Origin of the sequence: Streptomyces sp. YPW6 (genome assembly GCF_018866325.1) — a bacterium.
Lineage (GTDB): Bacteria > Actinomycetota > Actinomycetes > Streptomycetales > Streptomycetaceae > Streptomyces.
Genome location: NZ_CP076457.1, coordinates 5653483 through 5711032, shown reverse-complemented (window position 1 = coordinate 5711032; position 57550 = coordinate 5653483). Strand labels below are relative to the sequence as shown.

General features: G+C 72.4%; 48 protein-coding genes, 1 tRNA gene and 4 pseudogenes (2 of these 53 running past the window's edge). 28 read left to right on the top strand and 25 right to left on the bottom strand.

What is annotated here, in order from left to right:
• The 6 genes and pseudogenes from KME66_RS25145 to KME66_RS25120 form a co-directional block, all read left to right on the top strand.
• Positions 1–832 carry the 3' portion of an MBL fold metallo-hydrolase gene (locus KME66_RS25145; protein ID WP_216326167.1) on the top strand. Its footprint begins 224 nt before the window's first position, so 832 of the gene's 1056 nt are visible here — the last part of the coding sequence; its start codon lies beyond the left edge, outside the window; the stop codon is at positions 830–832.
• A 370-nt stretch (positions 833–1202) separates the two neighbouring features.
• Positions 1203–2453, top strand: a complete 1251-nt coding sequence (locus tag KME66_RS25140) for a prenyltransferase/squalene oxidase repeat-containing protein (RefSeq protein WP_216326164.1) — start codon at positions 1203–1205, stop codon at positions 2451–2453.
• A gap of 26 nt (positions 2454–2479) precedes the next feature.
• Entirely contained in the window at positions 2480–3202 is a 723-nt protein-coding gene (locus KME66_RS34595; protein WP_216329615.1) for an SCO2322 family protein, read from the top strand.
• Complete coding sequence (locus KME66_RS25130; RefSeq protein WP_216326161.1) at positions 3199–4359, top strand: energy-coupling factor transporter transmembrane protein EcfT; 1161 nt, start codon at positions 3199–3201, stop codon at positions 4357–4359. The genes KME66_RS34595 and KME66_RS25130 overlap by 4 nt, the downstream gene beginning before the upstream one ends.
• Positions 4356–6195, top strand: a pseudogene (locus KME66_RS25125) (ATP-binding cassette domain-containing protein); the annotation flags it as partial. The gene KME66_RS25130 and the pseudogene KME66_RS25125, both read left to right, overlap by 4 nt.
• 122 nt (positions 6196–6317) lie before the next feature.
• Positions 6318–7172 (top strand): ECF transporter S component, encoded by an 855-nt coding sequence (locus tag KME66_RS25120; RefSeq protein ID WP_216329612.1) that lies wholly within the window; start codon positions 6318–6320, stop codon positions 7170–7172.
• Between the two features lie 50 nt (positions 7173–7222).
• Here the strand turns inward: KME66_RS25120 and KME66_RS25115 are convergent, their stop codons facing one another.
• The gene (locus KME66_RS25115; protein WP_216326158.1) at positions 7223–8401 is read right to left on the bottom strand and encodes a steroid 3-ketoacyl-CoA thiolase; all 1179 of its coding nucleotides are present in this window, start codon (positions 8399–8401) and stop codon (positions 7223–7225) included.
• Positions 8402–8722: 321 nt separating this feature from the next.
• On the opposite strand from KME66_RS25115, the gene KME66_RS25110 reads away from it, so the two are divergent.
• Positions 8723–9985: a cytochrome P450 gene (locus tag KME66_RS25110; RefSeq protein ID WP_216326154.1), complete on the top strand. Its 1263-nt coding sequence runs from the start codon at positions 8723–8725 to the stop codon at positions 9983–9985.
• 133 nt (positions 9986–10118) lie between these two features.
• Here KME66_RS25110 and KME66_RS25105 read toward each other — a convergent pair whose 3' ends face one another.
• Positions 10119–12161 (bottom strand): phosphatase PAP2 family protein, encoded by a 2043-nt coding sequence (locus KME66_RS25105; RefSeq protein WP_178378944.1) that lies wholly within the window; start codon positions 12159–12161, stop codon positions 10119–10121.
• A gap of 274 nt (positions 12162–12435) precedes the next feature.
• Positions 12436–13578 (bottom strand): serpin family protein, encoded by a 1143-nt coding sequence (locus KME66_RS25100; protein ID WP_216329610.1) that lies wholly within the window; start codon positions 13576–13578, stop codon positions 12436–12438.
• 151 nt (positions 13579–13729) lie between these two features.
• Between KME66_RS25100 and KME66_RS25095 the strand changes: the two genes are divergently transcribed.
• The gene (locus tag KME66_RS25095; RefSeq protein ID WP_073218511.1) at positions 13730–14218 is read left to right on the top strand and encodes a GNAT family N-acetyltransferase; all 489 of its coding nucleotides are present in this window, start codon (positions 13730–13732) and stop codon (positions 14216–14218) included.
• A gap of 93 nt (positions 14219–14311) precedes the next feature.
• On the opposite strand, the gene KME66_RS25090 is transcribed toward KME66_RS25095, so the two are convergent.
• Positions 14312–16441, bottom strand: coding sequence for an MFS transporter (locus KME66_RS25090; RefSeq protein ID WP_216326150.1), 2130 nt, complete (start codon positions 16439–16441; stop codon positions 14312–14314).
• A 230-nt stretch (positions 16442–16671) separates the two neighbouring features.
• Between KME66_RS25090 and KME66_RS25085 the strand changes: the two genes are divergently transcribed.
• From KME66_RS25085 to KME66_RS25065, 5 genes are all read left to right on the top strand, one after another.
• Complete coding sequence (locus KME66_RS25085) at positions 16672–17832, top strand: peptidoglycan-binding protein (RefSeq protein WP_253208618.1); 1161 nt, start codon at positions 16672–16674, stop codon at positions 17830–17832.
• Between the two features lie 281 nt (positions 17833–18113).
• Entirely contained in the window at positions 18114–18776 is a 663-nt protein-coding gene (locus KME66_RS25080) for an HAD-IA family hydrolase (protein ID WP_216326144.1), read from the top strand.
• A gap of 650 nt (positions 18777–19426) precedes the next feature.
• The gene (locus tag KME66_RS25075) at positions 19427–20071 is read left to right on the top strand and encodes an HNH endonuclease family protein (RefSeq protein ID WP_073218521.1); all 645 of its coding nucleotides are present in this window, start codon (positions 19427–19429) and stop codon (positions 20069–20071) included.
• Between the two features lie 105 nt (positions 20072–20176).
• Positions 20177–21940 carry an alkaline phosphatase D family protein gene (locus KME66_RS25070; RefSeq protein WP_216326141.1) on the top strand — a complete coding sequence of 588 codons (1764 nt, stop codon included), beginning with the start codon at positions 20177–20179 and terminating at the stop codon, positions 21938–21940.
• A gap of 114 nt (positions 21941–22054) precedes the next feature.
• Positions 22055–22504: a DoxX family protein gene (locus KME66_RS25065; RefSeq protein WP_073218527.1), complete on the top strand. Its 450-nt coding sequence runs from the start codon at positions 22055–22057 to the stop codon at positions 22502–22504.
• Positions 22505–22587: 83 nt separating this feature from the next.
• Here the strand turns inward: KME66_RS25065 and KME66_RS25060 are convergent, their stop codons facing one another.
• On the bottom strand, positions 22588–23247 hold the full coding sequence (locus tag KME66_RS25060; RefSeq protein WP_253208475.1) for a superoxide dismutase family protein: 660 nt from the start codon (positions 23245–23247) through the stop codon (positions 22588–22590).
• A 321-nt stretch (positions 23248–23568) separates the two neighbouring features.
• Between KME66_RS25060 and KME66_RS25055 the strand changes: the two are divergent.
• Positions 23569–24183: pseudogene (locus tag KME66_RS25055) on the top strand (DedA family protein); the annotation flags it as partial.
• Here the strand turns inward: KME66_RS25055 and KME66_RS25050 are convergent.
• The 4 genes from KME66_RS25050 to KME66_RS25035 form a co-directional block, all read right to left on the bottom strand.
• Positions 24170–24394 (bottom strand): DUF2277 domain-containing protein, encoded by a 225-nt coding sequence (locus KME66_RS25050; RefSeq protein ID WP_073218539.1) that lies wholly within the window; start codon positions 24392–24394, stop codon positions 24170–24172. The pseudogene KME66_RS25055 and the gene KME66_RS25050 sit on opposite strands and share 14 nt — an antisense overlap.
• A 172-nt stretch (positions 24395–24566) precedes the next feature.
• A complete protein-coding gene (locus tag KME66_RS25045) occupies positions 24567–25037 on the bottom strand; it encodes a hypothetical protein (protein WP_216326135.1) in 471 nt (156 codons plus the stop codon).
• A 175-nt stretch (positions 25038–25212) separates the two neighbouring features.
• Positions 25213–25566, bottom strand: coding sequence for a hypothetical protein (locus KME66_RS25040; protein ID WP_216326133.1), 354 nt, complete (start codon positions 25564–25566; stop codon positions 25213–25215).
• 4 nt (positions 25567–25570) lie between these two features.
• Positions 25571–25789 carry a hypothetical protein gene (locus KME66_RS25035; protein ID WP_216326130.1) on the bottom strand — a complete coding sequence of 73 codons (219 nt, stop codon included), beginning with the start codon at positions 25787–25789 and terminating at the stop codon, positions 25571–25573.
• Positions 25790–25973: 184 nt separating this feature from the next.
• On the opposite strand from KME66_RS25035, the gene KME66_RS25030 reads away from it, so the two are divergent.
• The gene (locus tag KME66_RS25030) at positions 25974–26597 is read left to right on the top strand and encodes a histidine phosphatase family protein (protein ID WP_216326127.1); all 624 of its coding nucleotides are present in this window, start codon (positions 25974–25976) and stop codon (positions 26595–26597) included.
• Positions 26598–26602: 5 nt separating this feature from the next.
• Here KME66_RS25030 and KME66_RS25025 read toward each other — a convergent pair whose 3' ends face one another.
• Positions 26603–27418, bottom strand: a complete 816-nt coding sequence (locus KME66_RS25025) for an inositol monophosphatase family protein (protein WP_216326124.1) — start codon at positions 27416–27418, stop codon at positions 26603–26605.
• Entirely contained in the window at positions 27415–28071 is a 657-nt protein-coding gene (locus tag KME66_RS25020) for a GNAT family N-acetyltransferase (RefSeq protein ID WP_216326121.1), read from the bottom strand. The genes KME66_RS25025 and KME66_RS25020 overlap by 4 nt, the downstream gene beginning before the upstream one ends.
• A 218-nt stretch (positions 28072–28289) precedes the next feature.
• Here KME66_RS25020 and KME66_RS25015 point away from each other — a divergent pair, with 218 nt between their 5' ends.
• A complete protein-coding gene (locus KME66_RS25015) occupies positions 28290–28808 on the top strand; it encodes a hypothetical protein (protein ID WP_216326119.1) in 519 nt (172 codons plus the stop codon).
• Positions 28809–29936: 1128 nt separating this feature from the next.
• Here KME66_RS25015 and KME66_RS25010 read toward each other — a convergent pair.
• The gene (locus tag KME66_RS25010) at positions 29937–30278 is read right to left on the bottom strand and encodes a hypothetical protein (RefSeq protein WP_216326116.1); all 342 of its coding nucleotides are present in this window, start codon (positions 30276–30278) and stop codon (positions 29937–29939) included.
• 510 nt (positions 30279–30788) lie between these two features.
• Here KME66_RS25010 and KME66_RS25005 point away from each other — a divergent pair.
• A pseudogene (locus KME66_RS25005) lies at positions 30789–31259 on the top strand (tyrosine-type recombinase/integrase); the annotation flags it as partial.
• A 69-nt stretch (positions 31260–31328) separates the two neighbouring features.
• Here the strand turns inward: KME66_RS25005 and KME66_RS25000 are convergent.
• Positions 31329–31403, bottom strand: a tRNA-Val gene (locus KME66_RS25000).
• Between the two features lie 185 nt (positions 31404–31588).
• Here KME66_RS25000 and KME66_RS24995 point away from each other — a divergent pair.
• From KME66_RS24995 to KME66_RS24985, 3 genes are all read left to right on the top strand, one after another.
• Positions 31589–32401, top strand: coding sequence for a DUF4097 family beta strand repeat-containing protein (locus KME66_RS24995; RefSeq protein WP_073218571.1), 813 nt, complete (start codon positions 31589–31591; stop codon positions 32399–32401).
• Between the two features lie 71 nt (positions 32402–32472).
• Positions 32473–33855: a hypothetical protein gene (locus KME66_RS24990; RefSeq protein ID WP_216326113.1), complete on the top strand. Its 1383-nt coding sequence runs from the start codon at positions 32473–32475 to the stop codon at positions 33853–33855.
• A 362-nt stretch (positions 33856–34217) separates the two neighbouring features.
• The gene (locus KME66_RS24985) at positions 34218–34436 is read left to right on the top strand and encodes a zinc ribbon domain-containing protein (protein ID WP_073218577.1); all 219 of its coding nucleotides are present in this window, start codon (positions 34218–34220) and stop codon (positions 34434–34436) included.
• A gap of 143 nt (positions 34437–34579) precedes the next feature.
• Here KME66_RS24985 and KME66_RS24980 read toward each other — a convergent pair whose 3' ends face one another.
• From KME66_RS24980 to KME66_RS24965, 4 genes are read right to left on the bottom strand one after another with little or no spacing between them, the layout of a single operon-like run.
• Positions 34580–35239, bottom strand: coding sequence for an O-methyltransferase (locus KME66_RS24980; protein WP_073218580.1), 660 nt, complete (start codon positions 35237–35239; stop codon positions 34580–34582).
• A 41-nt stretch (positions 35240–35280) separates the two neighbouring features.
• Positions 35281–36102 (bottom strand): HAD family hydrolase, encoded by an 822-nt coding sequence (locus KME66_RS24975; protein ID WP_216326109.1) that lies wholly within the window; start codon positions 36100–36102, stop codon positions 35281–35283.
• Complete coding sequence (locus KME66_RS24970) at positions 36099–38627, bottom strand: phosphoribosyltransferase (RefSeq protein ID WP_216326106.1); 2529 nt, start codon at positions 38625–38627, stop codon at positions 36099–36101. Before KME66_RS24970 ends, KME66_RS24975 begins: the two co-directional genes overlap by 4 nt.
• Before the next feature lie 10 nt (positions 38628–38637).
• Positions 38638–39855, bottom strand: a complete 1218-nt coding sequence (locus tag KME66_RS24965) for an HpcH/HpaI aldolase/citrate lyase family protein (protein ID WP_216326103.1) — start codon at positions 39853–39855, stop codon at positions 38638–38640.
• 221 nt (positions 39856–40076) lie between these two features.
• On the opposite strand from KME66_RS24965, the pseudogene KME66_RS24960 reads away from it, so the two are divergent.
• A pseudogene (locus tag KME66_RS24960) lies at positions 40077–40969 on the top strand (TerD family protein).
• 25 nt (positions 40970–40994) lie between these two features.
• Here the strand turns inward: KME66_RS24960 and KME66_RS24955 are convergent.
• From KME66_RS24955 to KME66_RS24930, 6 genes are all read right to left on the bottom strand, one after another.
• Positions 40995–41729, bottom strand: coding sequence for a Tellurium resistance (locus KME66_RS24955; RefSeq protein ID WP_073218596.1), 735 nt, complete (start codon positions 41727–41729; stop codon positions 40995–40997).
• Between the two features lie 153 nt (positions 41730–41882).
• Positions 41883–43034, bottom strand: a complete 1152-nt coding sequence (locus tag KME66_RS24950) for a DUF475 domain-containing protein (RefSeq protein ID WP_073218599.1) — start codon at positions 43032–43034, stop codon at positions 41883–41885.
• Between the two features lie 67 nt (positions 43035–43101).
• Positions 43102–43677: a TerD family protein gene (locus tag KME66_RS24945; RefSeq protein WP_073218602.1), complete on the bottom strand. Its 576-nt coding sequence runs from the start codon at positions 43675–43677 to the stop codon at positions 43102–43104.
• A gap of 129 nt (positions 43678–43806) precedes the next feature.
• A complete protein-coding gene (locus tag KME66_RS24940) occupies positions 43807–44382 on the bottom strand; it encodes a TerD family protein (protein ID WP_073218606.1) in 576 nt (191 codons plus the stop codon).
• 138 nt (positions 44383–44520) lie between these two features.
• The gene (locus tag KME66_RS24935) at positions 44521–44979 is read right to left on the bottom strand and encodes a peroxiredoxin (RefSeq protein ID WP_073218609.1); all 459 of its coding nucleotides are present in this window, start codon (positions 44977–44979) and stop codon (positions 44521–44523) included.
• Positions 44980–45119: 140 nt separating this feature from the next.
• Positions 45120–45557 carry a DUF3052 domain-containing protein gene (locus KME66_RS24930; protein WP_010070596.1) on the bottom strand — a complete coding sequence of 146 codons (438 nt, stop codon included), beginning with the start codon at positions 45555–45557 and terminating at the stop codon, positions 45120–45122.
• A gap of 512 nt (positions 45558–46069) precedes the next feature.
• Between KME66_RS24930 and aceE the strand changes: the two genes are divergently transcribed.
• Positions 46070–48802 carry a pyruvate dehydrogenase (acetyl-transferring), homodimeric type gene (gene aceE / locus KME66_RS24925; RefSeq protein ID WP_216326101.1) on the top strand — a complete coding sequence of 911 codons (2733 nt, stop codon included), beginning with the start codon at positions 46070–46072 and terminating at the stop codon, positions 48800–48802.
• A gap of 110 nt (positions 48803–48912) precedes the next feature.
• Here the strand turns inward: aceE and KME66_RS24920 are convergent, their stop codons facing one another.
• On the bottom strand, positions 48913–49437 hold the full coding sequence (locus KME66_RS24920; RefSeq protein WP_216326098.1) for a peptidase inhibitor family I36 protein: 525 nt from the start codon (positions 49435–49437) through the stop codon (positions 48913–48915).
• A gap of 182 nt (positions 49438–49619) precedes the next feature.
• Positions 49620–51239 (bottom strand): MFS transporter, encoded by a 1620-nt coding sequence (locus KME66_RS24915; RefSeq protein WP_216326095.1) that lies wholly within the window; start codon positions 51237–51239, stop codon positions 49620–49622.
• 126 nt (positions 51240–51365) lie between these two features.
• On the opposite strand from KME66_RS24915, the gene KME66_RS24910 reads away from it, so the two are divergent.
• From KME66_RS24910 to KME66_RS24885, 6 genes are all read left to right on the top strand, one after another.
• Positions 51366–52070, top strand: coding sequence for a TetR/AcrR family transcriptional regulator (locus tag KME66_RS24910; protein WP_216326092.1), 705 nt, complete (start codon positions 51366–51368; stop codon positions 52068–52070).
• An 86-nt stretch (positions 52071–52156) separates the two neighbouring features.
• Positions 52157–53365, top strand: a complete 1209-nt coding sequence (locus tag KME66_RS24905) for an alpha/beta hydrolase (RefSeq protein ID WP_216326089.1) — start codon at positions 52157–52159, stop codon at positions 53363–53365.
• Positions 53366–53451: 86 nt separating this feature from the next.
• The gene (locus KME66_RS24900) at positions 53452–54420 is read left to right on the top strand and encodes a DUF4429 domain-containing protein (RefSeq protein ID WP_216326086.1); all 969 of its coding nucleotides are present in this window, start codon (positions 53452–53454) and stop codon (positions 54418–54420) included.
• Positions 54421–54820: 400 nt separating this feature from the next.
• Positions 54821–56194 carry a sensor histidine kinase gene (locus KME66_RS24895; RefSeq protein WP_216326083.1) on the top strand — a complete coding sequence of 458 codons (1374 nt, stop codon included), beginning with the start codon at positions 54821–54823 and terminating at the stop codon, positions 56192–56194.
• A complete protein-coding gene (locus KME66_RS24890) occupies positions 56191–56880 on the top strand; it encodes a response regulator transcription factor (protein ID WP_216326080.1) in 690 nt (229 codons plus the stop codon). The genes KME66_RS24895 and KME66_RS24890 overlap by 4 nt, the downstream gene beginning before the upstream one ends.
• A gap of 175 nt (positions 56881–57055) precedes the next feature.
• Positions 57056–57550, top strand: the 5' portion of a protein-coding gene (locus KME66_RS24885; protein ID WP_253208474.1) for an alpha/beta hydrolase. The gene runs 729 nt beyond the window's last position; only the first 495 of its 1224 coding nucleotides appear in the window; the start codon lies at positions 57056–57058; its stop codon lies off the right edge, out of view.

Below are 57550 nucleotides of genomic sequence, written 5' to 3'. Positions count from 1 at the left end.
TGTCGTCATCACCCACCACCACCCCGACCACCACGGCCTCTCCGCTCAGGTCCGCGAGGCCTCCGGGGCCTGGATCGCGATGCACGAGGCCGACACCGCGATCGTCCGGCGCACCCGCGACACCGAGCCCGGCACCTGGCTCGACTACCTCACCCGCAAGCTCGCCGCCGCCGGCGCGCCGGACGGCCACCTCGCCCCGCTGCACGCCGCCCGCGACGGAGGACGGCTGCGGACCCTGCCGGGACTGCGCGCCGCCCTGCCCGACCGCGAGATCGTCCCCGGCGAGCTGCTCGACCTGGCCGGGCGGCGACTGCGGGCCGTCTGGACCCCCGGGCACACCCCGGGACACGTCTGCCTCCATCTGGAGGAGCGGCACCCCGCCGGGCTGGCGGGGAACGGGCGGCTCTTCTCCGGCGATCACCTGCTGCCGGGGATCAGTCCGCACATCGGGCTGTACGAGGACCCGGACGACACCGCCGTCACCGATCCGCTGGGCGACTACCTCGCCTCGCTGGAGCGGATCGGCCGGCTCGGGGCGGCCGAGGTGCTGCCCGCGCACCAGCACGCCTTCACCGACGCGGGCGGGCGCGTGCGGGAGCTGCTGGACCACCACGAGGAGCGGCTGACCGGGCTCCTCGCACTGCTCGCCACGCCCCTCACCCCGTGGCAGCTCGCGGAGCGGATGGAGTGGAACCGGCCCTGGGAGCAGATCCCGCACGGCTCGCGGTCCATCGCCGTGTCGGAGGCCGAGTCCCATCTGCGGCGGCTCGTGAAGCTCGGCCGCGCGGAGGCCGTCCCGGGCGGGCCCCCGGTGACGTACAGAGCCGTGTGACGTACAGAGCCGTGTGACGTCCCGCCCCTCGTGGCCCGCGCCCCGGGGGCGTACATCGCCGTGTCCGCCCCCACCAGGGACGACGCCGGTGACGTACATCGCGACGTGCGGCCCCCGGCCGCTCCCCTACGGACCGGTAGAGTGGGCAGGTCGTCATCATGCCCGTACAGGGGGAAGCCGGTGCGAATCCGGCGCAGCGCCCCAGCCGTGACCCGTCCGCCCGACGGCAGCCGGACCGCCCTCCGCGGAGCGTGACCGGCTCGGGCCACCGGAACCCCGGTGGCCGGCACCGTCGAGGCATACGGGGCCGGAGCCCGGTGCCCTCGTGCGCCCGGGGAGTCCGGCCCTCGCAGGAGAGGCCCAGCCAGTCATGACCGTACGCCGCAGCGCAGCCGCGCTCGCGACCACCGCCGTGCTCCTGGGCGTCGCCGCCCCCGTGGCCGTGGCCGCGCCGAGTCCCTCTCCGTCGGCGGATCTGCCGGCCGGGCTCTACGGCACCACGGACCCCACCTACGACGGGGTGTGGCGGCAGTCGGTCGCCTTCCTCGCGCAGAAGATCGAGTACGTCACGCCGTCGACGCAGGCCGTGGACTGGCTGGTGGGCCAGCAGTGCGACAGCGGGGCGTTCACCTCGTACCGGGACGCCTCCAAGCCCTGCGACGCGTCGACCGTGATGGACACCAACGCCACCGCCGTCGCCGTCCAGGCCCTCGTCGAGATCAACCAGCACCGCGAGGACGCCAACAACGGTGCCGACTGGCTGAAGTCCGTGCAGAACGAGGACGGCGGCTGGGGCTACAACCCCGGCAGCCCGTCCGACGCGAACTCCACCTCGATCGTCATCGGCGCCCTCGCCCGCACCGGCGTCCCGGTCAGCGAGCTCACGACCGCCGACGGCAGCACCCCGTACACCGCGCTCCAGTCCCTGGCCATCGCCTGCGGCGAGAAGGACGGCGGCGCGTTCGCCTACCAGCCGGGCGAGAAGGGCGAGCTGACCGCCAACCTGGACGCCACCGCGGCCTCCGTGCTCGGCCTGATGGGCAAGGGGATCGCCTCCGGCACCTCCAACGCGGTCAAGGACCCCTCCTGCACGAAGGGCGAGGAGCTCAGCCCGGAGCAGAGCGCCCAGAACGGCGCTTCCTTCCTCGCGGACACGCTGGAGAAGCAGCCGTACCTGGAGCAGCCCCCGATGCCCGGCACCGAGGACTCCGCCCCGCAGCCCGACTACGGCAACACCGCGGACGCCGTCGTCGCCCTCGCCGCCTCCGGGCACAAGGACAAGGCCTCGTCGTCGGTGGCCTGGCTGCAGAAGAACGGCACCGACTGGGGCAAGCGGGGCGGCCCCGCCGCCACCGCGCAGCTGATCCTCGCCGCGCACGCCACCGGCGCCGACGCGCGCAGCTTCGGCGGCGTCGACCTCGTCAAGCAGCTCAACGGCATGGGGCCCTCCCCGGCCGCCACCGCCCTCCCCTCGCCGACGCCGACCGGTCCGCAGCCCTCCAGCGGCACCGACAGCGACGACGGCGGGCTGAGCCTGGGGTGGCTGATCGGGATCGGGCTGCTCGCCGGCACCGGCATCGGCTTCCTGCTCAGCATGCGCCGGAAGAAGCAGCAGCCGTGAGCCCTGCCCCGCTGGAGCAAGCGGCCGTGAGGCGCACTCCGGGTGCACCGCGCAGGCCGGTACCCGCCCGGCTGCGCGTGCCCCTCGTCTCGCTGCTGGCCGCCCTCGTCGCCGCCTCCGGCCTCCTGCTCGGCGCGGGCAACGCCCAGGCCGCCGGGTACCGCTACTGGTCCTTCTGGGAGGGCAATGGCAAGAACTGGGAGTACGCCACCCAGGGGCCGTCCCTCCTGCGCCCGGACGACGGTACGGTCCAGGGCTTCCGGTTCGCCGTGAGCGAGGACTCCGGCGACGCCGACCAGCCGCGCCGCGCCCCCGACTTCGGGGCGATCTGCGCGGACACCCCGGCCGAGGACGGCAAGAAGCGGGTGGCGCTGGTGATCGACCCGGGGACGTCCACGGACGCCCCGGACGGGGAGAAGCCGCCCGCCCTGCGGACGGCCTGCGCCCGGGTCGCGCCGGACGCCAGCAGCGCGGAGGCGCTCGCCGCGGTGGCGAAGCCGCTGCGGTACGACGACAGCGCCTTGCTCTGCGCGATCTCCGGCTACCCGAAGTCCGGCTGCGGCGAGCAGGTGTCCGGCGACGGCGGCAGCGCGAAGCCGTCCGCCCCCGCCGAGACCGCGGACGACCAGGAGACGGGCGCAGAGGGCGACGGGGACGGCGGCGGTCCGTCCGTCGGGCTCCTCGTCGGCATCGGCGCCGTCCTGCTGCTCGGCATCGCCGCCGTCGTCCAGGCCCGCCGCCGCCGGTGACCGCATCCCCGGCCCCGGCCCGGCTGCTGCGCCGCGCCCTGCGCGCGCCGGCGGCGGACCGCGCCAACGCGCTGCCCGCCGGGGCGTGGTGGCTGTGGGCGCTGGGGCTCGCCACCGCTGCGTCCCGGACGACCAACCCACTGCTGCTCGGGCTGCTGGTCGGCGTGGCCGGGTATGTGGTGGCGGCACGGCGCACGGACGCGCCGTGGGCGCGCAGTTACGGCGCGTTCGTGAAGCTCGGGCTGTTCGTGGTGGCGCTGCGGCTGCTGTTCTCCGTCTTCCTCGGCTCGTCGATCCCCGGTTCGCACACCGTGCTGACCCTGCCCGAGCTGCCGCTGCCCGACTGGGCGCAGGGGGTGCGGATCGGCGGCCGGGTCACCGCCGAGCAGCTCGTCTTCTCCCTCTACGAGGGGATGAAGCTGGCCACCCTGCTGATCTGCGTCGGCGCGGCGAACGCGCTGGCCAACCCGGCGCGGCTGCTGAAGTCGCTGCCCGGTGCGCTGTACGAGGCGGGGGTCGCCGTCGTGGTCGCGATGACGTTCGCGCCGAACATGGTGGCCGACGTGCTCCGGCTGCGCACCGCGCGCCGGCTGCGGGGGCGGCCGACCGGCGGGGTGCGGGCGGTGGCGCAGATCGGGCTGCCGGTGCTGGAGCGGTCGGTGGCGGTGGCCGCGTCGATGGACGCGCGGGGGTACGGGCGTACCGCCCGGGTCCCGGCGGCCGTCCGGCACACCACCAACGTCCTGACCCTGGGCGGGCTGCTCGGGGTGTGCGCCGGTACGTACGGTCTGCTGGCCGCGCAGGGGGCGGTGTACGGGCTGCCGTTGCTGCTGGCCGGCCTGGTGACCGCGATGGCCGGGCTGCGGCTCGGCGGGCGGCGCTCGGTGCGTACCCGCTATCGCCCGGACCGGTGGGGTGTGCGGGCCTGGCTGGTGGCGTGCTCGGGTGCGGCAGTCGCGGTGGCGATGATCTGGGCGGGCGGGGTGGATCCGGAGGCGCTGCGCCCCGGGGTCGTACCGCTGACCGCGCCGGTGCTGCCGCTGTGGCCGGCGACGGCGGCGCTGATCGGGCTGCTGCCCGCGCTGGTCGCCCCCGTACCGCCGTCGAACCGGGCGGCGGCCGACAGACCCGCGCGACGCGGCAAGGAGCAGGTGTGATCAGGTTCGAGCGGGTCTCCGTGCGGTACGAGGGCCGGGAGCGTCCCACCCTGTCCGGGGTCGACCTCACGGTCCCCGAGGGCGAGCTCGTGCTGCTCGTCGGACCCTCCGGTGTCGGCAAGTCGACCTTGCTGGGTACGGTTTCGGGGCTCGTCCCGCACTTCACGGGCGGGCTGCTGTCGGGCCGGGTCACGGTGGACGGCCGTGACACCCGGACGCACAAGCCGCGTGAACTGGCCGATCTGGTCGGGACCGTGGGCCAGGATCCCCTGGCGCACTTCGTCACGGACACCGTCGAGGACGAGCTCGCGTACGGCATGGAGTCGCTGGGGCTCGCCCCGGACGTGATGCGCCGCAGGGTCGAGGAGACCCTCGATCTGCTGGGCCTGGCCGAGCTGCGGGACCGGCCGATCGCGACCCTGTCGGGTGGCCAGCAGCAGCGGGTGGCGATCGGTTCGGTGCTCACCCCGCACCCGAAGGTGCTGGTGCTGGACGAGCCGACCTCCGCGCTGGACCCGGCGGCGGCCGAGGAGGTCCTCGCGGTCCTCCAGCGGCTGGTGCACGACCTGGGCACGACCGTGCTGATGGCCGAACACCGGCTGGAGCGCGTGGTGCAGTACGCGGACCAGGTCGTGCTGCTGCCCGCCCCGGGCGAGGCCCCGGTGACGGGTCCGCCCGCCGGGATCATGAAGGTGTCGCCGGTCCGGCCGCCGGTGGCCGAGCTGGGCCTGCTGGCGGGCTGGGACCCGCTGCCCCTGTCGGTACGGGACGCCCGGCGCGGGGCGGGCGGGCTGCGGGAGCGGCTGTCGCACGCGGCCCGCCGGGGCGGCGGGGGCATCGGGGTGCGCGGCGGCCTCGGAGCAGCCGGGTGCCGGGACGCCCGTGCGGGCGGGCGCGTCCCCGGCGTCGGACCGGGCGCGGGAGGCCGCCTCGGGGCCGGGCTCGCCTGAGGCCGCGTCCGGGCCGGACGCGGTCCCGGGGACGGTGGCTGGTCCGGCTGGTCCGGCTGGTCCGGCTGGTCCGGCTGGTCCGGCTGGTTCTACCGGTTCGGCTGGTCCTACCGGTCCGGCTGGTGCGACTGGTCCGGCTGGTGGGCGGCCGCCCGTCCCCGCCCGTCCCTCCCGTCCCGGGCGCCTCGCCCGGCTGCTGGGGCGGAGGTCCGCCGCTTCCCCCGCCCCGGCCCCCGTCGATCCGGTCACCCGGGTCGACGGGCTCGGGGTGCGGCGCGGCCGGGTCGAGGCGCTGCGGCGGGTGACGCTCACCGTGGCGCCGGGCGAGACGGTGGCCCTGATGGGGCGCAACGGGGCCGGCAAGTCCACGCTGCTCGGCGCGCTCGTCGGCATGATCGAGCCCACCGCGGGCACCGTGCGCGTCGGCGGCCTGGCTCCGGCCCGGACGGACCCGCGGGCGATGGTGCGCCGGGTCGGCCTCGTACCGCAGGAGCCGCGCGATCTGCTGTACGCGGACACGGTGGCCGCCGAGTGCGCCGCCGCCGACCGGGACGCGGGCGCGGCGGAGGGCACCTGCCGGGCGCTGGTGTCCAGGCTGCTGCCGGGGGTCGGGGACGACACCCACCCCCGGGACCTGTCCGAGGGGCAGCGCCTCGCGCTCGCCCTGGCACTCGTGCTGACGGGCCGCCCGCCGCTGCTGCTGCTCGACGAGCCGACCCGGGGCCTGGACTACGCGGCGAAGGCCCGGCTCGTCGGTGTGCTGCGGGGGCTCGCGGCCGAGGGGCACGCGATCGTCCTGGCCACGCACGACGTGGAGCTGGCGGCGGAGCTGGCGCACCGGGTGGTGATCCTCGCGGACGGGGAGGTCGTCGCGGACGGCCCGACCGGACAGGTGGTGGTCTCCTCCCCCGCGTTCGCCCCGCAGACGGCGAAGATCCTCGCCCCGCAGGAGTGGCTGACCGTGTCCCAGGTTCGCGGGGCGCTGGAGGTGGGAGCGTGAGCGTGAGCGTGAAGGGGACGACAGACGTCACCGGGCGGGCTTCCCGGCCCGTGCGGCTGGGGCCGAAGTCGGTGGCCGTGCTGCTGCTGACCGGCGCCGTCGGTGTGGTCGCCTTCGGGTGGCCGCTGCTGGCGGACGCCGGGTCCGGGCTCGCGCACGCGAAGGACGCGCCCTGGCTGTTCGCGGCGCTGCTGCCGCTGCTCGTCGCGGTGGTGGTGGCGACGATCTCCGAGTCCGGGATGGACGCCAAGGCCGTCGCGATGCTCGGTGTGCTGGCGGCGGTCGGAGCGGCGTTGCGCCCGCTGGGAGCGGGGACCGCGGGGCTGGAGCCGATGTTCTTCCTGATGGTGCTGAGCGGGCGGGTGCTCGGGCCCGGGTTCGGTTTCGTGCTCGGCTCGGTGACCATGTTCGCCTCGGCGCTGCTGACGGGCGGGGTCGGGCCGTGGATGCCGTTCCAGATGCTGTCGATGGGCTGGTTCACCATGGGCGCGGGCCTGCTGCCGGGGCACGACCGGCTGCGCGGGCGAGCCGAGCGGGCGATGCTCGCTGCCTACGGGTGCGTGGCGGCGTTCGCGTACGGCACGGTGATGAACCTCCAGGGCTGGCCGCTCATCGCCGGTCTCGGTTCGGGTGTCTCGTTCGTGGCGGGCGACCCGCTGCACGAGAACCTGGTGCGGTTCCTGGCCTACTGCGCGGCGACCTCGCTGGGCTGGGACCTGGGGCGTGCGGTGCTGACGGTGGTCCTCACCCTGACGCTCGGCCCGACGCTGCTGAGGGCGCTGCGCCGGGCCACCCGCCGCGCCGCGTTCGACGCGCGGGCGGCGTTCGACGAGCCCGAGGGGACGGCCCCGGGCTCATCGTGAAGGGCCGCCGGGCCCCTGGGGCCGCCAGGGCCGCCGGGCCCGTCACGGGGTCACAGCCGCTGGATGATCGTCCCCGTGGCCAGGGCTCCTCCCGCGCACATCGTGATCAGCGCGAACTCCTTGTCGCGGCGTTCCAGCTCGTGCAGGGCCGTGGTGATCAGCCGGGCGCCCGTCGCGCCGACCGGGTGGCCCAGCGCGATCGCGCCGCCGTTGACGTTGACCTTCTCCAGGCCGTCGAGGTCCGCCTCGAACTCCTGCGCCCAGCTCAGCACCACCGACGCGAACGCCTCGTTGATCTCGACGAGGTCGATGTCGCGCAGCGACATGCCGGCCTTGCCGAGCACCGCCCGGGTCGCGTCGATCGGACCGTCGAGGTGGAAGTGCGGGTCCGAGCCGACGAGGGCCTGGGCGACGATCCGGGCCCGGGGCTTGAGCTTCAGGGCCCGTGCCATGCGCCTGGAGGACCACAGGAGGGCCGCGGCCCCGTCGGATATCTGCGAGGAGTTGCCCGCCGTGTGGATCGCGCTCGGCATGACGGCCTTCAGTCCGGCGAGCGCCTCCATCGAGGTGTCGCGCATCCCCTCGTCCCGGTCGACGAGCCGCCACATGCCCTGTCCGGCCGCCTGCTCCTCCTCGGTGGTCGGGACCTGGACGGCGTACGTCTCGCGCTTGAAGCGCTCCTCGGCCCAGGCGGCGGCCGCCCGCTGCTGGGAGAGCAGGCCGAGGGCGTCGACCCGCTCCCGGGTCAGGCCGCGTTTGCGGCCGATGCGCTCGGCGGCCTCGAACTGGTTGGGCAGGTCGACGTTCCACTCGTCGGGCCAGGGCTTGCCCGGTCCGTGCTTGGAGCCGCTGCCCAGCGGCACCCGGGACATCGCCTCGACGCCGCAGCTGATGCCGACGTCGATGACCCCGGCGGCGACCATGTTGGCGACCATGTGGGAGGCCTGCTGCGAGGAGCCGCACTGGCAGTCCACCGTGGTGGCGGCCGTCTCGTAGGGCAGGCCGACGGTCAGCCAGGCGGTGCGGGCCGGGTTCATCGACTGCTCGCCGGCGTGGGTGACGGTGCCGCCGACGATCTGTTCGACGCAGTCGGCCTGGATGCCGGTGCGACCGAGGAGTTCACGGTAGGTCTCGCCCAGCAGGTAGGCGGGGTGCAGATTGGCGAGCGCGCCTCCGCGCTTGCCGATGGGAGTGCGTACGGCTTCGACGATGACGGGTTCCGCGGCCATGAGCTCGTCCTCTCCTCGCGCTTCCGCAGGGGGCGTCCCGGCGCCCACGGAAGGAACTAGTACGCGTTCTAGTTCTGCTCAGCAGTCTCGTGACGGCGGCCCGGCCGCGCAAGGGGCGTGCAGGCGCCGCGCACGCGCGACCCCGCACCGGAAGCGCCTCCCGCGCACCCCCGGACTCCCGCCCTGGGCGGTGGATCCGGCCACATCTCTTGCCACTTGTAGAACTCGTTACTACCTTGCGGGCAGCTCCTGATGGGTCGTCAGACGCAGGGTGGCGCTCATCGGACGCTTCGCGATCAGATCCGGAGTGGAGAGGTGCCCATGCGCTGCCCCCATCTGCCCGACGGGTTCGACTTCACCGATCCCGATCTCCTCCAAGACCGTGTACCGCACCCGGAGTTCGCCCTGATGCGGGAGACCGCACCGGTCTGGTGGTGCACCCAGCCGCCCAACATCTCCGGGTTCGGCGACGCGGGCTACTGGGCCGTCACCCGCCACGCGGACGTCAAGTACGTCTCCACGCACCCGGAGTTGTTCTCCTCGAACACCAACACCGCCGTCATCCGCTTCAACGAGACGATCAGCCGCGACCAGATCGACGTCCAGAAAATGATCATGCTGAACATGGACCCGCCGGAACACACCCGGGTCCGTCAGATCGTCCAGCGCGGCTTCACCCCGCGCGCGGTGCGCTCGCTGGAGGCCGCCCTACGCTCCCGGGCCCGCTCCATCGTCGAGACCGCCCTCGCGTCGGCGGACGCGGACGGCTCCTTCGACTTCGTGACGAACATCGCGGTGGAGCTTCCGCTCCAAGCCATCGCGGAGCTCATCGGCGTACCGCAGGAGGACCGGTCCAAGATCTTCGACTGGTCCAACAAGATGGCGGCGTACGACGATCCGGAGTACGCGATCACCGAGGAGGTCGGCGCCGAGGCGGCGATGGAGATCGTGGCGTACTCGATGAACCTGGCGGCCGCCCGCAAGGCGTGCCCGGCCGAGGACATCGTCACGCAGCTGGTCGCCGCGGAGGGCGAAGGGAACCTGTCCTCCGACGAGTTCAGCTTCTTCGTGATCCTGCTCGCGGTGGCAGGGAACGAGACGACCCGCAACGCGATCAGCCACGGCATGCACGCCTTCCTCACCCACCCCGAGCAGTGGGAGCTGTACAAGCGGGAACGGCCGAGGACCACCGCCGAGGAGATCGTGCGCTGGGCGACGCCGGTCGTCTCCTTCCAGCGGACCGCCACCCAGGACCTGGAGCTGGGCGGCCGGCGGATCAGGAAGGGCGAACGGGTGGGTCTCTTCTACTCGTCGGCCAACAACGACCCGGAGGTGTTCGACACCCCGGAGACCTTCGACATCACCCGCGACCCCAACCCGCACCTCGGATTCGGGGGCGGCGGACCGCACTTCTGCCTGGGCAAGTCGCTGGCCGTGATGGAGATCGACCTGATCTTCAACGCCATCGCCGACGTGCTGCCGGAGCTGCGGCTGCTGGAGGATCCGCGACGGCTGCGGTCGGCCTGGCTCAACGGGATCAAGCAGCTCCAGGTGGGCGTCCCGGGCGTCTCCCCGGAGTCCTGAAACCCTCCGCCGAGTGGCGGGGCCCGCACGGCGGGCGGACCATGTGAGGACGCGGCGATCCACGCCGAAGGGGTGCCGGGACCACGTCGACCGTCCCGGCACCCCTTCGGCCCGCTGCACGCGCCCTCGGCGATCACGTGCCGCCGGCCACCGCCTTTCCGGCCGGTACGGGCTCCGGCTGCTCCGCCGCCGGGTCCGCGGGCGGCGGTCCGGAGGGCTGCGCCGCCGCTTCCCGTTCCTCGTCGACCAGCTTCCTCGGTCCCGACAGCACGTACGTCAGGCCGAAGCCGGCCGACACGACCACGGCGCCGCCGACCGCGTCGAGCACCCAGTGGTTGGCGGTGGCCACGATCGCGGCGATGGTGAAGAGCGGGTGCAGCAGGCCGAGCGCTTTCATCCACAGCTTCGGGGCCAGCATCACGATGACCACACCGCACCACAGCGACCAGCCGAAGTGCAGCGACGGCATCGCCGCGTACTGGTTGGTGACGGTGGTCAGCGTCCCGTAGTCGGGCTTCGCGAAGTCCTGCACCCCGTGGACGGTGTCGATGAAGCCGAGGCCGGGCATCAGCCGGGGCGGGGCCAGGGGGTAGAGCCAGAAGCCGACGAGCGCGAGGAGCGTGGCGAAGCCGATGGAGGAGCGGACCCAGCGGTAGTCGGCGGGGCGGCGCACGTACAGCACGCCGAGGATCGTCAGCGGGACGATGAAGTGGAAGGTCGAGTAGTAGTAGTCGAAGAACTCCCGCAGCCAGTCGATCTTGACGACCGTGTGGTTGACCCAGTGCTCGATGTCGATGTGCAGCCACTGCTCGATGGCGTGGATCTGCCGGCCGTGCTCCTCGGCGAGCGGGCGGCCCGCCCGGGCGGCGAGGCGGACCTGGGCGTAGGCGTCGTAGACGACCCGGATCAGCAGGAGTTCCAGCAGCAGGTTGGGGCGGGTGAAGACCCGGCGCCAGAACGGCAGGAGCGGCACGCGTCTCCACCGCGCCGCGACCGGCTTCGCGTAGTCGGTGGGGACCGGGTGCTGCCAGTACGGCGAGGAGCGGGGCACGAACGGGGCGAGGCAGGCCGCGCCGAGCGCCGTGAGGAGCAGGATGTTGTCGCGTACGGGGAAGAGCGCCTCGATGTTCGGCAGCAGCATCGTGCCCGGCAGGGTCACGGCGAGCACCACCACGGACGGCCAGACCAGCCGGTCGGAGGCCCGCTTGCCGACCCTGCCGACGACCGCGAGGAGCACCCAGAGCAGTTGGTGCTGCCAGGCGGTCGGCGAGACGGCGACGACGGCGCAGCCGGTCACGGCCACCGCGAGGAGCAGCTGGCCGTCCTCGGCGTAGCGCACCGCGCGCCGCAGCCCGATGACCACGACACCGGCGGCGAGCACCAGGAACAGGGCGATCTCCGCGGGACCTTCGAGGCCGAGCCGGAGCAGCGCCCCGTGCAGGGACTGGTTGGCCAGGCTGTCCGGCCGCTCCCCCAGTCCGGCGCCCGCGAGGTGGTGCACCCAGTACGTCCACGAGTCCTTCGGCGCCGCGGCCCAGGCGAGGGCCGTGGCGAGGGCGAAGGCCGCGCCCGCGCTCACCGACGCCCGCCGTCTGCCGGTCAGCCAGAGCAGGGCGGCGAAGAGCAGCAGCACCGGCTGGAAGGCGGCGGCGATGCCGACGAGGACGCCCGCCGCCCGGTGGTCCCGGACGACGAACCAGGCCAGGAGCACCAGCAGGACGGGCAGGATGCTGGTCTGGCCCAGGTGCAGGGTGTTGCGGACCGGCAGCGACAGCATCAGCAGGCTGATCGCGACGGGGGCCGCGAGCAGGGCCGTCCGGCGGCTCACCGGGGCGGGCAGGGCCCGGGCGGCGACGAGGCCGAGGGCGACGACGAGCAGCAGGGACCCGAACGTCCAGGCCACGCCCAGGGCCTGCTGGGCCGTGGCGGTGAGCGGCTTCAGGACGAGCCCGGCGAAGGGCGTCCCGGTGAACCGGCCGCTGTCGTACAGCGAGCCCGTCATGTGCAGGACGCCGTTCTCCCCGATCCAGGTCTCCAGATCGAGGAAGCGTTCCCCGGGTGGCTGCCGGAGCACCACCGCCACCTGCCGTACCGCGAGCACGGCCACGACCAGCCAGAGCAGGGCCCTGGTCAGCCCCGCCCCCGCTCCCGTGTCCGCCGCCGCGTCACCGCGCACCCTGTGATCCGCATTCACCACGCTGCGCCGACCCTCCCACCGTTCCGTGCATCGCCCTTCGAGTGGGGGCATGCAGGATGAAGCCTCGCATTGCCCCACGGGGCAGACCCAATCAACCCCCTCTTTGCCTGGCTGTCATCCTGCTTCGGTCCGGAAGAATTCGTCCGTGAGGATGACGGGGCGCCGGAAGGCTGCCGTCGGCCCCTGGGAGCCCCCGGGCACGCACCGGAAATCTCGGACGGCACGCGGAGACTTCGGGCGGGGGCGGGAGGGTTCAGGCGTCCGGGTCGGCGGGGGTGTCCGCCTGCCAGGCGGTGAACAGGGGTACGTCATCGGTTCCGGCCAGCACGACGAGGCCGAAGGGCCGGTCGAAGGCGAGGTGGTGGACCCGCTGCGGCCGGGGGGCGGCCCCCGCCGGGGCCATGGCGACCACCGTCACGGCCGCGGCCTCCACGCCTTCCTCGGCGATCTTCAGCACGGCTTCCTGGATCACGTCGGAGACGAGGAGACGTTCGGGCGAGAGGCCCGAGAAGTCGGCGTCGTCGGAGGTGGCCAGCCGTACGCCGAGGGCGGGCAGCTGCTCGGTGACGGTCACCCGGGTCCGCAGCGCGAGCCGCGGCAGCCCGATGGTCACCCGGTCGGCGTCCAGCCCGGTACCCGCGCTCCGGGGCGCCCAGCCCACCGGGAGCACCCGCTCGGGGCCCGCCCCCGGCTCGCCCAGGACGAGACGGACCCGGGCTCCGGGGCCGCCGCCGGGCTCCCGCTCGCAGCGCAGCTCGACGACGTGCGCCCCGCCGGCCTTCCAGGCGTCGGCCACCGGCACGTCCCGGAACATGGTCGGCACCGGGCGGACCGTTCCGGCCGCGTCGGTGAACGGCAGGTCCCGGGTGCGCCGCTGCTCGAACGGCTTCTCCCAGCGGGCCTTCAGCGCCAGGACGTTGACGTGGGCGAGCAGGGTGTCGTCGGTGATCTCCAGCGGCAGCCGTGCGATCAGCCCGCCGGTGGCCTCGCGCACCCAGGCGTCGGCGGCCGCCGGGTCCATCGGGTCGAAGCGGACGTCCGGCAGCGCCTCCCGGTACGCGCGCAGCACGGGCACCCGGCTCCAGACCCGGGTGGCGACGCCCAGCGCACCGGTCCTCGCCAGCTCGCGGGCCACCTCCGTGACGGCCGGGGCGGCCTCCCGGTCCGCGGTACCGAGGAGGGCCCGGAGCTCGGCCGCGGTACCGCCGCGGGCGCCGGCGGCGACGGCGGCCAGGGCGAGCCACAGTCCGGCGGGCGAGCGGACGAAGCCGGCGGCCGGCTCGTTACGGGACCAACGGCGACCCCGTCCTCGGCCCCGGCCCGCCGTTCCCCCGGCGGCGGCCGGGCCGGCCTGTATCCAGCGTTCGGCGAGATGCTGGATCGCCCGGGTCGTCATCGTGGTCGTGGTGGTGCTGCCGGTCGTGATGGTGCTGGTGGTCGCGGTCGCGCCGCTGGTCGCGGCCTCGCTCGCGGACGTGTCGCTCACTGCTGCCCCCGTACGGGTAATTGCGTCGCCGTCAGGCCGTGCGGCAGCAAGAATGCCCCACATGACCTGGACCGTGGCCACCGAACGCTTCGACTCCCCCGATGCGAGCGCCCTGCGCCGTGACTACTACGACGAGGTCGCGAGCCGCTACTGGCAGCGGCCCGCGACCGCCGAGGAGATCGCCGACGGGCTGGCCGACGACGGGGCCGACCTGCTCGTCCCGCCGACCGGGCAGTTCGTCGTCGGCCGCTGCGGGAGCGAGGCGGCGGGCTGTGCCGGGCTGGTGCTGACGGAGGAGGCCGAGGCGGGTACGGCGGAGCTGACGCGGGTGTACGTGCGCCCGGCGTTCCGGGGCACGGGCGGCGGCGGACTGCTGCTGGCCGCGGTGGAGGAGGCGGCCAGGGAGTACGGCGTACGGCTGCTGCGCCTGGACACCCGCCACGACCTGGTCGAGGCGCGTGGGCTGTACGCGAAGCACGGGTACCGGGAGGTGCCGGCGTTCCACCGCCGTGACCCGTACGCGGAGCGCTGGTTCGCCAAGGAGCTGTGACCCGGCCCCGGTGCGCGGGAGGCGCGCGGGGCTCAGGCCGCTCGGTGATGTCCGGGCGGGTGGTGGCGGCGGTGCGCGGGAGGCGCGCGGGGCTCAGACGGGCGGGTGGTGGCGACCGGGGCCGTCGAGGTCGTCGTGGATCCGGCTGTGTTCCTCGCGCTCGTCGCGGCGCAGATGGGCCTCGTGGTCGCGGGGAGGCGTCGGCGCGTGGGGCCGCTCCCGGGTGGAACCGCTGACCTCGGCGGTCAGTTCGCTGACGAGCCGGACCAGGTCGGTGGGACGCTCGGGCCCCCACCAGTCGCCGAGGAGCTCGGCGAGCGAGTCCTCGCGGGCCTGAGAGAGCCGGACGACGGCCTCGGCCCCGGAGTCGGTGAGGATCATCTGCAGCCCCTCCCGGCGGGCCAGTCCGCGTTCCTCGATCTGCCGGGCCGCGTCGGTGATCACGTGCAGCGGCACGGGAACCGTCTCGGCGAGCCGGGCGGGTTCGACGGTGCCGTGCCGTTTGATCCGCAGAAGCAGCCAGCCGGACGCCGGCAGCAGGTCGTACCCGGCTCGCGCGGTGATCTTCTCGTAGATCTCCCGGCGGCCCTCCCGGGTGGCGAGCACCGACAGGGCGCGGGCGCACTCGTCGTACGAGGAGCGCTCGACCGGATTGGAGGCGAAGGTCTGGCCCGCGTCCGGGGCGGTCACCGAGCCACGGAGCTTGTCCTCCCGGAGGAACCAGGCGAGGACGAAGGCCAGCAGGACGACCGGGGCCGCGTACAGGAAGACGTCCGTGATGGAGGTGGAGTACGCGCTGAGGACGCCGGGCCGCAGGTCGGCGGGGAGCTGCCCGAGGGCCCGGGGATCGGCGGCCAGACTGCCCGCGTCGATGCCCGGCGGCAGCGGCTGTCCGGCGAGCGCGTCCGTCAGCTGCCCGGTCAGCCGGTTGGTGAAGATGGTCCCGAAGACGGCCACGCCGAACGCCGCGCCGATGGACCGGAAGAACGTCGCGCCGGAGGTGGCGACCCCCAGGTCCTGGTAGGAGACGGAGTTCTGGGCGACCAGGACGAGGACCTGCATCACCAGGCCGAGCCCCGCGCCGAAGACGAAGAAGTAGACGCTCATCAGCCAGGTGGAACTGTTCTCGTCGAGGCGGTGGAGAAGCAGCAGGCCGACGGTGGTCAGGGCCGTGCCGAGGACCGGGAAGACCTTCCAGCGGCCGGTCCGGCTGACGACCTGGCCGGAGGCGGTCGAGGTGATCAGCAGGCCGAACACCATCGGCAGCATGTGCACACCGGACATCGTCGGAGTGATGTCGTGGACCACCTGGAGGAACGTGGGGAGGTAGGTCATCGCGCCGAACATGGCGAAGCCGATGACGAAACTGATCACGGCGACGAGGGTGAACGTGCGGATCCGGAACAGTTTCAGCGGCAGCACGGGCTCGACGGCACGCCGTTCGGCGGCGATGAAGGCCACGAGCAGGACGACGGCGAGCACCGCGAGCCCGATGATCTGCGGGGACCCCCAGGCCCAGGTCGAGCCGCCGAGGGAGGCGATGAGCACCAGGCTGGTCGCGACGGCCGCGATGAGGAAGGTGCCGAGGTAGTCGATGGTGTGCTTCTCCCGGCGGACCGGGATGTGCAGGACGGCCGCGATGACGCCCAGCGCGACGACGCCGATCGGCAGGTTGATGTAGAAGACCCAGCGCCAGCTGAGGTGTTGGGTGAAGAGGCCGCCGAGGAGCGGCCCGAGGACACTCGTCACACCGAAGACGGCACCGAAGAGCCCTTGGTACTTGCCGCGTTCGCGCGGGGTGACGAGGTCGCCGACGATCGCCATCGACAGCACCATGAGCCCACCGCCGCCGAGTCCCTGGAGCGCGCGGAATCCGATCAGCTGGGGCATGTTCTGGGCGACCCCGCAGAGCGCGGAGCCGATCAGGAAGATCACGATCGCGGTCTGGAAGAGCTTCTTGCGGCCGTACTGGTCGCCGAGCTTCCCCCACAGCGGGGTCGCCGCGGTGGCCGCCAGCAGATAGGCGGTCACCACCCAGGAGAGGTGGTCGAGCCCGCCGAGCTCGCTGACGATCGTCGGGAGCGCCGTGGAGACGATGGTCTGGTCGAGTGCCGCGAGCAGCATGCCGAGCAGCAGCGCCCCGATCGCCACCAGGACGCTCCGGTGGGAGTGTCCCTCACCGGGGGCCGCGGCCGGGGGCGGCGGGCTCAGCTGCTGGGACATGGGCGTCTCCTCGGTCCGCTGCGTCCACTGATCCACTACACCCCCATCCTGGACGTTTCGCCCCGTTATGGCCTGCCGAGGAAGGACCGCGCCCCCTGTGGGCCGTTGGGCCCGGCCGGAGCGGGCTGCATAATCGCAGGCAGTTCAAGGGGAGGGGACCCACGATGACCGGACACGCATGCCCGGAGTGCGGCAGACGGACGGCCGGGGAGCCCGGCACGGAGCACCGGGTGCCGTGCCGGTGCGGCGCGGGCGCGGGGTCGGCCCCGCTCACGGAGGACGAGCAGCGGGCCGCCCGTACGGCGGAGATCGCCGCGGCCGAGGACTTCGACCCGCTGCGCATCCGCCCGTACGTGAAGCTGACCGACCGGGTGGCCCCGTCCTCCGGCCCGACCGACCGGATGGACCCGCCCTCCGGCCCGACCGGGGGCACGCGGCCCGGAACGTGGACCGGCGAGACGTTCGGGGCCGAGCGACAGGGGCCCGGCGCTCCGGAAACGGCGGCCACCACGATGCCGCTGTTCCTGGGCGGCGACGGCCCGGACGGCGGTACGGGCGTGGGGACGGGTACGGGCGCAGGCCCGGGTGCGCGCGCGGGCATGGGTACGGGCCCGGGTGCGGATGCGGGCATGGCCCCGGGTGCGGGTACGGGCGCAGGCTCGGGCGGGGGCGTGTACACCGATGCGTACGCGGCACCGGCCGACAGCGGGAGCCGCAGGCGGACCGCCGCCGCGGGCCCGGCCTATGCCACCGACCCCGTGCGGCCGCGCCGCAGGCGACCCTTCGGGGCGCTCGCCGTGGGGGCGGCCATGGCCGCGGTGGTCGGCACGGCGGCCTTCGCCGGCGGGCTGTTCGGCGGCGACGACAGCGGGGACGAGGCACTGCCGGAAGCGACCACGAGCGTCCCCGACACGGAGGACGAACCGGCCGCGTCGGTGGCCCCGTCCCCCTCCGCGTCGGCCGCTCCGTCCCGTACGCCGTCCCGTTCGGCCACACCGTCGGCCTCGCCGTCCGCGTCCGCGTCCCCGACGAAGAGCCGGGAGCCCTCGCCGACCGCCACCGCGTCCGCGTCCCCGACGGCGAGCGCGTCGCCCACCCCGGAGGACGGCGGCACGCCCACGTCCTCACCGTCCGCCGCCCCGCCCGCGGAGCTGGCCGGCCCTTCGCTGCGGCCGGGCGACCGGGGCCCGGAGGTCGGTGTGCTGCAGAACCGGCTCAGGGAGGTGTGGCTCTACTCGGGGCCGTCCGACCAGTACTACAGCGACCGGGTGGAGAACGCGGTGGCGATCTACCAGTCGTACAAGCCGATCCAGGGCGACCCGATGGGCGTGTACGGGCCGAACACGCGGCGCGCGCTGGAAGCGGAGACGAGCGGACGCGGACGCCGCTGAGCCCGGACGGATCCGCACGCCGAGCGGTGGACGCGGCAGGCGGCGGGCGATGGGCAGCGGGTGGCGGACGGCGGGCAGCAGGCGGACGGACAGCAGAAGGCCGACAGCAGATGGGGGGGCCGCGGCGGGATTGGCGTTCGAGCCCCTGTTTTTGTATCGTGATGGAACAAAGTAGCTCCCGCCCGCACTCCCTGACCGGCGGGCGGGGGTTGCTCTGTCACCGACCCGCGGCACGCGCGCCCGGGCTGTTCGCCTTTCTCCCCGCGCTTCTGGAGCAGCCGATGCCGGCCACCGTCCTCACCGCTCACGCCCTCCTGCTCGACATGGACGGCACCCTCGTGAACTCCGACGCGGTGGTGGAGCGCTGCTGGCGGCGCTGGGCGACCGAGCACGGACTCGACCCCGAGGCCGCCCTCAAGGTGGTGCACGGCCGTCAGGGGTACGCCACGATGGCCGTCCTGCTCCCGGACCGTCCGATGGAGGAGAACTACGCGGACAACCGGGTGATGCTCGCCGAGGAGACCGCCGACGTCGAGGGCGTCGTGCCGATCGGCGGGGCGCCCGCCTTCATGGCCGCGATCGCCGAACTGCCGCACGCCCTGGTGACCTCCGCCGACAGCGCGCTCGCGACGGCCCGGATGGGTGCGGCGGCGCTGCCGATGCCCGCCGTGCGCGTCACGGCCGAACAGGTCGGCGCCAGCAAGCCCGACCCCGAGGGCTTCCTCAAGGGCGCGGCGGAACTGGGCTTCGACGCGGCGGACTGCATCGTGTTCGAGGACTCCGAGGCGGGCATCGCGGCGGGCCGCGCCGCGGGCATGCGCGTCGTGGGCGTCGGCCCGCGCGCCGCAGCACTGAACCCGGACGCCCATGTGGCGGACCTGACGCAGGTGCGGGTGGAGGCGGCCGGGGACGGCTCGATCCGCCTGCACATCGACGAGGCCTGAGGAACGAGCCGGAAAAGGCCGGAGACTCCGGACCCCTGCCCTCAGAATTCCCTGCCCCCGAGGTTCTCCGACCTCGGGGTTTTCCGACTCCGCGCCCCGCCAGCCTCGGAACTCCCCCGCCCTCGCGACTCGCCGAACCCGCGGCTTTCACGGCCCCACCACCCTCCGGCCTCGGAGCCTTACGACCCCGCGACCTTCCCGACCCCGCGGTTCCGCACCCTCACGGCCCCCGCCCCGCCACTCTCCAGCCTCGGGCCTTCCCGACCCCGCGGGGCCCTCCCCCTCGCGGCCTTCCCATCACGGCGGCTCTCCACCCCGGGCCTCTCCCGCCCCGGACCTTCCCGCCCCGGCGCTCCCCGGCCCAGAAGCTCCCGATCCCGTACGCCGCCGAAGGGGGCGCGACCGGCGACCCGAGCGCCCCACCCCGCCACCGGAGGCACCCAACACCCCACGGAACGGGCCTCCGTGGCGGACCGGCGCGCCCCCGCGATCCGTCACTCCCCTTGCACACCCCTTGATGTGACGTGCACATGTCGCCACTCTGTTACCTGACGCCCACCCCACAGAAACCTGGCGTCGCCACGATGGCCGGGATCCGCCCAAGCCCGACCGTCGCCCACCCACGCACCCCCCACATCAAGGGAGTTCGCATGTCCGGTGTCTACGCGCGTCGCCTCTCCGTCGTCGCCGCAACCGCAGCGCTCGCCGCCACCTCCACCCTGTTCACCGCTCCCAGCGCCCAGGCCGCCATGCCGACCCCGGTCAGCGCGGCGACCGCGCGGACCTACCTCGGCCAGCTCACCGTGGGCGCGGAGGGTTCGTCCAGCGGCTACAGCCGGGACAAGTTCCCGCACTGGATCACGCAGTCGGGGACCTGCAACACCCGCGAGGTCGTCCTCAAGCGCGACGGCACGAACGTCCAGCAGAACTCCTCCTGCGCGGCGGTCAGCGGCACGTGGTACTCGCCCTACGACGGCGCCACCTGGAGCGCCGCCTCCGACGTCGACATCGACCACATGGTCCCGCTGGCCGAGGCCTGGCGTTCCGGCGCGAGCAGCTGGACCACCGCCCAGCGCCAGTCGTTCGCCAACGACCTGACCCGCCCTCAGCTCATCGCGGTCACCGACAACGTGAACCAGTCCAAGGGCGACAAGGACCCGGCGGAGTGGATGCCGCCGCGCTCCGCGTACAAGTGCACTTACGTCCGCGCCTGGGTCCACGTCAAGAAGCAGTACAACCTCAGCGTCGACTCCGCCGAGAAGAGCGCCCTGCAGTCGGCCCTGAACGGCTGCTGACGCCGCCACCGGCCTCACGACGCCCCCGCCGGGACCCGTGCACCCTCCCTCCGCGTTCTGTACGTTACGGAGCCGATCCGTACCGGCGTCGCGAGGAGGCACCACATGGCCGGGCTGCGGCTGGGACCACTGCTGCGGTACGTCGACTGGGAGTCCGGGTCCACCGCGACCGTCTGGGTCGAGGCGAGCCGTCCGTGCACCGTGGAGGTCAGGTGCGCGGACGGCGCCGCGGGGTCCTCGCCCACCTTCTCGGTGGCCGGGCATCACTACGCCCTGATCGTGGTGGAGGGGCTGACGCCCGGCTCCACGACGGCGTACGAGGTGCTGATCGGATCCCGGCGCGTCTGGCCGCCCGACGGCACCCGCCTCCCGCCGAGCACCATCACCACGCCGCCGGTGGCGACACCGGGGGACGGGGCGGAGGGCGCGGAGGGCCCGGCTGACCTCGCCGGGGCGGCGCCGGGCGGCGTGCGGATCTCGTTCGGGTCGTGCCGCTGGGCGGCCGCCCCGGACGGCGGGCACGACCCCGTGGGGCCGGACGCCCTGGTCACCCTGGCCACCCACCTCGCCGCGGACCCGGAGGCCGAGCGGCCCGACGTCCTGCTGCTCCTGGGCGACCAGGTGTACGCGGACGAGACCTCCGCCGCGACCCGGCGCAGACTCGCCGCCCGCAGGGACGTGACCGAGCCGCCCGGCACGGAGATCGCGGACTACGAGGAGTACACCTACCTCTACGACGAATCGTGGCGCGACCCGGAGGTCCGCTGGCTGCTCTCCACGGTTCCCACCTGCATGATCTTCGACGACCACGACGTGATCGACGACTGGAACACCAGCGCCGCCTGGCAGCGGGACATGCGCGCCACACCCTGGTGGCACGAACGGATCGTCAGCGGGCTGATGTCGTACTGGGTCCACCAGCACCTGGGCAACCTCTCCCCCGCCGAACTGGCCGCCGACCCCGTGTACGCGGCGGTCCGGAGATCCCCCGACGGCACCGAGGCGCTGCGCCGGTTCGCCGCCGAGGCCGACGCGGATCCCGCCCGTACCCGATGGAGCTACCGGCGTGTTTTCGGCCGAGTACGGCTGGTGATGGTCGACACCCGGGCGGCCCGCGTCCTGGCCGAGGGGCAGCGGGCGATGCTCGGCCCCGAGGAGGCCGACTGGCTGCGGGCAGCGGTTCTGGACGATCCCACTTCCTGTGACCATCTGCTCATCGGCAGCTCTCTGCCGTGGCTGCTCCCCCCGCTCGTCCACGACGCGGAGCGGTGGAACGCCTCCCTGTGCGCCGGCGCACGCGGGGACCACTGGGCACGCTTCGGCGAGAAGCTGCGCCGCGCGGCTGACCTGGAACATTGGGCCGCTTTCCCGGAATCCTTCGACCGGTTCACGGAGTTGCTGCGGGAGGCCGCGAGCGGCCCGGACGCCCCGGCGACGGTATGCGTCCTCTCGGGCGATGTGCACCACGCCTACATCGCCGAGCCCCGTCGGCCGGACGCCCCGACCGGGCACGGATCCGCGCCCGCCCCCGCTTCCGCCCCCGACCCCGGAAGCGCCCCGGCGTCCCGCACCCTTCAGCTGACCTGCTCCCCCGTGCACAACTCGGTCCCCCGGTGGATCCGGGCGGGATTCCGCTTCGGCTGGAGCGCGGCGGGCCGGCGGATCGGCCGACTCCTGGCACGCCACTCCCGCGCCGGAACGTCTCCGGTCACCTGGGACAGGGCGGGCGGCCCCTGGTTCGGCAACCAGCTCATGACACTCACCCTGCATGGCCGGAAGTCTGCGCTGACATTGGTACAGGCCACGACGGGGAAGCGAGGAGCCCAGCTCGAAGCGGTTCTGGAGCGTTCACTCACCCCTGAGAGTTAGGTGATTTTCAGCCACCCGACAAAATGTTGAAGTTGCAAGCACTGGTGAGGTCTCCCTAACCTGATGCGCCCAGTCGGTTCACGTCCCCACCCCGACCCAAGGAGCCCACCCCCCATGCTCATCCGCTTGAACCAGGCGCAGCCCTATGTGCTCAGCCTCTTCCGCTTCGTCGTCGGCCTGCTCTTCGCCTTCCACGGCGCCGCCACCCTCTTCGGGATGTTCGGCGGCACCGAGGCGGAGACCGGCGCCTGGCCCGGCTGGTACGCCGCCGTGATCCAGCTGGTCTGCGGCACCCTGGTCGCCCTCGGTCTCGGCACCCGCGCCGCGGCGTTCCTCGCCTCGGGCTCGATGGCGTACGCCTACTTCAAGGTGCACCAGCCGGAGGCGTTCCTGCCGCTCCAGAACGGCGGCGAACCGTCGGCGATGTTCTGCTGGGCGTTCCTGCTGCTGGTCTTCACCGGCCCCGGGGCCGTCGCCCTGGACCGCTTCTTCGGCTCACGGAACACGGCGTCCGCCGCCGGGAGCGCGGCGCGGCAGGACCAGGCCCCCGCCGTCTCGGTCTGACCGGCGGTCCTCGTACAGCGGTGCCCCGCTCCCCCGGCCGCACGGAGGGAGCGGGGCACCGAGGCGCACACGGTGGCAGTGGGTCAGACCCGTCCGCCTGGCTCGAACGGCACCGTGAAGCAGGCCGCCCTCTCGCCCGCACCGCCCTGCCGGTCGTGGATGACCACCGACCGCGCCCCGCCCTCCCGGAAGCTCCAGCCGTGCACGGCACGGGCCCGCCCGTCACCGTCCTCATCGGTCCGGAAGTCCAGCCAGACCTCGTTGACCGGGTCAGCGGTCGCCGACGGGCGGTGCTGGTAGTGCGGGCCGGCGGCGGCCGGGTCCGCACCGCAGGGCGAGGTGTGCGCATGCATCCCGTACGCGCGGCCGGGCGCGAACCCGTGCAGGCGCACCCCGACGCGGGTGGCGGACGGGCCCGCGACCTGGGTGACCTCGATCCGCGCGCCCGCCGGAACCAGCCGGGTGTCGTACGTCAGCGCGTCGGACGGGACGAACGAACCGGGCGGGGAGAAGACCCCCGAGGCCCGCATCCACGAGCTGCCGCCCCCAGCCGCGGCAGCAGCGGAGGCGCTCGGGTCCGCCACGTGTACGCCGTGACCCCCGCGACCAGTGGTGGCGCCATGACCGCCAAGGGTCTCGTGCGCACCGTGACCCCCGGTGGTGCCGGAGGCGGTCTCCTGGGAGGCGACGCCGACGCCCGCGCCGTACGCCAGTGCCAGCAGCGCCGCCGCCCCCGCCAGCACGCCCGTGCCCCCTGGGATGCCCCGGCTCCGCGGCCTGACGCCGCCCCCGGATGCCGTCGTCGGCCGCCGTCCCGAAATCGGGTGCGCCGCACCGCGTCCCGTCCGTACCATCCATGCCGTCATGCGCTGCTCCTCGCTCGTGCCGGTCGCTCTCCCCGCCTAACGGGCGCATGGCCGCCAGGTGTACGTGACCTGCACAACATCACCCGCCCCGGGCGATGTCGGGAGAAGCCCCACGCGTACGCTGTACAGCCGAACCTGCCGCCCCTGCCGCTCCCCTGCGACCGTCGCGGCGATGACACGACCGGGGAGTATCAGACGGTGTTGGAGAGTGTGGCCGCGCTGACCAGCAGCCCATGGATCTACGTGGTGGTCGCCGTCTCCGTCCTCCTGGACGTCTTCCTGCCCCTCCTGCCCAGCGGTGTTCTCGTCATCACGGCCGCCACGGCGGCGGCAGCCGGCTCCACGACCGTCAACGGCTCCGGTGACGGCACGGGCGGACAGGTCCCCTCGCTCGTCGTCCTGATCCTCTGCGCGGCCACCGCGTCGGTGCTCGGCGACCTCGTCGCCTACCGGCTCGCCTGGCGCGGGGGCGACCGGCTGGACCGGGCCATCGCCCGTTCCCGTCGCCTGACCACCGCGCAGGAACGTCTCGGCGCGGCACTGAGCCGGGGCGGCGGCGCGCTGGTGATCATCGCCCGGTTCGCCCCGGCAGGCCGCTCCGTGGTCTCCCTCGGCGCGGGCGCCGCCCACCGCAGGAAGCGCGACTTCCTCCCCTGGTCCGCGCTGGCGGGCCTGGCCTGGGCCGGGTACAGCGTCGGCCTCGGCTACTTCGGCGGCCGGTGGCTGGGCTCGACGTGGTTCGGCACGGCCGTCTCGGTGCTGGCGCTGTTCGCGGCGGGCGCCTTGGCCGCGTTCGTGGTCAAGCGCCCCGCGACGTCCCCCGTATCTCCAGCCCGTCGAGCAGCTTCATCGTCGCTGCGGTGATCTCGTCGACGGCCCGGTCGAACACCTCCCGGTTGTGCGCGGCGGGTGCGCGGAACCCGGAGACCTTGCGTACGTACTGAAGGGCGGCGGCCCGCATGTCCTCCTCGGTGGCCTCTTCGGGGAGGGCGGGCGGGCGGAGCGTCTTGATGCTGCGGCACATGACTCCAGTGTGGACCGCCCCACTGACAACGGACACCCGGCCGCTCCCTGCGCTGCCGCTCGGCGGCCTGCCGCTCCCCACGCACCGCCATCCGGCGGCCGGCCCCTCCCCACGCACTGTCCCGCCCCGCCGGACGGCGGGACGGGACAGGACGGCTCCACGTACCGGGCGCTCAGCCGCTCCTGGCCCAGTGGTCCTCGTTCGACCGGTCGGTGCACAGGGCCCAGATGACGAAGACGTCGATCGCGATGGTGACGATGGCCCAGACCGGGGTGTACGGGAGCCACATGAAGTTGGCGATGAGGTTCAGGGAGGCGAGCGCGACGCCCGCACCGCGGGCCCAGGCCGCTCCCCTGAGGATGCCCCAGCCCACGAGGATGAGGATCACGCCGAGGACGAGGTGGATCCAGCCCCACGAGGTGACGCTGAACTTGAAGACGTAGTCGTTGATCCGGGTGTAGATGTCGTTCGAGGCGATCCCCGCGATGCCCTTCATCACTCCGAGGACGCCGTCCACGAAGAGCAGGACACCGGCGAACACCGCTCCCCCGGCCGCCCACGGGCTGCCGGGATCGCCGCCCGGACGGGGTTCGGCGGGGCGCGAGGCGCCGGGTGGGGGCGGGGGTGTGGTGGACTGCGACATGAGGACTCCTTGTCCGGAGCAGGCACCGGTCCAGCCGGTACGGAGGCCGGGCGCCTGCTGCCCTGACCTGCCCCGGTCGTGCGGGCGGATCAGCTCCGACGTTCCTCGCGGCCTCCGGGCGCAGCCAGCGGAAGGCACCCGTTCGGGTGAAGGGGCCGGGAGCCGGGGGCCCGAGTCAGGGCGCACGGACCGTGACGACGCGCCCCTGGGCGTCGACGGTGAGTGCCTCCCGCTCGACGCGGTTGAGCAAAGCGAGGCCGGCCCACACGACGCCCCAGACCAGACAGGAGAAGACGGTGAGGAAGGCGTGCAGCACGTGGTTCACCGGCTGCCCGCGCACCAGCACCACCTGGCTCCCGGAGCGGGACTCGACGCGCCAGCCGCCCGCGATGCGGCGGCTCACGACCCAGTCCAGGATCAGTGCCCGCTGCGCGGCGCCGGGAGGCTCGCGCCCGGCGTCCCCGGCGAGGTAGTAGCCGGGCGGCGGTTCGATCGACGCGCTCTCCCGTACCGTTCGACGACGCTTCACGGGATCACCCCCAGGTGTCGAGGTCGCCGCCGCGCCATTCGATCAGTCCGGGCCGGTCCAGCTCGACGCTCTGGTCGGGCCCGGGGGCGAAGCCCGCGGCCCGCAGCAGCGCGGCCACCTCACCCCGCCCGTGCGCCAGGCCCACGATCTGGCCGTGCACGGTGACCCGCCGTCCTCCGGTCGCGGAAGGCGGATAGACGATCACGGGCGGGTGCTCGGCCATGCCTCCACGGTGCCCCGGGCGCCGCCCCCGCGCATCCCGGGAGACCGGCCGCGCGCACGTCCGGGGCAGGCCCAGCGCATCAGGTCCCGGGGCGCTTCGCCCTTCCCCCTCGGAACCGCCCGGGCACGGCCCGACGTCCCCCAAGGCGTCTCCACGATCATGAACCGCTACGGAGGACCCGCCCATGACGGCATCGGCTGCCCGCTACCTGTACGTGACCCGGCACGGCCAGGCCTCCGACGACGAGTCCACGCTGACGGACGCCGGCCGCCGCCAGGCCACCCTGCTCGGCGAGCGGCTGCGCGGGGCACCGGTCACGGCGATCCACCACGGCCCGCTCGCCCGCGCCGAGCAGACGGCCCGGCTGGTGGGCGAGCAACTGCCGGGAGTTCCTCTGCTGCGGTCCGAACCTGCCGGTGACTACCTCCCGTACCTGCCGTCACGGGAGGAGCTGCCGGTGGAGTCGGCCGACGAGACCCTGGCGCGGCTGGCCGCATTCCCGGCGGCGGAGCGCGAGCTGGGCCCGGGGCTCGCTCAGGAGGCGCTGGCACGCTTCACGGGAACGGTCGAGGGCGACGAGCCCCGCCATGAACTCCTCGTCACGCACAACTTCCTCGTCGGCTGGCTCGTCCGGGCCGCGCTGGACGCCCCGAAGTGGCGCTGGCTGGGCCTCAACCACGCCAACGCGGCGCTGACGGTGATCCGTTACGCGCCGGGCCGTCCGCCGGCGCTGCTCCTGTTCAACGACACCGGTCATCTGCCCGCCGAGCTCCGCTGGACCGGCTTCCCGCCCGAACTCCGCGTCTGAGGGGTTCAGTCGGTCCGGCCGCGACCGCCGGTCATCGACATGAGCAGCTCGTGGGTCCCGGTGTCCGCAGCCGCGACGAGCCCCCGGCCGCCGCCCGGTCCGACAGGAGCTCCGTCGACCCCGGTGACGACGCAGCCGGCGGCGCGGCACAGGGCGATCCCGGCGGCGAAGTGCACGCTCCCGCTCAGATCGCCGCCGTCCGTGACGTAGGCGGCCCGCCTGCCCGCCGCGACCCAGGCGAGCGCCAGCGTCGTGGAGACGACGCGCGGGCGGAAGTTCTGGACGAAGCCGGGGTGGGCGAGCAGGTCGACGGCCCGGAAGCCGGGCGCGTTCGGGAAGGGCGGATCGAGGTTCACGTCCACGAGCCGGGTGTCCGCCGTGGGCGCCAACCGCCGCTCGCCGGCCTCCGCACCGGACCGGAGCCGGGCGGTCTCCCCGTCGGTGACGAAGACCTCGCCGCTGAACGGATCGGCCACCGCGGCCGGGCCGCCGCGCAGCACCACGTTGACGGCGACGAGCCGGGAGCCGGTGGCGTAGTTGAGCGTCCCGCACAGGGGGTCCACCAGCCACTCCCGCTCCGCGTCGGCCGCCCCCTGCCGGCCGCCCTCCTCGCCGTGCACCGCGTCCCCGGGCCGGGCGGCGCGGATGACGTCGAGGATCGCCCGCTCGGCGGCCAGGTCGGCGTCGGTGGCGAAGTCTCCGAAGCCCTTGTCGACACGGGAGTGGAGCCGCCCGAACCGGGCCCGCACGACCGCCGCCCCGGCCAGCGCGGCCGCCGCCGCGACCTCGGTGTCCGTCGGCTCCGCGGGAGAGCCGGTCACGCCTCCTCCTCCTGACGGCCGAGGAGCAGCGCCTCCGAGCCGACCGGCCGGAATCCTGCGGCCTGGAACGCCCGGATGCTGCGTGCGTTGCCCGCGGCCTGCTGCGACCAGAGCGGTTCGCCCGGGGGCACGAGATGCCGCGCGGCGGTGGCGAGGGCACGCCCGAGCCCCCGGTGCCGGGCGTCCTCGTCGAGCTCGACGGCCACCTCCCAGCGACCGGCCACCCCGCGCCCGAGCACCAGCACTCCCCCGTCGGCCTCCCACATCCGCACCCCGTCCCGGCGCCGACGGGCACGTACGACCCGCGGGTGCACGGGATCGGTGACCTCCCGCAGTTCCAGACCGGGTTGACCGGGCAGCGAGGACGCCACGGTCAGGAGGTCGATCGTGTCCGTGGTCCGCCCGGTGCGTTCCAGGAAGGCCGCCAGGAAGCGCGGATGCATGGTCGCGGCCAGCGCGTCGCAGTCCAGGGCGGCCGCCGTCGCGTGAACCCACTCGGGATCCTCGTCGGTGAACACGACCGAGTGCGCGGTGAAGGCGATCACCCCCGTGTCGCGGCCACTCGGCGCGGCGACCACGGTCGTCCCGCCGTCGGTCTCCGGAAACCGCCCGCGCGCCGCCCCGTCCAAGATGTCGGCCAGCATCTGCCCCATCAACTTCCCCCTCGTAGTCAGCTGTTCGCCCCGAACACCGCCAAGCCGCCCCAGCGGGCGACTGGATGGAGGATGCGACGCAAGCAGCCCGCAGGCGGGACAAGCGCGGATCAGCCTCCAACGGTCAACGGCAGAAGGGACGATAGCCCCATGACCGACGACGATCTGTTCGAGCCCGACCACCGCGACCGAAGCGAGACCGACGGGGATCACGCCTGATGTGGGAAAGCGCCATCGCCGTCATAGGCACCCTGGCGGGCGGACTCCTCGTCACGGTCACCCAGCAGCTGACCGACCGGCGCCGCCGGCGCGAGCAGCACCGCGAGCACGTCGCGGATCTCACCGGCCGGCTCCTGAGCGCCGCGCTCCGCTACCGCCAGTTGTACTGGCTCCGGGTGGACGCCCGCCGGGCGGGCGAGCCGGACCCGGTCGTCCGGGCGGACTTCTACCAGGCCCGCAGTGATGTGACCGAGGCCCGGGACCGGCTGGCCCTGGCCGTCTCCGACGAGACCCTGCTCCGGGCCGCCGGGCGCGCGGCCTGGAGTGCGCTGGATCTGAGCGACATCGATCCGGGCGTCCCGGAGAACGGCCGCTACACGCCGGAGACCGAGGCCCGGCTCGAAGCGGCGCGGCAGCGTACGCACCGCACCCACACCGAGCTGCGGCAGGCAGCCGCCGGCTACGGCAGTCCGTCGGCTCCCGGCCGGGCCGTCGACACCCGCTCGCAGTCCACCTGACGACCGCCGGGCACTCCAGCGGACACCCGGCACGAGAAGACCCCCGGCCGATCACGGCCGGGGGTCGAGAACAGGCTCTCGGCTGCCCTTCTCCTGGTGGGCGCGGACGGTTTCGAACCGCCGACATCTGCTAAGTTCGGCCAGCGCGCCGCGCGGCCCCACACTCTCAAGCTGCCTGCTCCATGAAGGACCGAGCACGACCGCCGAGGTCCACCGCTGTTGATGTCAGTGATAGATGTCAGACCCCTCGCCGGCCGCCCGCGCTCCATGTCACCCGATAGCGGGGCGCTGGACTCAGCCCACCACTGCTGCGCCCGTCAGGTAGGTGAGGAGGACCCCACCAATCATCCCTTCGCAGATGCCAGCAACCGTGCTGCGGCTAGCAACCAACCAGGCAGCGCCCATAGTCATCACCCTCTCTCGCACGCTCTCAGACGTAAAATCCCGGTTTGGACGAGGAGGCAAACGACAGAGAAACGCCACGGGCACAAGCAGCGCGGAACCCAGCAGCAGTGCCGGGCTCAGCTCAGCTCGCTACCAAGATCTCACCCCTGGCTTGGCTGGTGCTGTGCATACGAGACAGCCGCACCTCGATGCGAACCATGGGCAAGGCGGTCGCTGAGGCCTCCACGCCTGCTCAGACAGCCGTCCACGCGCAACGACGGCCAGTAGTGGTCGGCGCGGTTGCTGTACTTCTCTGCTGTACCGCCAAGATCTGGTCTCGATTGTCAGTGCGGACGCGTAGCCTCAGCGGCGCGTGGTCGGCACCCGGGGTATCCAGCTCTGTAGTGCAGCTGCATCCCTGGTCTGCCTGGGGGTGGTCCGGTATCCAGTCCGTGGCCTAACCGGCGACGCAGGCTCTGTTGATGGCCAAGAGTGAGACCTGACAGCGCCGACCACGCACCTCGGACGCATGGGCACGTGGGCGGTTGGGTCTCAATGACCGTGCAAAGGCCACGGGGGCCGGCCGATGGTGCTGCTGGCGCCCGTACACTCCACGGCTTTGAGGTCTGGCCTCATCGTTATCAGGTCCACGGGAGTTCTGCGGCCTCGTTCAACGCGCTCCGGGCGCCTGCTACCGAGCCGCTGAGATTCGGCGTTGACCGATGCGGTTCGCGCTTGTTGGTGTCAGGCGCTGATGTCAGGAGAGGCAGCGGGCTTGACACCTGACTGCCAGAACGGTCCGGGAATCCGCCGGTCGTGACGCTGGTGACCACACTCCAACGGGATACCAGACGCATCGATCACCTGGGAGTCCGAGATGACCTTGTTGGGGTCGCCGTCCTCGTAGAGCCACACGCTCACCAGCTCGGCCGCAACAGACACCGCGAACTGGGCGTCGATGCGGTCGCTCATCGGTGAGACGGTGACGGCCTCGCCCGGTTCGAGCCAGAAGTCCTCACCGTACGGCTCGATAAAGAGGCACAGCGGGACATTCCCCGCATTTTCGACCGGCAGACTTCCGCGCACTCAATCACCCCACCTCGCACCCTAGCGGCCGGTCACCTAGCCTCACCCACCACTTACCCGGCTTCCATCCCGTCCGCCTTCGACCCACACGTCGTGGAGCGGTCGTGGTTCAGGGCGTCAAGGTGCAGCGCGCCACTGTACGAACGACCTTGACGCCCTGGGCCGCGACCGCTCGGCTCTGCCTGGATCGAAGGTGGTCGGGATGGGAGCCCCACGACGCTCGCCCCGCTCCGGCCGGCACTCGCGAACGGTGCCCCGTCCATCCCGGAGTCTGAGCGCCCCCGCCGGAGGCATCTCTTGAAGCCGCGGGCTTGGTTCTCGACTCAGGGGCCGTAGTTCGCTGCGGCCCATAGGCCCGGCCTGGGTGCCGAAGGCACAGAAGGCCGGGCACAAGGGGGCCAGTCCGCGCCCTCGATGAGGTAGAAGAACCTGTACCAACTCTGCATGGCTCGACAGCTAGGCGACCTTGTGGCGTTGGGTTCGCTCCTGCTCCCATGAGGGCTTGATGAGGTCCGCACTCAGCGGCAGCGTGTACGCGGTGAGGCGTACGAGGACGATCCCAAGGGGCGTCGCAGGAAGCAGACGCTTCCCCTGCCTGCCCTGTGCGTGGCACCGCTGCGCTGGGAACGTCTGCGGCAAGCGGCCTTGCGTGAGGCTGCCGGTGATCAGTGGGAGGAGACCGGCTACGTCTTCACCACGCGCACCGGCCGGCCGATCGAGCCGCGCAACCTGTACCGCTCGTTCACCCGGGTCGCCGGCACCGCCGGGCTTCGCGTCATCCGGCTGCATGATGCCCGCCACGGCTGCGCGACCCTGCTCACCGCCGCCGGGGTCGCTCCCCGTGTCGTGATGGAGATCCTCGGGCACAGTCAGATCGCGGTCACGATGAACATCTACGCCCACGTCGTCCAGGACACGCAGCGCGAGGCCGTGAGTCACCTCGACCGCATGCTGAGGCGGCAGCGGCCCGACCGTGGGTGACCGCGCCCGTTGAAGTCAGAGGTGGATGTCAAAGACCCCCAGCCACGATCGGCTGGGGGGTCTTTGTGCTGGTGGGCGCGGACGGTTTCGAACCGCCGACATCTGCTTTGTAAGAGCAGCGCTCTACCCCTGAGCTACGCACCCGTGGATGAGGCAACAGCGTACATGGACCCGGGCCCTGCTCATAAACCGTTCGGGACCGGGGGATAACCCCACCCCCGAGACGGTGGTCGGCCGTATCCCGCCGGGGGCTGTGACTGCATACGGTTTGAGTGCACCGGCGACGACGTCCGGTGGCACGCACCGCACGCACTGGGGGATCGATCACCGTGGACATCGTTACGAGCGCACCGGCCCTCACCCGTTCCGGGGCGCGCCTCGGGGGCACCGGGCGGGCCCTCGCTCTCGGGGGCGGGGTGGCGTTGCTGGGGCTTGCTCTCACCGGGTGCGGGAGCACGGACGTGGACGGCGCCCCCGTCGAGCGCAAGTCGTTCGCTCTGGAAGGCAGGACGCTGACCGTCGACGCCGAGAACGGTGTCGTGGACCTCGTGCCGGCCGATGTGGAGCAGGTCGAGGTGGAACGGCAGGTCGACGGGTGGGTGGTGTTCGGCAGCGGCCCGGACACGGTCTGGAAGATGGAGGACGACACCCTCACGCTCCGGGTGAAGTGCCAGGGCCTCGCCAACAACTGCGACTCCCGGCACCGGGTGAAGGTGCCGCGCGGAGTCGCGGTGACCGCCGCATCGGACAACGGGACGGTCAGCGCCACCGGCTTCACCAGTGCGCTGGATCTGTCCTCCGACAATGGCGAGATCAACGTGCGGGACGCGAGCGGCGCGCTGAAGTTGAAGAGCGACAACGGGGAGGTGCGGGCCGATCGGATATCCGGCTCCTCCGTGGTCGCCCGGGCCCACAACGGGGAGATCCGGCTGGGCTTCGCGTCCGTGCCCGACCTGGTGGACACCGTGAGCGACAACGGAAGCATCACCATCGATCTGCCGCCCGGTGGCCAGAAGTACAAGGTCGACGCCTCCGCGGACAACGGGGACGTCTCCGTGGCCGTGCCGCGCGGCGACGACAGCGCCCACGTGGTGAAGGCCCACAGCGACAACGGGGAAGTCACGGTGCGAAGCGCGAACTAACCGACCCGTGTGTTCGTCCTTACCTGGTGGGAGAATGTACCGGGCAGGGAGAATCGGCACGGGAGAGGGATGTGACGGCGACCAACGCGCGGCCGGAGGCAGGAGCGGGTGCGAGTTCCGCCGTTCGGAGTGGCCGGGACCTTCTGGCGCTGATGGTGCTGCCCGTGCCCCTTGTGCTGGCCGCCCTGCCCGCAGCCTTCGCCGGAGGCGGGACGCGCCGCTGGTTCGGCGGGCGCGGCGCGGAGAGCCAGCGGGCCGAGGCGCAGGCCGCGAAGGACGCCGCCGCCGAGGCTTTCTACGAGCTGGACACCGCCCAGCGAGATCTGCGGATCTCCATCGAGACCATCAACGCCGTGGACAGCTCCTCGCGCGGGCGCAAGGCGTCCGAGGACTTCGCCGCGCTCGGCCGGCGCATCGACGAGGTCAGCCACGCCTACATCACCGCCGTCGACAGCCACGACCTGGACCGGGACGATCTGGAGCCCGCCGTCGCCTCCCGGGCCCGCACCGAGCTGACCCGGGCCAAGGACGACCTCGTGCGGGTCAAGGGCGAGCTGGACCGCTTCGCCCAGGGACTCGGGCCGCTGCTGGGCAGCGCGGAAACCCAGCTCGCCCGGCTCGCACCGGCCGTCGAGCGGGCCCGTCAGGCGCTCCTCGCGGCGACCGGCGCCCTCGACACCGTGCGGGCAGCGGGGCTGCGGGCCGACGAGCTGGCCGCCCGGCTCGCCGCGCTCGCCCCCGAGCTGACCAAGCTGAACCAGGGCGCGGGGAAACACGGAGTCCCGGAGACGCTCCAGCGCGCCGATGTGGTGCTCCGCGATGCCGAGGCCGTGCGCGCCGAGGCGGAGCGGCTGCCCGAGCGGGCCGCCGAGATCGACCGGCGCCTGGTGTCCCTGCGGACCCGGGCACAGGCGCTGACGACCCGGGCGGGTTCGGTGGAGCCGGTGCTCAGCGAGCTGCGGCGCCGCTTCTCCGCCGCCTGCTGGCAGGACCTCCAGCCCGTCCCGGAGCAGGCCGCCACCCATGTCCGGCAGGCGGAGGACAAGCTCGCCGAGGCGGCGAAGGCGCGGGAGGAGCAGCGCTGGGCGGACGCCACGTCCCGGCTGTCCACGGTCCGCGCCCTGCTCAACACGGTGGACGAGGCCGTGTCCGCCGCCGGAGACCGGCTGCAGCAGCTGAACGCCGTCGCGAAGGACCCGCAGCAGGAGATCGAGCGGACCCGGTTCGCGGTGCGGGACGCCCAGCGCCTCGCCATGGCCGGTCGGCACACGCCCGACCCCCGGCACGCAAGGCCGCTCGACGACTCCGTCGCCCGGCTGGAGCGGGCCATCGCCGGCCTCGAAGGGCGCCACCCCGACTACTGGCACTTCCTGACCGAGACCGAGGCCGTGCGGCAGACCGCGGCCCGGGTCGTCTCCGGCATCCGCGAGGAACGCGGCGGCGGGAGCGCGTAGGTGCTGGTCGAGGCGCACAGGAGAGACTGATCGAGGCACGTGGCCGGGCCTGATCCGAGGGTGCGGAGCCTGGTTCCGGCGCGTAGTAAGCCTGATCCGGGCGTGCGGAGCCTGGTTCCGGCGCGTAGTAAGCCTGATCCGGGCGTGCAGGGCCTGGTCCCGGCGTGCAGGGCCTGGTCCCGGCGTGCAGGGCCTGGTCCCGGCGCGTAGGGCCTGATCGGTTCGCGAGGGCCTTCCCCGCCTCCAGCCCGCGTCTGGTCCAGGCGCGTAGGGCTTGATCCGGAGGACCGGCTGCGGCGTGCGGCGTCAGCGGGGTATCAGGGGGCGTGGTCTCCGGCCCTCGATGGCTCTAGCCTGAGCCCATGCCTCGTTACGAATTCCGCTGCCGCACCTGCGGCGACACCTTCGAAGTCAGCCGTCCCATGGCCCGGTCCTCGGACCCCGCTTCCTGCCCCGCGGGCCACGACGACACCGTCAAGCTGCTGTCCGCCGTGGCCGTGGGCGGCGCCGCCGGGTCCGCACCCGCACCGTCCGGTGGCGGTGGAGGCGGCGGCTGCTGCGGGGGCGGGTGCTGCGGCTGATCCCGGCCCCTCCCCCACCCTGCGCCCCGGCCACCGGCCCAGGTCTAGGTCTAGGTCTAGGCACAGTTCTCGCATGGTTGTGCCTTGCCTTGCCTTGCCTTGACGTGCCGTGCCCCGCCCTTGCCTTACCGGAGGCGTCAGATTCAGCGCTTGCGGGACAGCGTCAGGCCATCTGCGACCGCCAGGAGCACGCTGTCCATCCGGGTGTCCGCGCTCACATGGTCGTTGAACTCCTTGATCGCCGCCGTCGGGCCCGTCGCCTGCGGGTCCGTCACCCCGCCGTGGAAGAGCACGTTGTCCGTGGCGATGACCCCGCCCTGCCGCATCCTGGGCACCAGCTCCTCCCAGTACGCGATGTAGCCGCCCTTGTCCGCGTCCAGGTAGGCGAAGTCGATGTGCGGGTCGGCGGGCATCGCGCGCAGGGTGTCCAGGGCGGGGGCGATCCGCAGGTCGATCCGGTCCGCGACTCCTGCCTTCTCCCAGGCCGCACGGCCGTACGCCGTCCACTCCTCGGAGATGTCACAGGCGATCAGCAGGCCGTCGGCGGGCAGCGCCCGGGCCATCGCCAGGGCGCTGAACCCGGTGAACGTCCCCACCTCCACCACATGCCGGGCGCCGACCAGTCGGACGAGGAAGGCCAGCAGCGGGGCCTGTTCCTCGGCCGACACCATGCCCGCGTGGTCGGGGAACCTCGCGTACGTGGTGTCCACCAGCTCCCGCTGGACCGGGTCCAGCGGCGGGTTGTGGGCCAGCATGTACTGGTAGAGCTCGTCGGTGATCGTCGTGTCGTTGCCCTTGGTCATGCCTCCAGCCTCACGCAACGGGCGCCCGCGCGCAGGGGAACTCACCCGGCGGCCGCCAGGAAGCGGCGCAGGATCTCCTCCCCCGCCGCCCCGCCCCGCTCCTCCAGAGCCACCACGTGCGGGGCCCGCCAGCCCTCGTCGGCCAGTTCGCCGTGGCCGGGGCGCCAGCCGAGGTCGGCGTCGAGCAGGAGGTCGGCGTCGAGGAGGGAGTCCCCGGCGGCGAGCGTGCGCGTGGTGCCCGTGCGGCGGGCCACCTCGCGCATCGCGGCGCTCTTGGTGAGCGGCGCCGGGACCGCGTAGATCTTGCGGCCCTGGAGGGAGACCGTCCAGCCGCGTGGGCGGGCCCAGGCAGCCAGCTCCTTCACCCACTCCTCGGGCAGCTGGGCCCGTTCGACGACGAGGTAGGCGAAGAGGTCCTCGGCGACCCGTTCCTTCAGCAGCCAGGCCGGGTCGGCGGTGGTGGCGAGGTGGGCGCGGATCTCGGTGAGCGGCGCGCATTCGGCCGCGATCCGGGACTCCACCTGCCGCTGCCAGTCGCGGTCGGAGACCCCGTCGACCAGGATGTGGCCGCCGTTGGCGCAGATCGCGTACCGGGGGGCGGGGCCGGGGAGGTGGATGCGGTGGTACTGCTCGCGGGTGCGGGTGGTGGTCGGCACGAAGACGGTGGCGGTCGCCACCTCGGTGAGGAGTGCGGCGGCCGTCTCGGTCATGAACGAGAGGGGCTGGTGGCCGTACACCTCGACGCACAGGAGCCGGGGGGCCTCGGCGTCCGGCATGGCCAGGTCGAGGGAGGCGGCCGAGTAGATCAGCGTACGGTCGAGGTCGCTCGCCACCAGGGTGGCGGCCGGAGTGGTGGTGCTCACGCGCCCTGCACCGCCTCGCCGGCGGCCACCGGTGCGCTGCCGGCCGCCACCGCCCTGCCGTCCGCGCCCGTCGCGCCGCGCGTGTACCGGGGATGGATCAGCCCGACACAGCTGTACGGGAGGTCGTCGACCTCCTCGACGGGGACGCCGCGCTGTTCGGCCAGCAGCCGGATGTGCTCCAGGTCGGTGCCCGCGCCGCGCCGGGCGAGGATCTTCCAGGGGACCCGGCGGAGCAGCACCCGGGTGGTCTCGCCGACGCCGGGCTTGACCAGGTTGACGTCGTGGATGCCGTACTCCTCGCTGATCCGCTCGACGGCAGCCCAGCCCTCCCAGGTCGGGGCGCGGTCGGCGGCGAGCAGTTCCTCGGCCTCGGCCTCGACCTGGCCCGCCACCTCGTCGAAGCGGGCGGCGATCGTGTCGAGGAAGCGGTTGGAGACGTCGGCTCCGGCCAGCTCCCGGTAGAACTTCCCGCCGTGGAAGTCGTCGGGGCCGACCAGGTCGGCGCGGAGCACCGTACGGGAGATGAGGCCGGAGACCGTGGAGTTGAGGCAGGCCGAGGGGATGAGGAAGTCCTCGCGGGTGCCGTACGTCCGCACACAGCCGCCCGGGTCCGCGAGCACGGCGATCTCCGGGTCGAAGCCGCCGGGCCCGCCGGAGGCCTCGAACTCCGTGATCGCCGCGGCCAGTTCGCGGGTGATCGCGCCCTTGCCCGTCCAGCCGTCGACGAACACCACGTCGGCCGGGTCGTGATGGGCGGCCAGCCAGCGCAGGGCGGTGGCGTCGATGCCGCGGCCCCGGACGATGGAGATGGCGTAGTGCGGCAGGTCCAGGCCGTGCCGGTGCCGGGCCCAGCGGCGCATCAGCACCCCGACCGGGGTCCCGGCGCGGGCGAGCGAGACGAGGACGGGCCGGGGGCCGCGTTCGGCGAGGACCGTCTCGGTGACGGTGCCGACCGCGCGGGCGATGCGCGCGGCGGAGGCCTCCAGGGCGGCGGAGAACAGCGCCTGGTACTCGGCACTCGGCTGGTACTCCACGGGCAGCGACTCCGCGTAGTGCGCGCCGCCGCTCTGGATCGCCTCCTCGCGCTCCTCGGTGGGGGCCTCCAGCTCGGTGTCCGAGAGGTCCTGGAGCAGCCAGCCGACGTCGTCCGGCGCGTAGCTGGAGAAGTCGGGGCCTCTGAGGGGCTCGGGCAGCACGGCGGGCTCCTGGGCGGGAGTGGGGGCGTACGAGGGGACCACGGCGAGGAGTACCTGGCCGGTGTGGGCGGCCAGGCGGGCCAGCAGCCCTTCGGGGGCGTGCAGTTCGGGGGTGTCGGCGATGGAGTCGACGACGGCGACCACCGCGTCGAAGCCGGCGCCGGCCACGTTGTACGCGTACCGGTCGCCGGGGCCTTCCGCCGGGCTGTCGTGGGCCGGGAAGACGAGGCGGGTGCGTATCGCGTAGCCGGGGTCGTCGACGGCGAGGACGGGTGAGCGGGTGGTGGTGGAGTACCGGACGTCGGCGTCCGCGCCCAGTGCCTGTTCCAGCGCGGTGCCCAGGCGCAGCGGCGCGTACATCAGCTCCTCGAAGCCGAGGACGAGCACCCGGCCCCGGCGGGCACCGGCGTCCAGCGCGCCCGCGATCCGCTCCGCCATGTCCGGGAGCGCGGCTTCGAGCGCCGTCCGGTGAGCGGGGGTGAAGCCGTGCCGGCCGCCGTCGGGAAGGCCCGCGGGCCAGCCGAGGCCGACGCGGGTGACGGGGGCGGGAGCCGGTACGGAGGGCGGCGTGGAAGCGGAGCCCTGCGCTTCCTGGGCCGCGACCAGGGCCTGGCCGCGAGCCAGTACGCCGTCCGGGAGCGTGACCGTGCCCGTGGAGCGGGTCACCAGGTCGACATGGGCGCCGATCTCGGCGGCGAAGGCGGTCAGCCGGTCGCGGTCGGCCGGGGAACGCATGTCGACCAGCGCGACGATGACGTACCGGTCGCGCGGGTGCAGCTCGTGCAGGGCGCGGACGGTGTTGAGGACGGTGTTGCCGGTGGAGAACTCGTCGTCGACCAGGACCAGCGCGGATGCCCCCGCTCCCGGGGCCAGCAGCCGGGGGTCCTCCGGCAGCAGCAGGTGCGAGGTGGCGTGCGAGTGGGCCTCCTCGAAGCCTCCCGCCCGCACGGCTCCCGGCACCGGGCGCCGGGTGGAGTGCAGGTACGGGGCGTCCCGCAGGCCGTCCGCGACGGCGTGGCCGAGACCGGTGGCCGTCTCCGCGTAGCCGAGGACCACCGCGCGGCGGGCCTCCTGGTCACCGAGCAGTGCCCGGACCCGCTCACCGAGCTCGTACCCCGCCCCGTACACCACGGAGGGCCGCTGGGGCACGTGCTTGCCCAGCACGTTGGAGACGAGCAGGTGGGCCCGCTTGGGGTTGCGGCGCAGGGCCAGGCCCAGCAGCTCCCGCAGGTCTCCGTCGCCTTCGAGGGCGACTCCGAGCCGCTCGGCCACCCAGTCGCCGGACCACACCACGTCCACGTCCTCTTCTCTCGCCGCGCGCCCGCTCATCGATGCGCGCTCAGTTCGCCAGGCCGGCGGCCAGCAGGTCCACGAAGCCGACGTCTTCCCGTGCCACTCCGAAGACCTCGGCCCGCTGGAGCGTCCGCTCGGCCCAGGCCCGGTGCGGCTTCACTTCGTTCATCTTGTTCGTGTAGGCCGAGCGCAGCACCCCGCCGCCCCCGCGCCCGGGGCCCAGAATGTCCTGGGCGTCGGTGAACTCCTCGTGGCTGACCACGGACAGCGCGTGGACGGGTGCCACGTGCGACGGGTGGATGCAGGTCTTGCCGAGCAGGCCGTTGGCCCGGTCGAGCTCGATCTCCCGGAGCAGGCCGTCCATGTCGTGCTCGATGAGCGCCGTGCGCAGCTCCTCGGCGCGGCCCTCCAGGAAGGGGCTGCGGCGCAGCTGGGGCTTGAACATGCGCTCCTGGCGGCGGAAGTACTCCCAGACCGGGCCGGTGATGGTGAAGCCGGTGCCGTCGGCCCGGCCGAGCACATTGACGACGTCGGCGATCACGGAGGCGACGATGTGGACGTCGTACGCCGTCATGTCGGGTGCGCGGCGCAGTCCGTAGGCCGAGCAGAAGTCGGTGACGCCGAGCCGCAGGGCGAGCACGCGGTCCCGGTACTTGTCGACGCCGCGGGCGATGCCGCGGAGGATCTCGGCGCGCGTCTCCAGGTGGAGCAGTTCGGGGGATTCGAGGACCGGCATGGCGAAGAGCCGTCGGCCGCAGGCCGCCTCGGCCTCGGCGAGCGCCTCCAGGAAGTTCCGGCCACGCTCTTCGGTGAATTTGGGAAGTACGAAACCGGACAACATGCGGACCGATGCGCCGAGGCGGCGGACCAGGTCGGTGATCTGGTCGGGTTCCCGTACGCGGATGAAGAGCAGCGGGATGTCCGGGCCGGCCGGGTCCTGGGTGTCGCCCGAACCGCGCGCGACCGGACCGGCCGCCGCGTCCAGGTCGGCCAGGGTGGCGAAATGCCTGATCAGGTTCGCTTCGGCCGCCGTCACCTCGGCGTCGTCGATCGAGTCCTCCAAGCAGAGCACCATGGAGACGACACCGCGGGCGGCCTGCTTCAGCACGTCGTCGGCGAGCGACGGGCGGGTGGCCGGGGAGTAGAGGGTGGCCCCCAGGGCGACGGAGAGCATGCCGGCGGGGGAGTCCGCGGTGAAGGCGCAGGGCTCCCTGTGGAACAGGCCCTTGCGGGCAGCGGGCGATATGTGCCCGAAGTGACGCATGATTTTCCCCCGAACTGCCTGACCGGTCGGACAACGCGTGGCCGGTAATAGTACGTACGGACGGGTGTCAACAGTTCCCCGTGTCCATGAATTTCCGGTTACTCGCCGCTTGTCCGGCCCCCTCTCGGGGTACTGTCCCGCTCGGCCCGGGCCGCCGCCGAGTGCGGCCGGTGCCGCCCCCGCGTTGTCCGCACGGGCCCCCAGCAGGCAGGATGACCGTCATGACGCACACGATGCTGAAGGGCTCGAACGTCCCTGTCGATGCCGCGGCCGTCCGGGCCGTGCTGCGCTGGACCCCGGGCACCGGGGTCCCCGACGTGGACGCCTCCGCCCTGCTCCTCGGTGCGTCCGGACGGGTGCGGTCCGACGAGGACTTCGTCTTCTACAACCAGCCCCGGCACCCTTCCGGTCTGGTGCGGCGGCTGCCGAAGCGCAGTGTCCCGGAAGGGCTCACGGACACGGTCGAGGCGGACCTCGGGGCGCTGGACGCCTCGGTGGACCAGGTCGTCATCGCGGCCTCCTCCGACGGGGCCGCCTTCGAGCAGGTCCCGGACCTGCGGATCCTGCTGTTCGACGCCGCGTTCGCCGAGGGCGAGCCGCTGGCGGTGTTCGATGTGCGGCCGGAGACCGGGGAGGAGACGGCGATCATCTGCGGCGAGCTGTACCGCCGCGGCGAGGGCTGGAAGTTCCGTGCGGTCGGCCAGGGCTATCCCACCGGCCTGATCGGCCTGGCCACCGCCTTCGGCATCTCGGTCGACGAATCGGAGGCGGCGGACGCGGAGCGGGCGGACGACGGTGCGCAGGACCCGGCCGGCGCGGGGCCCCTCCCGGCCTCCGTGCCCCCGCCGCCGAGCGCCCCGCCGGGCCCGCCCCGGCCCCGGCCACCGGGCCCGACTCGCAGGCCACGGTGCAGCATCAGCAGCCCTCCTACGGCTACCCGCCCCCGGTCGCGCCCGCCGCCGACGCCGGGGCCCAGCAGCCGGCGTACGGCTATCCGCAGCCCGCCGCCGCCCCGGCCGCCTACGGCTACCCGCAGCCTGCGGCAGCGGCCGCGCACGCTCCCGACCCCCATTTCGCGCTGCCTCCACAAGGTCCGCAGTTCGTCCGGTCCTGATCCGGGTCCCGGGACCGGCCCCGGGTCAGGACCGGGTCTTGTAGCCGCGCCCCCATTGCATGCCGTAGCCGTACAGCCGGTCCAGCTCGGACTGGAATCCGTACACGAACTTCACCTCGCGGCGCACGATCAGCTCGTCCTTGACGTTCTCCACGGTGAAGACCGCGCAGGAGCGGGCCTGTGGCGCGCGCTCGTCCAGCTCGATCTCGATGCGCGGGCCGTTGCCGGGGTAGAGCGTGATCTTGGCGTGCGTACGGTCGAACGCCGGCGTCCGGTCGTAGATGTAGACGAAGAACAGCAGTCGCTTGATCTTGTCGCGCTGGTCCAGGTTGACGTACACCGTCTCGCCCGAGGGCGCGCCGAACCGGTCGTCACCGCTGAGCCGGACGTAGGGCGGGCCGTTGAGGTCGCCGATCAGGCCGCCCAGCGGCTGCACGACCCCCTTGGTGCCGTCCGTCAGCTCGTACATGCAGCCGAGGTCCAGGTCGACGTTGACGACGCCCTGGGTGTGCGCCTGGACCACCTCGGGTTTGAAGAGCTGGAGGGGGCGCCGCAGCATGCCGCTCTGGCGGGACCGGCCCTCGATGTCCGAGGTCCGCATCCGCCAGGAGAGGTTGACCCGGAGGTTGCCCGACAGGGCGCCCTGTTTGCTGAGCGAGATCGTGGCGTTCCGTTTGGACAGCAGGACCGCGCTCGACGGCGCGTTGCCCGTGTCGAACTGCGCCGCACGCCCCGGCCACAGGCCGTCGAAGAATCCCATCCCTGCCCCCACCTGTTCGCCTCGCCTGTACGCGCCGTCCGTGCGCGTCCCGGACATCACTGCGGGGCGGCCACCGGGCCGGGTCCGGGAGTTCCCGGAGAGCCGTCGCCGTGTGGGCCGCCCCGCAGAGAGCGTTCCTCAATCCCTACCGGGTCACACCCCGGAGGACACTTCCGCCTTGGTGCCCGAGCCGTCGCCCCCGCCGGCTTCCGCGGCCATCGCGCGGTTGCGCTTGACCGAGGACCAGAAGGAGATGGCGATCAGGATCACGCCGACGGATCCGGTGATGAGCTCGTTGATCTCGTGCTGGATGGTGACCAGCAGGATGACCGAGAGCGCACCGATCGCGTAGTGCGCGCCGTGCTCCAGGTAGACGTAGTCGTCGAGCGTTCCCTCGCGCACCAGGTAGACGGTGAGCGAACGGACGTACATGGCGCCGATGCCGAGGCCGAGGGCCATCAGCACGATCTCGTTGGTGATGGCGAAGGCGCCGATGACGCCGTCGAAGGAGAACGAGGCGTCCAGGACCTCCAGGTAGAGGAAGAGGAAGAACGCGGCCTTTCCGGCCAGGGCGACCCCGGTGACGGGCTTGCCCTTCTTCCTGGCCTCCTCCTCGGCCTCGTGTTCACGCTCCTCCTCCTCTTCGAGCTTGCCCTCGAAGAAGCCGGAGAGCCCGCCCACGATCAGGTAGGTGATCAGACCGGCGATGCCGGAGAGCATGACCGTCGCCGACTTGTCGACGTGTCCGCCACCGTGCTGGTGGGCCTGGGTCGCGAAGGTCATGGCGGTGATCATCAGGATGATCAGGGCGACGCACACCGACAGCATGTCGACCTTGCCGAGCTTGGCGAGCGGCCGCTCGATCCAGCGCAGCCAGTGGATGTCCCGATCCTCGTCGAAGATGAAGTCGAGGAAGATCATCAGCAGGAACATGCCACCGAAGGCGGCGATCGACGGATGGGCGTCCGTCACCAGTTCCTTGTACCTGTCCGGGTCGTTGAAGGACAGGTCGATGGCCTCGATCGGGCCGAGCTTGGCGCTCACGGCCACGATCACGACGGGGAACACCAGCCGCATACCGAAGACGGCGATGAGGATGCCGACGGTGAGGAAGATCTTCTGCCAGAAGGCATTCATCTTCTTCAGGATTCCGGCGTTGATCACCGCGTTGTCGAAGGACAGCGAGATCTCCAGGACGGACAGGATCGCGACGATGCCGAAAGCCTGCCACCCCCCGTAGAAAATCGCTGCGACCAGGCCGAGCGCGGTAACCGCGAACGACCAGCCGAAGGTTTTCAGAAGCACTGGTACCCCATCGTGTTGTTAAGGGTCTCCCCCGGTGTGTCGGGGCTCCCCCGCGCCCTGCGCGGCGTTACGAAACGTTGACGCCGAAGTCTAGAGCGATGCCGCGCAGGCCCGACGCGTACCCCTGACCGACTGCACGGAATTTCCACTCGCCGTTGTACCGGTAGAGCTCTCCGAAGATCATCGCGGTCTCCGTCGAGGCGTCCTCGCTGAGGTCGTACCGGGCCAGCTCCTGGCCGTCGGCCTGGTTGACCACGCGGATGAAGGCGTTGCTGACCTGGCCGAACGCCTGGTTCCGGCTGTCCGCGTCATGGATCGAGACCGGAAAGACGATCTTGTCGCAGTGGGCGGGGACCTGGTCGAGGCGGACGATGACGGACTCGTCGTCGCCGTCGCCCTCGCCGGTGAGGTTGTCGCCGGTGTGCTCGACGGAGCCGTCCGGGCTGGTGAGGTTGTTGTAGAAGACGAACCACTCGTCACCGAGCACCCGGCCCGACTGGCACAGCAGGGCGCTGGCGTCGAGGTCGAAAGCGGCGCCCGTGGTGGAGCGTGCGTCCCAGCCGAGCCCGACCAGCACCTGGGTGAGGTTGGGTGCGACCTTGGAGAGGGAGACATTGCCTCCCTTGGCGAGCGTGACGCCCATGTGTGTCCTCCCCGAGTCGTGAAAAACGCTGCCGGGCGCTTTCGACGCCCGGGGTCGGGCGTCGAAAGCGCCCGGTCGGGGGCGTCCGCCAGATCAGGACCGGCCGGACGCTCCCCTGGCGCCCGAACGTCAGACGTTGACGCCGAAGTCCTGGGCGATGCCGCGCAGGCCGGAGGCGTACCCCTGGCCGATGGCGCGGAACTTCCACTCGGCTCCGTTGCGGTAGAGCTCGCCGAAGACCATCGCGGTCTCCGTCGAGGCGTCCTCGCTCAGGTCGTAGCGGGCGAGCTCGGTGTTGTCGGCCTGGTTGACCACGCGGATGTACGCGTTGCGGACCTGGCCGAAGCTCTGCTGACGGGTCTCGGCCTCGTAGATCGAGACCGGGAAGACGATCTTGTCGACGTCGGCCGGGACACCGGCGAGGTTGACCTTGATGACCTCGTCGTCGCCCTCGCCCTCACCGGTGGTGTTGTCACCGGTGTGCTCGACGGAGCCGTCGGGGCTCTTCAGGTTGTTGAAGAAGACGAAATTGCCGTCGGCGGCGACCTTGCCCTCGGCGTTCGTCAGCAGGGCGCTGGCGTCGAGGTCGAAGTCACCCCCGGTGGTCGTGCGGGCGTCCCAGCCCAGACCGACGATGACCGCGGTCAGGTTGGGCGCTGCCTTGGTCAGCGAGACGTTGCCGCCCTTGCTGAGGCTGACTCCCACGAGTCCTCCAGTAGTTGTCTCAGGGGCCGGCAGACACCAGCGTCCCCGTCGTTCGTTGGTATCGGATCAACGATTGGATCCTAGTGACCGGTTCCCGGCCAAAACAGGCTTTTGACCGGGCGTCGCCGGAAGATCGTCTCAGAGCGCTTCGAGCGCCTTGACGTAGTCCTTCAGGTCACGGGCGTCCGGGAGGCCGTTGACGACGCTCCAGCGGACGGCGCCCTCCTTGTCGATGACGAAGGTGCCGCGCACCGCGCAGCCCTTGTCCTCGTCGAAGACCCCGTAGGCCCGCGAGGTCTCCCCGTGCGGCCAGAAGTCGGACAGCAGCGGGTACTCGAGACCCTCCTGCTCGGCGAAGACGCGCAGGGTGTGGATGGAGTCGTTGGAGACGGCGAGAAGCTGGGTGCTCTCGTTCTCGAAGCGGGGCAGCTCGTCGCGGAGCGCGCACAGCTCCCCGGTGCAGACGCCGGTGAAGGCGAACGGGTAGAACACCAGCACCACGTTCTTCTCACCGCGGAACTCCGACAGCCGCACGGTCCTGCCGTGGTTGTCCTTGAGCTGGAAGTCCGGGGCCTGGCTGCCGACCTCGATCGTCATGGAACACGCATCCCTTCTCCGCTTCCCGGGCGGGGGCCGTCCGGGTGGCTCCCACCCTACGCAGCCCGCTCGCGGGCGTACGAAGGCCCTCACGGGTGCGTCTGCGCCCGTGAGGGCCCCGGGGTGGTACGGAGAGCGGTTCAGCGCTTGGCCTTGGCCCCCTTGGGAGTGGCCAGACGGCTGCCCGTCCAGTCCTTGCCCGCGCTGATGCTCTTGGTCTGGGCGAGCCCGGCCGTCTGGGCGGCCTCATTGATGTCGCTCGGTTCGACGTATCCGTCACGGCCGGTCTTCGGCGTCATCAGCCAGACCATCCCGCCGTCCTCGATCAGACCGATGGCATCCACCAGCGCGTCCGTAAGGTCGCCGTCCTCGTCACGGAACCAGAGCAGGACGACGTCTGCGACGTCGTCGTAGTCCTCGTCGACGAGTTCCTGGCCGGTCGTGGCCTCAATGCCCTCACGGAGCTCCAGCTCGACGTCGTCGTCGTAGCCGATCTCCTGGACCACCTGTCCGGGCTCGAACCCCAGGCGTGCCGCCGGGTTGGTCCGCTCCTCCGCGTGGTCCGCGGTCGCGCTCACGGGTTGCCTCCTGATCATGTCTTCGGAAAATGCTCAGCCACGCGCGTGCGCGGGGCGTAGGCCGTAGTCCACACGGGCCCGGCGAATCGCGCAAGTACCCAGCGTGCGAGACCGCCTATACGGTGACGTTCCCTGCCACGTCACCGCAAGTTCCGGCATGTCTCTCCGGCGGCTTCCCGGGGCCTGCCCCGGATCGCTCCATCCGTTTACGTCCTTCCTCAGCTTATGCGGTTTCGCTCCGCCAATAGGAGTCGAACAGCCTTTGGGAACACTTGGACGCCTTGGGCGTAAGGTTGCGGTTTGCCCGTACCCAGCCGCGTACTGCCCACACTCGTGCCCCGTGGACGAGTTTTTCGAACCGAGGGGTTACCCCTCGGTAGAGATGACGTTCGGGCCCTCGCGGTAGCACGATGGAGTCGGCGCGCACAGAGTTGACAGAGTTGTCAGAGCTGTCTGGGGGCACGTTCCCCGCAACAGCCCCGTAGAGCACCACCGAACAGCGAAGGAACAGTGTGGCTTCCGGATCAGATCGCAACCCGATCATCATTGGCGGCCTTCCGAGCCAGGTCCCGGATTTCGATCCCGAGGAGACCCGGGAATGGCTCGACTCCCTCGACGCCGCCGTCGACGAGCGCGGCCGTGAGCGGGCCCGCTATCTGATGCTCCGGCTCATCGAGCGCGCGCGGGAGAAGCGTGTCGCCGTGCCGGAGATGCGCAGCACGGACTACGTGAACACGATCGCCACGAAGGACGAGCCGTTCTTCCCGGGCGACGAGGAGATCGAGCGCAAGGTCCTCAACGCGACCCGCTGGAACGCCGCCGTGATGGTCTCGCGCGCCCAGCGTCCCGGGATCGGCGTCGGCGGGCACATCGCCACGTTCGCCTCCTCCGCCTCGCTGTACGACGTGGGCTTCAACCACTTCTTCCGGGGCAAGGACCAGGGCGACGGCGGTGACCAGATCTTCTTCCAGGGGCACGCGTCCCCGGGGATCTACGCCCGCGCGTTCCTGCTGGACCGGCTGAGCGAGGCGCAGCTCGACGCGTTCCGCCAGGAGAAGTCGAAGGCTCCGAACGGGCTGTCCAGCTATCCGCACCCGCGGCTGATGCCGGACTTCTGGGAGTTCCCGACCGTCTCGATGGGCCTCGGCCCGCTCGGTGCGATCTACCAGGCCCGGATGAACCGCTACATGGAGGCGCGCGGGATCGCCGACACCTCCGCGTCGCACGTCTGGGCCTATCTGGGCGACGGCGAGATGGACGAGCCTGAGTCGCTGGGCCAGCTCTCCATCGCGGCCCGCGAGGGCCTGGACAACCTGACCTTCGTCGTCAACTGCAACCTCCAGCGGCTCGACGGCCCGGTGCGCGGCAACGGCAAGATCATCCAGGAGCTGGAGTCGCAGTTCCGGGGCGCCGGCTGGAACGTCATCAAGCTGGTCTGGGACCGCTCCTGGGACCCGCTGCTGGCGCAGGACCGCACGGGCATCCTGGTCAACAAGCTGAACACCACGCCGGACGGGCAGTTCCAGACGTACGCCACGGAGACCGGCGCGTACATCCGCGAGCACTTCTTCGGCGACGACCCACGGCTGCGGGACATGGTCAAGGACATGTCCGACCAGCAGATCCTGCACCTGGGCCGCGGCGGTCACGACCACCGCAAGGTGTACGCGGCCTACGCGGCGGCCAAGGCCCACAAGGGCCAGCCGACGGTCATCCTGGCGCAGACGGTCAAGGGCTGGACGCTGGGGCCGAACTTCGAGGGCCGCAACGCGACCCACCAGATGAAGAAGCTCACGGTCGAGGACCTCAAGCGCTTCCGGGACCGCCTGCACATCCCGATCACGGACAAGCAGCTGGACGAGGGCTACCCGCCCTACTACCACCCGGGCCGCGACTCGGAGGAGATCCAGTACATGCACGACCGCCGGCAGAGTCTGGGCGGTTACGTCCCGACCCGGGTGGTCCGTGCGAAGCCGCTGCCGCAGCCCGCGGACAAGACGTACGCGGCCGCGAAGAAGGGCTCGGGTTCGCAGTCGATCGCCACCACCATGGCGTTCGTCCGCATCCTGAAGGACCTCATGCGGGACAAGGAGATCGGCAAGCGGTTCGTGCTGATCGCCCCCGACGAGTACCGCACCTTCGGCATGGACGCTTTCTTCCCGAGTGCGAAGATCTACAACCCGCTGGGCCAGCAGTACGAGGCGGTCGACCGGGAGCTGCTGCTCGCGTACAAGGAGTCCCCCACGGGCCAGATGCTGCACGACGGCATCTCGGAGGCGGGCTGCACGGCCTCGCTGATCGCGGCCGGTTCGGCGTACGCCACGCACGGCGAGCCGCTGATCCCGGTCTACGTCTTCTACTCGATGTTCGGGTTCCAGCGGACCGGCGACCAGTTCTGGCAGATGGCCGACCAGCTCTCGCGCGGCTTCGTGCTGGGTGCGACCGCCGGCCGCACCACGCTGACCGGTGAGGGCCTCCAGCACGCGGACGGCCACTCGCAGCTGCTCGCCTCGACGAACCCGGCCTGTGTCGCGTACGACCCGGCCTTCGGGTTCGAGATCGCGCACATCATGCAGGACGGGCTGCGCCGGATGTACGGCGAGGCGAACGAGGACGTCTTCTACTACCTCACCGTCTACAACGAGCCGATCCAGCACCCGGCCGAGCCGGAGGACGTGGACGTCGAGGGCATCCTCAAGGGCATCCACCGCTTCTCCACCGGCGAGAAGGGGGAGATCCCGGCCCAGATCATGGCGTCCGGCGTGGCGGTCCCCTGGGCCCTGGAGGCGCAGAGGATCCTCGCGGACGAGTGGAACGTCAAGGCGGACGTCTGGTCGGCGACCTCCTGGAACGAGCTGCGCCGCGACGCGGTGGACGTGGAGCGCCACAACCTCCTGCACCCGGAGGAGGAGCAGCGCGTCCCGTACGTGACCAGGAAGCTCGAAGGGGCCCAGGGCCCGTTCGTGGCGGTCTCGGACTGGATGCGTTCGGTGCCCGACCAGATCGCGCGCTGGGTGCCGGGCGCCTACCAGTCGCTGGGCGCGGACGGCTTCGGCTTCGCGGACACGCGGGGTGCGGCCCGCCGGTTCTTCCACATCGACGCGCAGTCGATCGTGCTGGCGGTACTGACCGAGCTGGCCAAGGAGGGCAAGGTCGACCGGTCGGCCCTGAAGAAGGCCCTCGACCGTTACGAGCTCCTGGACGTGGCCGCGGCCGATCCGGGCGCGGCGGGCGGCGACGCGTAGGGCGGTCGTCCGGAAACGGGCTCTCCGGGGCGGTGACGCGCTCGCGTCACCGCCCCTTCGCGTGGGCCCTGCACACGGGCCCTTCACGTGGCCTCCTCGCGTGTCGCGGCTCAGTTCTCCCAGATCTTGAAGGCACGGACCTGGTACGGCGACCGGGGCGTCCAGGTGCCCCCGCCCGGGTACGTCTCGAACTCCCCGGTCTCCGCGCACTCGGCGGACTGGTAGGTGGTGACGGGCCGCCCGGTGCGGTTGGCGAGGGACTGGGCGTCGCCGCCCCGGGGCAGCGGGACGCAGCTCTCGATGTCGGTGTCGGCGAGCTCGAAGGTGTGGCGGGCCCCGGTGAAGTCGGGCTTCTTCCAGAGGCAGAGCCGGCCCGCCTCGCAGGCTCCGAGAGCGACGCCCCGGGGCCGCTCGGGGACCGAGGCCGCCCCGTCCCGGGTCACCGCCGCCCGGTCCTGGGGCGCTGCCGCCCGGTCCTGGGGCGCTGCCGCCCGGTCCTGGGGCGCTGCCGCCCGGTCCTGGGGTGCTGCCGCCCGGTCCTGGGCCAGGGCCTGGGGAACGACTGCGGAGAAGGCCAGAACGGCCGTGAGGACAGCCGTACGCGTCAGGTTCGTGCGGCCGGGATTCGTACGCATGCTGGATCAACCCCCGTGGTTGGTCGGTGTTGTGCTTGCGGTGCTCACTCTGCGTCACCGGACCAGGGGTCCGGAAGAGGGTCGGGGGCGCTCCACCCTGATAGGCGACAGCCCCGCCGAAAGGATTCGGCGGGGCTGTGACCTGCGCTGTGTTGACGGTCCGTGCCGTCGTGCGGGGTGCCTCAGATGTGACCGACGCCTGCGCCCGCCTCGGCGTTCTCGCCGCGCTTGGTGAGGGTGGCGACGAGGGCGGCGACGACCGCGACACTGCCCGCGACGGTGAAGGCCAGGCCCATGCCGGACATGAAGGTGTCGTGGATGACCCCGCCGATGCGGTCGACGATGTCCGGCGTCATGCCGGGGGCCTGGGAGAGCGCGTCGGCCGGGACCATGCCGAACTCCGCGGCCTCCTCCAGCTTCGGGTCGGGGGAGCCGGGCAGGCCCGCACCGGCCCAGTTGTCCGCGAAGTCGGCACTGACCTTGGAGGACATGACGGCGCCGAGGACGGCGGTGCCGAGCGCGCCGCCGACCTGCATGGCCGACTGCTGGAGACCGCCGGCCACACCGGACAGCTCCATGGGGGCGTTGCCGACGATGACCTCGGTGGCACCGACCATGACCGGGGCGAGCCCGCAGCCGAGCAGGGCGAACCAGAGGGACATGGTCAGGGTGCCGGTGGACTCGGTGAGCGTGGTCATGCCGAACATCGCGGTGGCCGTGCAGACCATGCCGCCGACCAGCGGGACGCGCGGGCCGAACTTGGTGATCAGCAGGCCGGCGACCGGCGAGGAGACGATCATCATGGCGGTCAGCGGCAGCAGGTGCAGACCGCTGTCGACCGGGCTGAGTCCGTGGACACCCTGGAGGAAGAACGTCACGAAGAAGAGGCCGCCCATGAAGGCGAAGGCCATCAGCGTCATGAGGACGACACCGGCCGTCAACGGGATGGAGCGGAACATCCCCAGCGGGACGAGCGGCTCGCGGACGCGGTTCTCCCAGCGGCCGAAGGCGATGAAGAGCGCGACGGCGGAGGCCAGCCAGGCCCAGGTCCGCGCGTCGCCCCAGCCCCAGGACTCACCGGCCTTGATGATGCCCCAGATGAGGGCGAACATCGCGCCGGAGAGCAGGATGATGCCGAGGATGTCGAAGGAGCGCGGCGCGTTGGCGGCACGGTGGTCCTTGAGGATCACCAGGCCGAAGGCGAGCGCCACGATGCCGACCGGCACGTTGATGAAGAAGACCGACTGCCAGCTGACGTGCTCGACGAGCAGACCGCCGGCGATCGGGCCGCCCGCGGTGGACGCCCCGATGACCATGCCCCAGATGCCGATCGCCATGTTCAGCTTCTCGGCGGGGAAGGTGGCGCGCAGCAGACCGAGCGCGGCCGGCATGAGCAGGGCGCCGAAGAGGCCCTGGAGCACACGGAAGAGGATGACCAGGGAGATCTCCGTGGAGAGGCCGATGGCGCCGGAGGCGAGGGCGAAGCCCGCGATGCCGACGAGGAAGGTCTGACGGTGGCCGAAGCGGTCGCCCAGCTTGCCCGCGGTGATCAGGGCGACGGCGAGAGCGAGGAGATAGCCGTTGGTGATCCACTGGACGTCGGCGAGCGAGGCGCCGAGGTCACGCTGGATCGCGGGGTTCGCGATGGCGACGATGGTGCCGTCGAGGGCGACCATCATGACGCCGATGGCGACGGCGAAGAGGGTCAGCCAGGGGTGGCCGCGAAGCCCCTTGGCCGGGGCGGGTCCGGCGTTGTCCTCGGGCTCCCGCGGCGCCTTCTCGACAGTGGTCTGACTAGTCATACACCGAGACTAGTGACAGTCTCTGACAGTTGACAATCCGATTCACAAGTCAGTAACTGTCACGTAGCTCACAGGTCACTCACAGGTATGGTGAGCTGGACAAACACGGAAAAGAGGGACCTGTACGTGACCGACGGGCAGACAGTCGAGCCCCGACCCGGACTGCGCGAACGCAAGAAGCAGCGCACCCGGGACGCCTTGTTGCGCGCCGCCCTCGAACTGTTCACCACCCAGGGGTACGAACGCACCACCGTCGACGAGATCGTCGACGCGGTGGAGGTCTCCCAGCGCACCTTCTTCCGCTACTTCGCGAGCAAGGAGGACCCCACCTTCGCCGTGCAGGAGGTGGTCGAGACCCGTTTCGCCGAGGAGCTGCGCCGGCGCCCCGCGCACGAAGCGCCCTTCGAGGCCATGCGCCGGGCGGTGCTGTGCGCGTGGGGGAGCATCGGCGAGGCGATCGAGGAGGTCATCACCGTCGACCTCCACATGCGGACCTACCAGATGATCGAGTCGACCCCCTCCCTGCTCGCCGCCCACATCCGGCGCAACATCGCCCTGGAGAACCAGACCGCCCGGCTGATCGCGGAGCGCGAGGGGCTGGACGTGGAGCGGGATCCCCGCCCTCGGGTGGCGGTCGCCGCGTTCTCCGGGGTGATGCGGGTGACCGGCCAGCTGTGGGGGCAGGCAGGCGATCCGAGCGTGGAGGCGCTGCGGGATCTGACCGAGGAGTATCTCGACCAGCTCGTCCCGGCCCTCGCCCGCGACTGGCGGGAGCGCCAGGACCTGCCGCCAGTCGAGCTACGGCCGCGGGGCGTCGGTGACCCTCCGTGATGAACCCGGGGTGAATCCTTCGCGGACGGGTGATGTGGCTCACCTGGATCACGGTCGCCGCCGCGCGTCTCCTAGGGTGTGCCGGAGTGACTTCCTTCGACACCTCCCCCACGTTGACCGCATGGCGCGCGCTGCTCGCTGTAGCGGTGGTGTTCGTGATGCTGGGGACGACGGGCTGGAGCGCCGTACGTGATCAGCAGGCCGGCGGGGAGCGCGAGCTGGCGCTCGCCGCCTGGGCGCGGGACCGGATAGCGGGCCATGCGCTGCCGGAGGCCGACGCCTCCGCCTACCGGCTCGGCCACTTCTTCGCCACGCTCACCTCGGGTCAGCGGTTCGCGCTCGCGGACAAGTACCCGTCCGTGGTGGGGAACCTGAACGGCGCGCCGGTCACCCTGCGCTACCACGCCAACCGGGTGGCCCTCGGACGGGCGATGGCCGCGGAGAAGGCGCGGGCGCACGACGAGAGGCTGTCACCGGACGGGCGTGAGGAGGCTCGGGCCCGCTTCCACCGGTTCCGGTCGCTGCTCAGGGGCGACCGGCAGATCCTGGCGTTCGACCCGTCCGGGAAGGGCCGGGCGGCCGAGGTGTTCGGCGATCTCGACCGGGCGGCCCGGGTCAGTGTCGTCGTCCCGGGCGTCGACACCCATCTGCTGACCCTGGAACGCAGCAAGCGCCGCTACGCGGCCCCCGTCGGGATGGCCGAGTCGCTGTACGGGGCGGAGCGCTCGGCCTCGCCCGGCACCCGTACGGCGGTCATCGCGTGGGCCGACTACACCGCCCCGGCCGGTCTCGGCGTGGACGCGGCGCTGGGCGGACTGGCGTCCGACGGCGCGGTGCGGCTGAACGCGATGGTCGGCGCGCTGCCCGGCACCTCCAAGGTCTCGCTGTTCTGCCACAGCTACGGCTCCGTGGTGTGCGGGGTGGCCGCGCACCGGACCCCCGGCCGGGTGGCCGACATCGCGGTCGCGGGCAGCCCCGGGATGCGGGCCGCCGACGCCGGCCAGCTGGAGACCGGCGCCCGGATCTGGGCGACGCGGGACGGGGACGACTGGATCGGGGACGTGCCGCACCTGGAGTTCGGCGGGATCGGCCACGGGGCCGACCCGGTCGACCCCGCGTTCGGTGCGCGGATCGTCTCGGCGGCCGGGGCCGCCGGGCACAGCGGCTACTTCGAACCGGGCACCGAGAGCCTCGACAACTTCGCCGCGATCGGCGTCGGAGCGTACGGATCGGTCAGCTGTGCGAGCACCGACAGCACATGCCACCGTGGTATTTCCGGCGAGCGGGACGGCTGACGCGCGTAGAGAACCGTGCCGGGCCGAAAAATTCGGACGTACTTCGAGGGGGGACGTGCGGGACTGTGCCGCATACGATGTGGCACATGGGTGATGTGCTGGCCGGAATTCATGCCACCTGGGAGTTCGACGCCGACTCCGTGCTCATCCGCTTCGAACGGGGCATCCGCACACCGAAGCTCTTCCAGAGCCTGCGGGAACGCCGCATCCCGTATGCGGCGCTGTCATCGGTGACGCTGACCCCCGGCAAGCGGAGCACGGTGGTTCTGCGTGCCGTGCCGAGGGCGGGGGCCGATCCTCTGGTGGAGGCTGCCTCCGGGCAGCTCAAGGAGGGATGCGACCCCTATCGCCTGGTGCTTCCGGCGGAGCGGGAGGTACTCGCCGAGTACTACGCGGACGAGCTGCGGGCCTTGCTGGACCCGGCGTCCGACGAGCCCGCCGACCGCTTCCTGGTGGCGGCCCCCGAGGCCCCGATGAACTTCAAGGCCTACGACGGCCGGGCCGGCTTCGACGGTGAGCGGGTCTCCTTCCGGTGGTCCTGGACCGGAGCCTCCAGCGCCAAGTGGAAAGCCGGCGACCAGACGTTCAAAGTGAGCGAGTTGGCCGGAATCGTATGGCGCTCGCCCGAGGCGCTCGACGGCTATCTGCGCCTGCTGCCCCGCGCGACGGCCCCGGTGGACCACCGCACGGGCGGCAGCCTGGGCGATCTGCACGGCCCCGGCGGCTCCGGGAGCGTGGACGGCACGGGCGCCGTCGGGGTGCCCGCCGCGGCTCCGGCCACCCGGGCCGCCGACCAGGATCCGGCCGCCGTGCTGTTCGGCCTGGGCTACGGGCCGGTGCACGAATCGCTGCCCTTCGCCGCCGCCGTCCTGGAGTCCGTACGCCGTACGCAGCCCGCGCCGGCCGCTTCCGCCCCGGTCCTGGTGAACGCCGGGCGGCGCGACCCGGCGGACATCGCCGAGCGGATACACCACCTCGGCGAGCTGCACCGGGCCGGACTGGTGACGGACGCCGAGTACACCGCGAAGAAGGCCCAGTTGCTCGCGGAGCTGTGACCGGGGCAGGGCTCGCGGCATACGCCACGGCCCTCGCCGTGGCCAGGACCGTGGCAGGGCCGGGGCGGGGCCGGGGCGGGGCCGGGGCGGGGCCGGGGCCGACGCCCACGCCGGGACCGTGGGCCGCTCGCCGGGCCGTGGCTCCGCACCCCCTACCGGAGTACCAGGCGGTGCAGCCGGGTCGGAACCCCGGTATGACGCCCGAGGGGCTTTCGCCTGCCTAAGGGCTGTCCCGTAATCCTTGCCGGATCAGCGCGCGGCGTCAGATGCGGTGCATCGCAAGGCGGAGGGACGTCCGCATACTGGATGTATTCGGGCGTTCCGACAACGCGGCGAGGCGCCGTAGCTGTCGTCGTGCGCCCGGCAGGGATTGCGGGACAGCCCTTAGGCTGACCGGGCCATGGCCACTTCTCCCTCTCCTTCCCCCGCCGGGCCCCCGCCGCCCGCCGACGGCCTGCTCAGCGCCGCCCGCCGCAATCTGCGCGAGCTGGCCCACGGGCTGTCCCACCCCTCCCATCCGTCCACGCCGCTGCTGGCGGGCGCGCCGAAGCCGTGGCAGCGCCTGCTGCCGTACGTCGTGGTGCTCTCCCTGGCCGCGACCTTCATCCCGATCACCATCACCGTCCTCGCCTCGGAGTACGGCGTGCCGGGCGCGCTGGCCGGGGCGCTCGGCGTGGCTCAGTCGGCTCCGTTGCTGATGCTCGCCCACCGGCCCCTCCAGGCGTGGTGGATCATCTTCCCGGCCGACATCCTGAGCGCGCTGGTGCTGCTGGCCCACGGCCCCGGGCAGCACGACAGCTGGCCGTGGCCCCCGCCGACCCTGATCGCCTGCCTTTTCCTGCTGCTGGCCCTCGGCCTGCGCGAGACCCGGCGGACCGTCGTCGCGGTGTGGGCGGTGACGGCCGCGGCGGGGGCGGTCCTGCACCTGGTCGCGCCCTCGGACCGGAACACCGGAAGCGCCCTGCTGCTGCCGATCCTCGGCGCGGTGGTGCTGGTGATCGGCGCGGCGGTACGGGAGCGGGGCGAGGCGACCCGCCGGCTGGCCGAACAGGAGACGATCAGCGAGGCGGAGCGGGCCCGGCGCACACTGCTGGAGGAACGGACGCGGATCGCCCGTGAGCTGCACGACGTGGTCGCGCACCACATGTCGGTGATCACCGTCCAGGCGGACTCCGCGCCGTACCGGATCTCCGGTCTCCCGGAGCCCGCGCGGGAGGAGTTCGCCTCCATCGCGGCGGCCGCGCGGGAGTCGCTCGGCGAGATGCGGCGGCTGCTGTCGGTGCTGCGCAGCGACAGCGGCGGGGGCGACCGGGCGCCGCAGCCGGGCCTGGACCGGCTCCAGCAGCTGGTGGAGGCGACGGTGCGGGCGGGGCTGCCGGTGGAGCTGTCGCTCGCCGCGGATCCGGGCGAGGTGCCGTCGGCGGTGGATCTGTCGGCGTACCGGATCGTGCAGGAGGCACTGGCCAACGTGGTGCGGCACGCGCCGGGTGCGCGCACCCGGGTCTCGGTCCGGCCGTCGGCGGGCCATCTCCACGTGCTGGTCGTCAACGGGCCCGCGCCGAAGCCCGCTTCGCCGCTGGAGACCGCCGGGACCGGGCACGGACTGGTGGGGATGCGCGAGCGCGTACGGTTGACCGGCGGCACGCTGGACACCGGGCCGCTGCCCGACGGCGGGTTCCGGGTCGCCGCCCGGATGCCGCTGAACCCGGCGGACTCCTCCGCCGCTCCCCCGCCCGACTCCCCTTCCGTACCCCCTGCTCCGGAGGATCTGTGACCATCCGCGTGATCATCGTCGACGACCAGGCCATGGTGCGGGCCGGGTTCGCGGCGCTGCTGGCGGCTCAGAGCGACATCGACGTGGTGGGCGAGGCGGCGGACGGCCGTCAGGGCGTGCACGTCAGCCGCAACCAGCGTCCCGACGTGGTCCTGATGGATGTGCGGATGCCGGAGATGGACGGACTGGCCGCCGCACGCGAGCTGTTGAACCCGCCGGCGGGGGTGGTGCACCGGCCGAAGGTCCTGATGCTGACGACGTTCGACGTGGACGACTACGTCTACGAGGCACTGCGCGCCGGAGCGTCCGGGTTCCTGCTGAAGGACGCACCGCCCGCCGATCTGATCGCGGCGGTACGGGTGGTGGCGGCCGGGGACGCGCTGCTCGCGCCCTCGGTGACCCGGCGGCTGATCGCGGACTTCGCGGCGCAGCGGCCCGCCGGGGCGACGCGCACCGGGCAGGCGCTCCGGCTCAACGGGCTGACCCCGCGCGAGAGCGAGGTGCTGGAGCTGATCGCCCGGGGGCTGTCGAACCGGGAGATCGCCGGGCGCCTGGTGCTGGCCGAGCAGACCGTGAAGACGCACATCGGGCGGGTGCTGGCCAAGCTGGACCTGCGGGACCGGGCACAGGCGGTCATCTTCGCGTACGAGTCGGGGCTGGTGACGCCGGGGGACGCGGGGGCGTAGCGACCGGGCGGGGCCCGGCCCGTCGGCGCCGGGTGCGGGGCCGCCGCGGGTCCTCCACCCCCTACTCCGGTATCACTCCGTGGTTGGCTCCCCGGTGTGACGTCGCGTCACCCGCCCTCTTCCTACCGTCCTCCCGGTCGCACCGGTCGGTGCGGATCCGGAGAGGGAGGGCACGATGCGCCGATACGCGAGGACCCTGGTCGCGTTCGTACTGGCCGCCGGCGTGGCGGCGGGGACCACCGGCTGGGTTTCGGGCAACGCGCAGCAGGCGCTGACCGGGCCTCCGCCCGGCAGTGCCCAGTGGCGGGCCGACCGGGTGCTGGGCGCGGAGCTGCCCGACCCGGAGCACACGGCACCTGCCGGTGTCGCACGCTTCTTCGCGCGGTTGAGCACCGCCGAACAGCACCTGCTGCTGGTCCGGCATCCGTCCGTCGTCGGGAATCTCGACGGGGCGCCGCTGGAGCTGCGCTACCGCGCCAACTCCCTTGCCCTGGCGGCCGAGGACGACCCCCGCTACCGTTCGCTCGCCGCCCCCGGCCGGCAGATCCTCGCGTTCGACCCGCGCGGGCGCGGCCAGGTCGCCGAGGTCTTCGGGGACCTGCGCACCGCGCGCCGCGTCTCCGTGGTGGTGCCCGGGTCCGACAACGACGCCGGGACCTTCGACCGGAGG

Excerpts from the sequence above, each read along its gene's own strand:
- KME66_RS25095 (WP_073218511.1), top strand. The coding sequence starts at position 13,730 with ATGACCTGGACCGTGGCCACCGAACGCTTCGACTCCCCCGATGCGAGC.
- KME66_RS25140 (WP_216326164.1), top strand. The coding sequence starts at position 1,203 with ATGACCGTACGCCGCAGCGCAGCCGCGCTCGCGACCACCGCCGTGCTC.
- KME66_RS25115 (WP_216326158.1), bottom strand. The coding sequence starts at position 8,401 with ATGGCCGCGGAACCCGTCATCGTCGAAGCCGTACGCACTCCCATCGGC.
- KME66_RS25045 (WP_216326135.1), bottom strand. The coding sequence starts at position 25,037 with ATGTCGCAGTCCACCACACCCCCGCCCCCACCCGGCGCCTCGCGCCCC.
- KME66_RS25090 (WP_216326150.1), bottom strand. The coding sequence starts at position 16,441 with ATGTCCCAGCAGCTGAGCCCGCCGCCCCCGGCCGCGGCCCCCGGTGAG.
- KME66_RS25110 (WP_216326154.1), top strand. The coding sequence starts at position 8,723 with ATGCGCTGCCCCCATCTGCCCGACGGGTTCGACTTCACCGATCCCGAT.
- KME66_RS25050 (WP_073218539.1), bottom strand. The coding sequence starts at position 24,394 with ATGTGCCGCAGCATCAAGACGCTCCGCCCGCCCGCCCTCCCCGAAGAG.
- KME66_RS24985 (WP_073218577.1), top strand. The coding sequence starts at position 34,218 with ATGCCTCGTTACGAATTCCGCTGCCGCACCTGCGGCGACACCTTCGAA.
- KME66_RS24915 (WP_216326095.1), bottom strand. The coding sequence starts at position 51,239 with ATGACTAGTCAGACCACTGTCGAGAAGGCGCCGCGGGAGCCCGAGGAC.
- KME66_RS24935 (WP_073218609.1), bottom strand. The coding sequence starts at position 44,979 with ATGACGATCGAGGTCGGCAGCCAGGCCCCGGACTTCCAGCTCAAGGAC.
- KME66_RS25065 (WP_073218527.1), top strand. The coding sequence starts at position 22,055 with ATGCTCATCCGCTTGAACCAGGCGCAGCCCTATGTGCTCAGCCTCTTC.
- KME66_RS24955 (WP_073218596.1), bottom strand. The coding sequence starts at position 41,729 with ATGGGATTCTTCGACGGCCTGTGGCCGGGGCGTGCGGCGCAGTTCGAC.
- KME66_RS25075 (WP_073218521.1), top strand. The coding sequence starts at position 19,427 with ATGTCCGGTGTCTACGCGCGTCGCCTCTCCGTCGTCGCCGCAACCGCA.
- KME66_RS24965 (WP_216326103.1), bottom strand. The coding sequence starts at position 39,855 with ATGCGTCACTTCGGGCACATATCGCCCGCTGCCCGCAAGGGCCTGTTC.
- KME66_RS24895 (WP_216326083.1), top strand. The coding sequence starts at position 54,821 with ATGGCCACTTCTCCCTCTCCTTCCCCCGCCGGGCCCCCGCCGCCCGCC.
- KME66_RS25015 (WP_216326119.1), top strand. The coding sequence starts at position 28,290 with ATGTGGGAAAGCGCCATCGCCGTCATAGGCACCCTGGCGGGCGGACTC.
- KME66_RS24900 (WP_216326086.1), top strand. The coding sequence starts at position 53,452 with ATGGGTGATGTGCTGGCCGGAATTCATGCCACCTGGGAGTTCGACGCC.
- KME66_RS25035 (WP_216326130.1), bottom strand. The coding sequence starts at position 25,789 with ATGGCCGAGCACCCGCCCGTGATCGTCTATCCGCCTTCCGCGACCGGA.
- KME66_RS24980 (WP_073218580.1), bottom strand. The coding sequence starts at position 35,239 with ATGACCAAGGGCAACGACACGACGATCACCGACGAGCTCTACCAGTAC.
- KME66_RS24970 (WP_216326106.1), bottom strand. The coding sequence starts at position 38,627 with ATGAGCGGGCGCGCGGCGAGAGAAGAGGACGTGGACGTGGTGTGGTCC.
- KME66_RS24920 (WP_216326098.1), bottom strand. The coding sequence starts at position 49,437 with ATGCGTACGAATCCCGGCCGCACGAACCTGACGCGTACGGCTGTCCTC.
- KME66_RS25100 (WP_216329610.1), bottom strand. The coding sequence starts at position 13,578 with ATGACGACCCGGGCGATCCAGCATCTCGCCGAACGCTGGATACAGGCC.
- KME66_RS25080 (WP_216326144.1), top strand. The coding sequence starts at position 18,114 with ATGCCGGCCACCGTCCTCACCGCTCACGCCCTCCTGCTCGACATGGAC.
- KME66_RS25070 (WP_216326141.1), top strand. The coding sequence starts at position 20,177 with ATGGCCGGGCTGCGGCTGGGACCACTGCTGCGGTACGTCGACTGGGAG.
- KME66_RS25020 (WP_216326121.1), bottom strand. The coding sequence starts at position 28,071 with ATGGGGCAGATGCTGGCCGACATCTTGGACGGGGCGGCGCGCGGGCGG.
- KME66_RS25030 (WP_216326127.1), top strand. The coding sequence starts at position 25,974 with ATGACGGCATCGGCTGCCCGCTACCTGTACGTGACCCGGCACGGCCAG.
- KME66_RS24945 (WP_073218602.1), bottom strand. The coding sequence starts at position 43,677 with ATGGGCGTCACGCTCGCCAAGGGAGGCAATGTCTCCCTCTCCAAGGTC.